This window comes from Pseudomonas cavernicola, from assembly GCF_003596405.1.
GTDB lineage: Bacteria > Pseudomonadota > Gammaproteobacteria > Pseudomonadales > Pseudomonadaceae > Aquipseudomonas > Aquipseudomonas cavernicola.
On record NZ_QYUR01000002.1, the window covers coordinates 1,591,762 to 1,649,432 of the forward strand.

The window sequence follows — 57,671 nt, forward strand, 5'->3', positions numbered from 1 at the left end:
TTGGCTCAACGCCAGATAGCTGCTGAGCTTGCCCTGCGCCACCAGTCGATCGAGGCGCTGACTCAGCTCCGCCTGGCGTTGCAGCAGCTGTTGCTGATCGGCGGCGCGGACCAGGAAAAACTGGCTGGTCGGCTGGAAGTTGATGATGCGGCCGATGGCCTGGGATTCGCTGAGCAACTGCGGTGGGTGGCTGATCCACTGGCGCAGGTCGTTCTTGCTCGTCAGTTGCGCCACGCCAGCGGCGCAAAACAGTAGGAAGGCGCCGAGTAGCCAGGGTGTGCCGATACGCCGCAACAAGCTCGCCCGCAATGCCAGCAGGCGCTGTGCCCAGCGCAACGGAGTTGGCCAGGGGCGCAGCGGGGCATTGCCGAGCAGTGCCGGCAGCAAGCACACCGAGCAGAGGTACGAGCCCAGCAAGCCCGCAGCAGAGAACACAGCCACCTGCTGCAGCGCCGGGAATGGGGTGAAAGCCAGTGCCAGATAACCGATGGCATTGGTCGCCAGCCCCAGGCTCAACCCGGACAAGGTCGCGCGCATCGCGAACCAGTTGTTCCAGGGCTGCAAGGTCCAGCTTTTCGACAGGTAATGCAGCGGGTAATCGATGGCCACGCCGATCAAGCTGGCGCCGAGTACCAGAGTCAGTACATGGATGTGGCCAAACAGCGCCACGCAGGCGACCAGCCCCGCGAGCACACCGACCAGCGCCGGTATGAAGGCCAGCACTATGCGAACGCGGCGGAACAGCAACAGCATCAGCAGCAGGGCGATGGCGCTGGCGCCTCCGCCGATCACACTCATCTCATGGCTGGCTTGCCGTTGGCCATTGGCCGCATAGAGCAGGCCGCTGGTGGCGAGTAATTCACCACCTTGTGCCTGCACCTGTTGTCGTGCGCTGGCCACCCGCTCTGCGACTTGCTGCGGCAGGTTGCCATCGAAGGCGCTGCCCAAGCTGCGCGCGCGCAGAAAAGCCCAGGTTTGCGGCTGATTCTGCTCTTGGTTTTCTGCCAGCAAGGTGCCATTCAGGTCGAGCGTGACGTTGCTGTTGCGCGGAAGATTGCGCTGGATCAGCTGCGTCAGGCCGAGCCAGTCCTGGTCCGCGCTGACCAGGCTGAAACTATTGAAGGGGTCGTACAGTGCCTGCACGCGCTGCTCGATAAAGGCCTGTGGGTTGTCGATCAGCAATTGCCGGTCGGCGGCGCCGAGCAGCGCCAGGCGGCTTTGCAGCAGTTGTTGGCGCAGGGCGGGGAAGTCGGCTTGCAGGTTCCACTGAACCTTTTCGAATAGCCCGCTGGCTTGCCAGGCGGCGCCCAGCTCGGCGGCCATGGCGATGGCGCGTTGGCTATCGGCGTGGCGGATGAGCACCACCAGTTCACGGTTGAGCGGCTCCTGCATGCGCTGTTCGGCGAGTTGCTCCAAGGCGTCGGGTGCGTCTGTTGGCACGAGCTCCAGCAGATTGGCCGAAACCGGCGGGCCGTCGCGCCATTGCCAGCCGGCCAGCGCCAACAGCGTCAACAACAGCAAGGTGAAGAGGCGCGGCAGCCAGCGCTCCATCGACCCCCAGCCTTTATTCGACTCCTCGCCGTTATTCAGCCCCCGGCCTTTATTCAACAAAGTCATGCCGCTCCGCTTCGCTCAGCGCTGTACCGGCAACGCTGCCGGGCATGTGCATGACAGTGCTGTCGCCCTGGGTTTCCAGCAGTTCAATACGCTGTACCAGGGCGCCGCCTTCGATAGTGATCGCGGTGAAAATTTGCTTGAGCAGCACGGCCCGCGGCGTCAATTTCAGCTGCCAGTCGCTGGCATCGCCACTCAATGCCAGGTCGAAATCATCACGCAGGCCGCTGCTGTCGCCTTGCAGCACGGCGAGGAACAGACGGTTCTGCTGAGCGCTGGCGCCTTGTTGGGGCAGGGTTTGCCAGCTATTGGCAGCCCGCCGCGAAATGCCCGCGCCATTGATGCGGTAGTCCTGTTGCAACGGGCTTTGCAGCAGCCAGAGCAGACCATGCTGCTTGGCCATGACGAAATGGCCGGTGCTGGTCAGCGGTTTTGGCAGCGCGCGCAGATGTTTTTCCTGAATGAACTCGCCGCGCACCACCGCCGGCTCGGCCAATTGGGCGGAGAGCTGATCCAGATCGAAGGCCTGGGCCAAGGGTGCAAAAAGCAGCGCTAGAAGTAGCGCCGTAGGCTGGGTAGAGCGCAGCGAAACCCAGCGCAATCCACGCTGGGTTTCGGCGCAAAGCGCCTCTACCCAGCCTACGAGGGGGGCTGCTTGGCAGATCACTGCAACACCCGCTCAACCGCCGCGACGAACACCTTTGGCGAAGCCAGGAGCATTTCCCGCGTGGCGATTTCCACCGCGACTTGCACGGTGCTGCCACGGGTCATGCGTTCACCGGTTTGCGCGTCGCTGATCAGGTAATTGATCTTCAGGCGGTTTTCCCACTCGACCAGATCGGCACGCACCGTGAGCCGCTGACCGAAGCGCGCGCCGCGCATGTAGCGCAGCTGCAAATCGATGATCGGCCAGGCGTAGCCGGCCTCGCGCATCTGCGCGTAGTTGTGCGCGAGCTTGTCCAGCAGGGCGCAGCGGGCGATTTCCAGGTATTTGACGTAATGGCCGTGCCAGACCACTTCCATCGAGTCGACGTCGAAGAACGGGACGAGGATTTCGACCTCGGTCTGTATTACGCCGCGGCTACGCATACAGCCTCCAGTGCCGGCTGCGGATGTGCGTCAGGCACAGGCGCAGTTCGGCTTCCAGGGCGCGGTCTTCAATGACTGGCGGGAAGTCCTCGGCCAGTTGCGCGCGCATGCTCGCCAGCGGCGCCGGCAACGGCCGCGCCTCGGCTTCATGGCCGCGCAGCCAGACCCCTTGATTGGCGGCGAGCAGGGTGGCGGCGGCGACCTGTTCGCACAGCTCCAGGCTGCGCAGGGCATCGCGGGCGGCGATGGTGCCCATGCTGACCTTGTCCTGGTTATGGCACTCGGTGGAGCGCGAGAACACGCTGGCCGGCAGGCTGTTCTTCAGGGCTTCGGCGGTCCAGGCACTGGTGCCGATCTGCACGGCCTTGAAGCCATGGTTGATCATCGCCGTGGCCGCTGGTGCGCCGGAGAGGTTACTCGGCAGGCCGTGGTTGTAGCGCGAGTCCACCAGCAGGGCGAGCTGCCGGTCGAGCAAGTCGGCGACGTTGGCCACCAGGTTTTTCAGGCTGTCCATGGCAAAGGCGATATGCCCGCCGTAGAAGTGCCCACCGTGCAGTACGCGCTCGGCTTCGGCGTCGATGATCGGGTTGTCGTTGGCGCTGTTCAGCTCGATTTCGATGAACTGCCGCAGCCAGCTCAGGCTGTCGGCCAATACACCCAACACATGCGGCGCACAGCGCAGCGAATAGCGATCTTGCAGGCGGTGCAGCGGCGCGGTCGGTGCGTCGATGGCCAGGTCCGCGCGCAACCAGGCGGCGACCTGCATCTGCCCCGGGTGCGGCTTGGCGGCGAACAGGCGCTCGTCGAAATGCTCCGGGTTGCCCTGCAACGCCACCACGTTGAGCGCGGTGATGCGGGTGGCCAGTTGCAGCAGGTAATCGGCTCTAGAGAACGCCAGGCAGGCCAGCCCGGTCATCACCGCCGTGCCGTTCATCAGTGCCAGGGCCTCTTTCGGCCGTAGCGTCAGCGGCTGCCAGTCCAGCTCGGCATGCACCTCGGCGGCGCTGCGCACTTCGCCACGCCAGAGCACCTCGCGCTCGCCGGCCAGGGTCGCCGCGACATAAGACAGCGGGGTCAGATCGCCGCTGGCGCCGACCGAACCTTCCTCGGGAATCAGCGGCAGGATGTCGTGAGCGAGAAAGGCCTGTAGCCGCTCCAGCAGCTCGATGCGTACCCCGGAAACGCCCTGGCACAGCGACTGCAAGCGCGCCGCCAGCACCGCGCGGGTGGCCGCCGGCTCGAGCAGCTTGCCCAGGCCGCAGCCGTGGAAGGTGAACAGGTGCCGCGGCAGTGCTTCGACATGCTCCAGCGGCACCGCAACCACGCAGGAGTCGCCGTAGCCGGTGGTGACGCCGTAGATCACGCCTTCCCTGTCCAGCAACGAGTCGAGGAACTGCGCGCCCTTGGCGATGCATTGACGGAACGCGCTGTCGCTTTGCAGCTGTGTCGGGCTGTGCTGTTGGGCAAGGCTGACCACCTGCTCGATGCTCAGCGGGCGCTCACCGAACACTACGGCTTCAGGCTGATGTGTCGTCATGGGTATTCCAGAAAGGGAAGAAGTTGAACCATTGCTGCGGTGCTTGCAGGCAGTGATGACCCAGGCGGTCGGCATAGCGTTGGGCCCAGTGGCGGATCACTTGCTCGCGCTCGCTACGGCGCCATTCGATCCGTTCGGCGAAGGGTTCGAGGATCAGTCGATAGCGCTTGTGTCGTTTCAGGCAGAACAGCAGATTGATCGGGCATTGCAGCAGCCCGGCCAGCAGCCACGGGCCTTGCGGCAGGTCGGCGGGCTGGCCGAGGAAATCCACCTGGGCGTTGCGTGAGCCGTGCAGCGGTACGCGGTCACCGGCGATCGCCAGCCACTCGCCACGCTCCAGGCGCTGGCTCAGTTGCAGCATGATCGCCGGGTCCAGCTCGCTGACCTGGATCAGCCGCAGGTGGCTGGCGCCGGCCTGGCCGAGCAGGCGATTGAACTGTTCGGCGTGTTTGGTATGCACCAGTACGTTCATTTGCACCTGCTCGCCGAGTTCGGCCAGGGCGCGACAGACTTCGAGGTTGCCCAGGTGCGCGCCGACCAACATCTGCCCGCGCTCACCGCGTAGCTGGGCGCGCAGGTTGGCCGGGTCACGGATGTCGATCTGTTCGAGGCGCAGGCGGCCGTTCCAGACGTCGAGTTTGTCCAGCAGGGCGTCGGCGAAGGCCATGAACTGGCCGAACACCGAGCGCAGCGAAGGGCGCAACTCGTGGCGGCCACTCCAGGCGGCGAGGTGGCGCTGGTAGTCCCAGATGCTCAGGCGGGCGCGGCGGCCGAACAGGAAGAAGTACAGGACAATCAGATAAAGCAACGGGCTGAGCACTCGCCGCCCGAGATTGCGCGCGGCCCAGGCGGTGAACCGCATCAGCAGGAAACTGCCGCGCTCGTTGTGCTTGGCCCAGTGTTCGCGGCTCATCCGCGCCACCTGCGCCGCCCGTACCGGCGACGCCAAAGTATCAGCGGTGCGCGGCAGAGCATGCCGAAGAACAGTTTGGCGTGCATCTTCGAAATCAGCAGGTTGTCCTCCAGCAGGCGGAAATGCGAGATGCCGTCCGCCGGGTAATGCACGCGAATCGGCAGCCAGTGCATTGGCTGGTTGCGCCAGCTCAGGCGCACGAGGATTTCCGTGTCGAAGTCCATGCGGGTGCCGAGTGGCACCGAGTCGATCACCGCCAGGGTCGGCGCCAGCGGGTAGACGCGAAAGCCGCACATGGAGTCGCGGATGTTCAGCGACAGGCTGTTGATCCAGACCCAGACGTGGGTCGCATAGCGCCCGTACAGGCGGCCCTTGGGCACGCTGGCGTCGTACTGCGGGTAGCCGCAAATCAAGGTCTGCGGCGCCTGATGTGCCTGGGCGAGAAACTGCGCGAGGTTTTGCAGGTCGTGCTGGCCGTCGGCGTCTACTTGCAGGGCATGGCTGAAACCGAGACTTGCTGCGGCACGCAGCCCGGCCATCACCGCGCCGCCTTTACCCTGGTTCTCTGCCAGACGAACGAGGTGAACCTGAGGCAGCTCAGCGAGTTGATCGAGTACCACGGCGCAGCTCGGCCGCGAGGCGTCATCCACCAAGACACAAGGCAGCCCGGCAGCGAGTAGCCCCTGTAGCACAGCGCTCACGGCATGTTCATGGTTGTACACCGGGATCACTGCGCAGGGGCGGAAGCTCCCCTCTCTCTCCGGGAGAGGGGCTGGGGGTGAGGGAAACTCCGAGTCCCTTTGAGTGTCGGTGTTTCCCTCATCCGTCCCTTCGGGCCACCTTCTCCCGGAGGGAGAAGGGATGGGTGCTGCGTTGGGATCAAGCACGCGCGTCCCCCAACAAGATCCTTCCCGACGAACAGGCCGCTGCGCCGCTGCGATAGGTGAAGTACAGCTTGCCGCGTTCGGCGTCGAATCGCAGGCACAGTTGCAGGCGATCGCCGGGGCGGGCCAGTTGCTGGAACTTCAGCACTTCCATGCCGGCAAAGCGCGGCGGCAGGCACATCAGTTGTTGGGCCAGGGTCAGCGCCCAGTCGATCTGCACCACACCAGGCAGAATCGGTGTGTGCGGGAAGTGCCCGGTGAAGTGCGCCAGATCGAGCGGTACTTCCAGCTCCAGTCGCCACTGGCCGGCATCGAAGCGCTGGCTGAGCAGTTGCGGTTGCAGGGTGCGCGGGGCATAGAGCAGCCGCTCCAACTCGGCCTGCGGCAGTTTGCCCTGGGCGTTCAACGGCAGTTGCCGCACCAGTCGCCAGCGGCGCGGCAGGGCCAGCGCGGCACAGTGCTGGCTAAGATGCTGGCGCAGGCTGCCGGTCAACGTGCGCCGGCCCTGATTGCGCAAGGCGTGCAGGCCGGCGTCGCTCAAGGCGACCAGAGCGCCGAGGTAGGCGCGGTTGTCCTGAACCACCCCGAGGCGCGCTTCGTGTACCCAAGGGTGGCTGGCCAGGGCTTGTTCGAGCATCGGCAGGGAGATGCGTTTTTCTTCCAGCTTGACGATGCGGTCGAGGCGCCCGAGCAGTTCGAAGCGACCGTCGGCCTCGAGCTTGGCGCCGTCGGCGGTTTGTTCGATATGCCCACTGGGCAGGTACGGCGATTCGATCCGCAGCGCGCCTTCGCTATTCAGGCTCAACTGCACGTCGGCGAAGGGCTGCCACAGGCTGGCACCCTGGCGCCAGGCGATGCCGCCGGTTTCCGAACTGCCGAAGATCTCCGTCGGCCACTGGCCGAGGTTTTCCTGCAACTGCTGCGCGGCCTCGAGTGGCAGGGCGCCGCCCGAGGAAAACACCCGGCGTACGCGGCGCAACGCCGGCCAGTCGAGGTTGTCGCCCATGCGCTTGAGCAACGCGGGGCTGGCGACCCAGGCAAAATCGGACGACGAGGAAGCTGCTGCGGGCTTCGCGCATGCCGCTGCGTTAAAAACAGGCTCATCTGCGCTCGCGACGCTTGCGCGCCGTCCGAGGCTCAAGCTGGTGCGCTGCAGGTCTTCCGGGAACGGCTGCGCGTGGCGCAGGAACAACCGCCCGGCGCAGAGCGGCCAGAGCACCCGGAACAGCAGGCCGTAGATATGCTGCGCAGCCACGCTGCCAATGATGCAGGCATCCCCCAGCTCAGCGCCCCACAGGCGTTCCAGGGCTTGGACTTCATTGCTCAGCTGGCGCAGGGACTTGCCGATCAGCTTGGGCTCGCCGCTGGAGCCTGAAGTACAGAGGGTCAGGGTGCAGTGATCGAGCGCCAGCAGGGCGCCCGGCAGTGGCTCAGCGAGCAGGCTGGGCAGGCTGGCGTCGCCGGGTTGATCGCTCAGCCAGAGGTCGACTTCAGCGTTCAGGCGCTGGCGGGTTTGCGCTTGTAGGTCGGCCGGCAGTAGCACGCTGACCCCGGCACGCCAGGCACCGAGCAGGGCGATGGCCAGCTCGGCGGCATCGTCCAAATGCACGGCCAGGCGCCGGACACCACGCGCTTGCAGGCCGGCGGCCAGGCATAGGGCCTGCTCGCGCAGTTCCCCGTGCAGCAGCGTTGGCTCTCGCGTGACCGGGCGCGCCGGTTGTTCCGCGAGCAGCAAGTGCTCAAGGTCAAGCCAGTTCATGCCTGGCCTCGCACGCGCTGGCGCACCAGCCATTCGCCGGCGAACAGCAGGCCCATCAACCCATAGGAAATCAGCCCGGTGTACAGCGCCCACCAGCTCAGCGGCGCCCACAGGGTCAAGGCGCTGGCGAGGGCGCCATTACAGAGGAAGAAGCCGATCCAGACTTTGGTCACCTGGCGGGTATAGCGCACGGCAACCTCGGGCAGTTCCGGCTCGCGCAGGCGCGCAATGCGCTCGACCAGCGGCGGGCCGAACCTCAGGCTGAGGCCGAACAGACACAAGCAAAACAGACTGATCAGCACCGGATACCAGCGCAGCAGTTCGGGGTTATCCGCCAGCCCGAGTAGCACGCAGAACATCAACGCGGCCGCGGCCATCCAGCGGCTGCCGGGGCGCTGCGCATGGCTCAGCAGCCGTGCCAGCCAGAGGCCGCCAAGCAGCAGGGCGAAGAAGCGTGGCGACAGGTGCTGCTGGCCGAAATACACCGCGAACGGGTAACTCAGGCCGGCCAACAGCAGTACCAGGCCGATCAGTCGCGCCATCATGCCGCGGGTGCATTGACCAGGCGATACACCGCCTCGACCACGTCACCGACGCTGCGTACCGCTTTGAACTCCTCGGCGGCGAGTTTCTTGCCGGTTTTGCGCTTGATGTGGTCGATCAGGTCGACGGCGTCGATGCTGTCGATTTCCAGATCCTGATAGAGGTTGGCTTCAAGGTTGATCCGCTCGGGTTCGAGCTCGAACAGGTCCACCAGGGCGTCGCGCAGGGTGCTGAAAATCTCGTCACGGTTTTGCATGGTCGTTCTCTCTCACGCGGCTTTCTGGCCGGTCACGAAGACTGCGAGGCTGGCCACGTTGGCAAAATGCTTGCGGGTATCTTTGGCGTCGGCGTCGATCTTGAAGCCGAAGCGCTTCTGAATCGCCAGGCCCAGTTCCAGGGCGTCGACCGAGTCGAGGCCGAGGCCTTCACCGAAGAGGGTCATTTCGGCGTCGATGTCGTCTGGGCCGATGTCTTCCAGGCCCAAGGCCTCGATGATCAGCTGTTTAATCTCAAGCTGCAGATCGCTCATCTGTGGCGAGCTCCTTAATGAAATGCTGGTGCAAATGGTCGTTGAGTTTGCGCGAGGCGCTGGGCGCGGGGCCCTGTGCGGCGAACAGTTGCGGGTCGATATCGTCGCCGACGCGCAGGTGAAAGTGAAAACGTCGCGACGGAATGCGGTACCAGGGCTCGGCCTTGGTCAGGGTGGTCGGGCTGACGCTGATCACGACCGGGGTGACCAGCGTGGCGCCGCGCAGGGCGATGGCCGCGGCGCCGCGGTGGAATTGCGGGGCTTGGCCGGGCGTGGTACGGGTGCCTTCGGGGAATACGATCAGCGTCTGGCCTTGGCGCAGGGCGTCGGCGGCTTCGTCGAGCATATCCAGGCTGCCGCTGTTGCTGATGTAGCGCGCGGCGCGGATCGGCCCGCGCATGAAGGGGTTGTCCCACAGGCTCTGCTTGACCACGCAGTTGGCGTCGCGGATCAGCGCGATCAGCACCACCACATCGATCAGCGAGGGGTGATTGGCGATGATCAGCTGGCCCGATCGCCCCAGGCGCTCGGCGCCTTCCACTTCGAACGTCAGTACACCGCTGCGATACATGAATTGCACGAACAGCCAGAACAGCCGACTGATGGTGGCGCGCGCACGGCGTTGCCGGCTCAGGGTATCGCCCGGCAGCAGCGCCAGCAGCGGGAAGATCAGCACGCGCAGGCATAGGCCGCCGAGGCCGAAGAGGGCGAAGCTTGCGCCAGTGGCGAGCAGCCGCCACAGGTAGGGCGCGTTGGGGCGCCGGTTCAGGGCTTGTGTTGCCAGGTCCATGCGCGATTCTTCCAATGATGCTGGCAGTGAGATTGATTGCTTAACAGGGTTTGCAGCAGGCTCAGGGCATGCGGCCACTCGGCTGTTGCCGCGGGCGCGGTATTTTCGCTGAGGCTCAGTCGCCAGTCCTTGCCGGGCGTCAACAACAGACCAACGGCATAGGGAAACGGCACGTCGTCGATCCAGGGTGCGTAGGCTGCTGGCGGTAGATCCTCGGCAATCACCACCAGCACCGCCGGCGCGCCTGCCGCCAGCAACATGCCGGCTTCGAGGATCGCGTGCTCGAGGCCGTCGCCCTCGGCGGCCAGCGCGGTCATCTCGCTGGTGTCGCCGCGCAGGATCGACCACAGGCCAATGATCGCGTTATGCACCGAGAGGCTGAACTGCGTAGGTGAGAGGGGCGTTTGCTCGGCCAGGTCACTCAGCAGGGCGAAGGTGCGTGGGGTTTCGCCGTGCCGAGAGGCGAAAACCAGCGGCAGCTGTGCCTGCCCTACGCTCGGCTCGGCGAGGGGCCAGGCGACGCTGAAGGCCATGCGGGCCAAGCGGCTGAGACGGCGGCGTTGCAGGGCGGGGAGAAACGCGACGTCCGGTTGTGCATCGCTAGCGGCAGACCGCCACGGCTGCCGATTCCATGCTTGCCAGTCGTGCAGGCTTTCTAGCCCCGGGGCCCAGGCGCGCCATTGGGTAATACTGAAATGCATCGGGCTACGAACTCTTTTCGGCCCCTGTGGGCATCCATGTCGACGAGGGCGCTTCCTTATTACGACAAAAGCCTTGTCGATAGCGCCAAAGCAAAGCGCCGGCATTATCCAGGCCCGGCGGACCTCAGGCAAACGTTGGTTACATTATCCTGGGCGAAGCGTGGGACTGTCGATGGCGGCGAAACGCCGCGTTTTGCCCGTCAACTGCGCGAACGGGCGGGCAGTGTGCCGGTATTCGCTGGGAATAACCGCGCCACTGGTCACCGTTCGACTATCCACCTCGCTCTCGTCACGCGCTTTGCATAGAATCCCAGGCTTCGACGGTTCAGAACCTGTTCAAGATCGTCGCGAGCGCAGGTCAGGCAAGGCGCAACGCAGCATGGCCAAGCGCAGCAGATATTGAACAGGTTCTCAGGGAGGTGCGATATGCGGCGCGTGGTATTCAATCAGAAAGGCGGTGTGGGTAAGTCCAGTATCGCTTGCAACCTGGCGGCGGTGAGTGCGGCGCAGGGTCATCGCACGCTGCTGGTCGACCTGGATTCGCAGGCCAACTCGACGCAGTACCTTACCGGCCTGACCGGCGACGAGATTCCCATGGGCATCGCCGACTTCTTCAAGCAGACCCTGTCCGCCGGGGCTTTTGCCAGGAAAGGCAAGGTCGATATCTACGAGACTCCATTCGACAACCTGCATGTGGTCACCGCCACCGCCGAGTTGGCCGACCTGCAGCCGAAGCTGGAGGCCAAGCACAAGATCAACAAACTGCGAAAGTTGCTGGATGAGTTGGCCGAGGACTACGACCGAATCTACCTGGATACTCCGCCAGCGCTGAACTTCTACACGGTTTCCGCGCTGATCGCCGCCGACCGCTGCCTGATTCCCTTCGATTGCGACAGCTTCTCTCGCCAGGCGCTGTATGGCCTGCTCGCCGAGATCGACGAACTGAAGGAGGACCACAACGAGGGGCTGGAAGTCGAGGGCATAGTGGTCAATCAGTTTCAGCCGCGCGCGACCTTGCCGCAGCAGCTGCTGGATGAGCTGATCGCCGAGAACTTGCCGGTGCTGCCGGTGTATCTGACCAGCTCGGTGAAGATGCGCGAGTCGCACCAGGCGTCCACCCCGCTGATCTTCCTCGAACCGCGACACAAGCTGACGCAGCAGTTCGTCGAGCTGCACCGTTTGCTGGAAAGCGAGGGCTAAACGCCTTCTGTCAAATCAAAGGCGCCAATTGGCGCCTTTTTGCTAGGTTGTCTTTTACGCGCGGTGCTTTTAATGGGGCATAGCCTTCTTTACCGCACCATCAACACATCGCAGGGCGCCTTGTGCAGGAAGTGTTGCGTCAGGCAGCCGAGCAAGGCCTGGGACAGGGCGCTGCGGCCGTGGCTGCCAAGCACCAGAAGTTGCGGCCGGTATTTGCCGATGGCCTCATGGAGCGTGTGCGGCAGAGTGCCCGGCTGGAGCTCGTGGCTGAGCGTGGGGCCCTTGGCCGGCAGGTTCCGCGTTTCGTCGAGCAGCAATTGCTCGATCAGCATGCGCTGGGTGGCCAGCAGGGCCTCGACTTCCGCTGGGGAGCCCTTGGGCGTCTCGAATACGTGCAGGGCATGCAGCTCGGCTGCCGCCGGCAGCAGGCGGTAGGCATGGCCGAACGCATTGCAGGCACAGAGGGAAAAATTCAATGCGGCCAGGGCGCGCTGGTAGGGAGCGTCGTCGTCGATCGAGGCCAGCAGCAGCGGGATGTGACAGCCGCGGGCGATGCGGTCGAGGGTGGTGCCGGAGAAAAACTCGTGGCGTTCATGATGGGCGCCGAGCACCAGCAGATCGGCTTGCAGGTCCTGGATCTGGTTCAAGATTACATCGGCCGGGCGCCCGATCTGTATGTGCAGTTCGCTGCCGCGCGGGGCGAAGCGGGTCAGGCTGCTGTCGAGCGCCTGCTCGGCTTTTTCCTGTACGGCGGCCGGTTGGTTGCTCTCGATGACATGCAGCAAGGTCAGGCGGGCGTGATGCTGGCGCGCCAATTGAGTGGCACGGCGTAGGGCTAGGTCCGCTGTGCTGCGTAAGTCATGGGCAATAAGGATATGTTTGATGACCATGGGGCGATCCTCCATACGCGTGGCCGACTCGATTCTTCAAGGGGTTAACTTGTATTTAATAGTCGGCTTTTCGGCTTAGGACAAGGTCATGCGTCAGTGCGCACGCAATTGATAGAGGCCGCGGCTTTCGGCCACTACTTCACCGCTGCTGTCGGTCAGTTTCAGCTCCAGCAAATACTCGGCTTTGCCGTTGGTCGCCGCCTCTGTTTGCAGGCGTTCGATTTCTTCCGCGCTCAGTCGCGCCTCGACCCAGATGTCGCCGGTGGCCGGGCGGCGAAAGCGCAGATTCATTTCCTTGACGATGGGGTAGAAGCGGCTGGCGTCGAAGCTGGTGATAAACAACGCGCCGCCGGGGATTTCCGCCAGGGTGAACAGCGCGCCGGCGTACAGGGTGCCGATATGGTTCTCGTTGCCCGCCAATGGCACGCGCAGGCGGACGAAGCCCGGCTCGAGCACCTCGGCCTTGAGGTTCGTGCGTTTGACGAAGGCGATTTTTTCTTCGGTGAACTGGCGGGCGATCTCGGCGGGAAACGGCATGGCGTGCTCCTTCTTATTGATAGCTCACCAGACTAGCGGTTACCCGCCCTGCGACAATGACCGCGGCGCTCGCCGCAGCTGACCGAAATGCTCACACATGGTTGTTCAGCGAGCTGGGTTTTCAGATGCCTTGGCTATGCAGCCAGGCCAGCAGTTGCGGCAACGGCAGGGCGCCGCTCTGGCGTGCCACTTCACGACCGCCTTTGAACAGAATCAGGCTGGGGATCGAGCGCACGCCCAGTTGTGCGGACAGCTGTTGATTGGCTTCGCTATCGAGTTTGGCCAGACGGCAGCGCCCAACTAACTGCCAGGCGGCTTGTTGGAAGATCGGCGCAAAAGATTGGCAGGGTCCGCACCAACTGGCCCAGACATCCAGCAGCAGCGGCAGGTCGCCTTTGATCTGGCTGGCGTAACTGCTGTGCGTCAGATCGAAGGGTTTGCCGGTCAGGACTTCATCTTTGCAGCGCCCGCAGCGCGGCGTATCAGCGAGGCGTTCGCCGGGGATGCGGTTGAGGCCGTTGCAGTGCGGGCAGGGAATCAGCAGAGGGTCGGACATGAAAGGCTCCAGGGCGGTATGCCTACTATCTGGAGCCTGGTCGGGCGGATATCAAGCGTGGGCTGCGTTGCCTGGTGGGCAACGCAGCTTGTGGTGAGGGGCCGAGGCCAGGTGGCTTTGCGTCACCGATATTCACCAGGCACACCACCAGTTGCAGGGCCGCGTGAAAGCGCTAGACGGCCGTCAGGCCAGCCCCGTGTAAATGTTGTAGGCGCTGATCAGGGTGATCAGGCTGCCGATTATCGTCAGCAGGGTTTTGGCGTGGAGTTTTTTACACAGCAGGGCGGCAAACGGTGCCGCAAACAAACCGCCGAGTACCAGTCCTGCGACCAATAGCCAGGTGCTCGGCTGACCGGCCAGGAGGATGAAAGAAGTGGCGCTGGCGATGGTCAGAAAGAACTCGGCAAAGTTGACTGAGCCGATGGTGGTGCGGGGATCACTGCCGGAGCCGAGCAAGGTAGTGGTCACTACCGGGCCCCAGCCACCGCCGCCGGCAGCGTCGACAAAGCCGCCGAACAGGGCCAGTTTGGCAATGTGCTCGGGTTTTTTGCTATGCACCACATGCCGATATGCCTTGCTCAGAATGTACAGCCCCATCAGCAGAAGATAGGTGGAGATAAAAGGCTTCAGTGCCTTGCCATCGAATTGAGTAATGACCACCGCCCCCAATACGGCCCCGATGATTCCGGGGATCAGCAGGCGCAGAAACAAGGATTTGTTTACGTTACCCAATTTGACGTGAGAGATACCCGACAAGCCGGTGGTGAAGACTTCGGCAATATGCACGCTGGCACTGGCCGCGGCCGGAGAGGCGCCAGCGCCCAATAAAAAGGTTGTGGCGGTGATGCCGTAGGCCATGCCGAGCGCGCCATCGATGGCTTGGGCGAAAAAACCAACCGCCACGGCACTCCAGAACAGCGGGCTGTTCAGCGCCCCCTCGATGATCTCGATGCCGCTGTTTTCGTGGTCGCCGAAGAACAGGCGCCAGGCCAGGAACAGCAGCAAGCTGAGCAGTATCGCGATTGCCAGCCACATGGCCGCTCTGAGAATCGGGTGATTGGCAGGGTGGGAGACGAAATCTTCGACTGGCGGTAAACCCAATGCCTCGTGTTCGGTATTGATCGGGTTCGGTGTGTAGTCGAGATCGCGGATTTTCATGTACAGCTAGCCTGGGCTGGAGGATGACGGGCGGTTAGCCGCACGGGGCGCCAAGATAGTGGGCTTTGTTTAGAGAGTCTAAGAATCATTGAGAAGGTTTATATGCGATCTGATTATTTGTGAGGGCCGCACGAAGCGGGCCGCCGGTCGCGGCGGGCCTTACCTGTAACTAACTGTGTCTACGCTTGCTCTCTGGGGAGGCCCTTAAGGCTTGGCTTTTACGAGAGGTGTCACATGATCCGGAAAAAGAAATTACTCGCGGTTGCGGTTTGCTCGGTGCTGTTCGCTGCGGCGGCGATGTCGCCGGTTACTAGCCAGTTGATCCCTACGGCTGATGCCAAAGAGGGGGGAGTGGCGGCGGCGGTGGTTCCGGTGGTGGTGGTGGTGGTGGCTCAGGCGGTGGTGGCTCCGGTGGCGGTGGTAGCGGCTCAGGCGGCGGTGGCGGTCATGGCGGCGGTTCGGGCAATGGTGGCTCAGGCGGTGGGCACGGCGGCGGCTCTGGCAGTGGTGGTTCGGGTGGTGGCCATGGTGGTTCCAGCGGTCACGGCGGCTCGGGCAGCGGCGACGGCGGTTCGGCCAGCGGTCATGGCGGTAATAGTGGTCCGGGTAGCGCCAATAGTGGTCGGGGCAACAGCGATAGTGCCTCCAGCGATGATGGTGCGGGCGACCGTTCCGGTCGCAGTTCCACCCACGCGGAGCCCGGCGATGATCATGGCCAGCATGGCGTAGGTGAGGGCGAGACCGACGATAGTGGTCGGGATAGCGTCGGTGACGTCGGCGACGATAACGGTCGGCATGGGGTCGGCGAGGGCGAGACCGACGACAGTGGTCGGGATGGCGTCGGTGACGTCGGCGACGACAACGGTCGGCATGGGGTCGGCGAGGGCGAGACCGACGATAGTGGTCGGGATGGTGTCGGTGACGTCGGTGACGACCGTGGCGGGCAGGTAGGCGGCTAGCCTGCGACACGCAGAACCTGGCTGCGCATGAACTGGGTTGCGTGGCGCGACCCAGCCTATGGCTCGCTCTGGCTCAGGAAGAGCAACTGATCTCCAGACGCTTGCCCCATTCCGGGGGGCGCTCGGCGTAACGTTCCATGCCGGGCTGCTCCTCGAAGGGTTTGCTGAGCACCGCATGCAAGCGCCGCACTTCGCTGTAGTCGCCTTGTTCGGCGGCGTCGATGGCCAGTTGTGCCAGGTAATTGCGCAGGATGTAGCGCGGGTTGACCGCGTGCATGCGGCTTTGCCGTTCAGCCTGGCTGGCGCCTTCCGCTGCGCTGCGGGCCTGATAGTCGGCGGACCAGGCATCGAAACCTGACAGATCGATAAAATCTTCACGCAGTCGCTTGAGCGCCACGCTCGGGGCGCTGTCGCCGAGTTCGCGGAAGAACCGGGTGTAATCCACCGGACTGTCCTGCATCAGTTGCAGCAGACGTTCGACCAAGGCCATGTCGTTCTCATCGGCTTGGCTCAGGCCCAGGCGGCGGCGCATCAAGTCGAGGTAATGGGCCTGGTACAGCGGTAGAAATAGGTTCAGCGTCTCGCGCAGGACTTCAACGCTGATGAACGGCGTTAGCGCCTGGGCCAGTGCACAGAGGTTCCAGTGGGCGACCGGCACCTGGTTGCTGAAGGAGTAGCGGCCACTGTCATCCGAGTGGTTGCAGATGTGGTTGGCGTCGAAATCATCGAGAAAGGCATAGGGGCCGTAGTCGAAGGTGATGCCGAGGATCGACATATTGTCGGTGTTCATCACCCCGTGGCAGAAACCATAGGCCTGCCAGTAGGCGATCAACTCGGCGTTGCGCTCGACCACTTCGCGGAAAAAGGCCGGGTAGGGCTCGGGTTGCTGCAGGCAGTGGGGGAAATGGCAGCTGAGCACGTGCTCGCCGAGCTGCTTCAACTGCTCGGTTTGCTTGGTGTAGTAGAAATACTCGAAGTGGCCAAAGCGCACATGGCTCGGCGCCAGGCGCAGCAGCATGGCCGCGCGCTCCTGTTTCTCGCGCCAAACCGGGGTGCTCGAGGCCGTCACGCAGAGCGCCCGGTTGCTAGGAATGCCGAGCGCATGCAGGGCTTCCGAGGCGAGAAACTCGCGGATCGACGAACGCAGCACCGCGCGGCCATCGCCCATTCGCGAGTAGGGCGTCTGCCCCGCGCCCTTGAGGTGCAGGTCCCAGTGCTCACCCGCGTTATTCAGGACTTCGCCCAGCAACAGGCCACGACCATCGCCCAGGCGCGGGTTGTAGGAGCCGAATTGATGTCCTGAATAGACCATCGCCCGTGGCTCGGCGTTTTCCCAGAGTTTGTGCCCGCTGAACAGTTCGGCGAACTCCGGCTCCTCAGCCTCAGCAGGGTCGAGATCGAGCAGGGCCAGCGCCGACGTGCTGGCGATGACCAGGCGTGGCTCGGCGATGGGTTCGGGTAACACTTCGGTCGAGAAGGCATCGCCCAGGCGGGCGAAGCGATTATCGAAGGTCAGATCGGTGAGCGACTTCAACAAGATGCGCCTCCAGTAATTCCTAGTATTGTCCTCGGAATTACCGGCGTGCGTCCAGGCGCCTGCTCGCTAGGGCAGCTGCAGTTGCGGTGGCGGCAGCGGTTTGCCGGCGACCAGTTGGGCTTCCTGGCCTTGCAGGTTCTTGACGAAGATATCCAACTGGTTGAAAGCCATCTCCACACCGTTCTGGCGGAAGCTCAGGACGATGCGAGAGAGGATTTCGTCGGTCGCCGGGTTACGGTCACCCAGCTCGCGCACATGGAAACGCAGCTCGTGATCGAAGGTGCTGGCGCTGATCGTGAGGAAATACAACAAGGGTTCCGGGTCGCGCAGCACTCGTGAGTTTTCCATGCAGGCCTGCATCATCAGCTTGCGCGCCAGTGGCAGATCGGTCTCGTAGGCCACGCCGACCTTGATGATCACGCGGGTGATGGTGTCGGTCAGCGACCAGTTGACCAGTTGGTCGGTGACGAAGGTCTTGTTCGGGACGATGATTTCCTTGCGGTCGAAATCGGTGATGGTGGTGGCGCGGATACGAATCCGGCTGACCGTGCCGGACAGGTTGCCGATGGTCACCACGTCGCCAATCCGCACCGGGCGTTCGAACAGGATGATCAGGCCGGAGATGAAGTTGGCGAAGATCTCCTGCAGGCCGAAACCCAGGCCGACCGAGAGTGCGGCCACCAGCCATTGCAGCTTGTCCCAACTGACCCCAAGCGCCGATAGCGTGGCGACGAAGCCAATGCCGGCAATGGCATACGACAGCAGGGTAGTGGCGGCATAGGAGCTGCCCTGCGCCAGGTCCAGGCGCGACAGTACCAATACCTCTAAGAGGCCTGGCAGGTTGCGGGCCAGAGCCACGGTCAAGGTGATGATCAGCAGCGCACCGAGCAGGTCGCTGAGGCTGATCGGCACTTGACTGGCGTCGCCGCCGGTACCGCTGGTGTATTCGTACAGGGTGATGTTGTCCAGGTAGGAAAACACCGAGATCAAGTCGGCCCAGACCCAGTACAGCGCGACGACAAATACGCCAAGCAAGGCCAGACGAATCAGGCGCAATGACTGCTGGTTGACCTGATCGATGTCCAGGGTCGGCCCTTCGACAATCTCGCCGCCTTCGCCCCCCTCTTTGACCTGCGTCTGGCGCTTGCTCTGGGCACGTTGGTAAGCCAGGCGCCGTGCCGCAACGTTGAGACCGCGTACGAAGGTGGCTTCCACCACCAGCCAGAGCATCAGTAGGTAGAGCGTGTTGATCAAGCGGTCGCTGAGCTTGAGCGCGGTGTAGTAGTAGCCGAAGCCCACCGCGATGAAGAGTGCGATCGGCAGGGCGGTGAAGCCTAGACCGATCAACAGGCGGAAGACTGAGGCGTGCTCGCGGCTCGGGCCGCTCAGCAGCAGGGAACTCATCAGCCAGGTCATCAGGGCGTAGCAGGTGAGCACCACGCCAATACCGATGACGTCCTCGGCCAGGGCCGCCGGTTGATGTTCGGCCACGGTGACGATGGCGACCAACGCCAGGACCACCAGACCCAGACGGCGGATCTGGATACGCAGGAACTCGACCTGCGGACGGGCCCAGTGAAAGTGCAATTCGGCGACGCCGGCGGGCGAGAGGATGCGGTAGGCGGTATAGAACACCAGCCAGGCCTGGGCCATCTCCATAAGGGCCGCACCCAAGGTGGCGTTCTGCCCCCTGGCGTCCATTTGCAGGGCAAACCCGCACAGCGCGAGGAACAGCGCGCCCGGCAGAGCCAGCAGGACATTCAGCAACAGCGCCAACGGGGTATGCAACTGGCTGTCGCGTTTGTAGTGGCCAATGTCCTGATGCAGCTCTACCAGCTTTTGCGAGAGATAGCTGCGCTTCCACAGCAGTACGCCGATCAACAGCAAAAGCGGCAGGAACAGCAGCGGGCGGTCGATCAAGCCGGAGCCCAGTTCGTTGACCGCTGAGCCCCAAGGTACGGCGCTGAGCTGGCGTTCGAGCATCTTCGGCACGAGCTTGAACCAACCCAGATCCAGTGGTTTGTTGCTGGGAATCCAGAACATCTGTTCATCGAGGGTCGCGCGCAAGGTGCGCGCGGTGCTCTGCAGTTGTTTCTGGTTCAGTTGCAGGGTGATCGACTCGTTGAGCAGCGCATTCATTTCGCGGTTCAGTCGCTCCAACAGCTCGCTGCGCGTAGTTATCAAGTCAAACAAGGTTTTGCGCAGCTGCAGGTTGACTTCTTCGGGCGGTTGTTTGGCCAGTAACTGCTCGACATAGGCGGTGGGATTGCTGACCAGCTCGCGCTGTTGGTTCAACTCGAACTGATAGAGGCGGATATCAGCGATTTCATCGGCCAGGTTGCGGTCGAGTTTGAGCTGCGGCAGCGATTGCTTCTGTTGATAGAGAATCTTCGCCAGCAACAGGCTGCCCTTGAGCACGCTGATCTGTTCATCCAGGGCCTGATCGCTCTGATTGACGGTATCCAGCTGTTGCTTGGTTTGCAGGTTTTGCTGAGTCAGCTGGTTGAGGCGGTCGGTGGTGCGCAGCAGATAATCGGAGAGTTTGAGGTTGGTGGCGCTTTCGCTGGCCAGGAGGCTGTCGGAGCCGGCTTTCTTCGCCTCCAGCGACAGCTCGGCGACGGTTTTTTCCGATTGTGCGCGGCGCTTGTCGTTGATCAGCGATTGCAGTTCGCGGCTTTCCTGCTCCACGCGGGTGATGCGCTCATCAAGCAGATCGCGCTGGCTGTTGCCGAGGTCTTGCAGCAGGTTGTTGCCGGCCAACTCTTGGCGGCGGAGCAAGGTTTGCGCGGTCAGTGAGGCGAGTTCCGCGTTGAGCAGGTCGCGGCGCTCGGGGCTTAGCGGCTTACCGCCGTCTTTGCCATTCTTGAGGAGACCGTTGATCTCCTGGGCGCGGGTCTGGTTGCTGCTGATTTCCGCTTGGGCGCGTTCGGGGCGCGTCTGTGCGGTGATGATCTGGCTGTTGGCCTCGGCGATCGCCTTCTGCCAGTCGCTCAGTTGGGTGCTGCGGTCGGTTAACTGTTGTTCCAGTTGCGGCTCTGAGCTGTTGGCATAGCGCTGCGCGATGGATAGGGGCGGGCTCGCTTTAAGCTTTGCCAGTTCGCGCTGGGCTTCGCTAATCAGCCTTGGCGCTTCGGCCAGCTTGTGCTTGAGGTCGCTCAAGCGCTGCTCGCTGTCCTCTTTAGCCGCGAGAAAGCGCAAGGTGTTTTCGAGAGTTTGTTTGACTGCCTGTTGTTCGGCTTCGGGCAGCTTGCGCTCGCCGAGGCTGTCCAGACTGCTCTGCACGCCGCTGCTAGTCGGGGGTTCGGCGGCCTGCAGAGGTTGGAAACTCAGGCACAGACCAAGCAGGCTGGCAGTAAAAAGGCTACGTAAAAATGGCATGGTCGCTGATCGTGCGGCTCTTGAAGTGGTGGAGTTTAGAGGAATAGGCTTGGCCCGGGGCGGCTGCCTTCGGGGAATTTGACGCCGACTTTGCGGATCTTGTTCCCCTCCATCGCCGCGACCGTCCAGGTCAGGGCGTTCCATTCGACCTGATCGCCGACCACCGGTTCGCCGCCAATCTCATTGGCGATAAAGCGGCCGAGTGACAAGTTGCCGTCGGTATCCTCGAGCTTCAGGCCGTAAAGTGCGGCCACCGCGCCCAGTTCGGCGTCGCCCTCGAGGACGAAGTCGCCAAAGAAGCGCAGGTCCATACCGCGCTCCGGCGCCTGGCTGAACAGCTTGCCAAGGGCCGACAGGTCATGTTCGTGGCCGACCACGCAGAGGATGTCGCCGGCCTCCAGGGTGGTGCTGCCGGAGGGGTGCAGCAGCTTCTGGCTGCGGAACAGTGCGGCGATGCGCGTACCTTCGGGCATCTTCAGCTCGCGCAGGGCGGCGCCGATGCACCATTTCTCCGCACCGAGGCGGTAGACGAACAACTCCCACTGGCTGGTCGGGTGGATCTCCAAGCCAGCGCGGGAGATGGGGGCCGGGTCCGGTGGCACCGTCACCCGCAGCCATTTGGCCACCCACGGCAAGCTGGTGCCCTGCAAGATCAGCGAGACCAGCACGATGAAGAAGGCTACGTTGAAGAACAGCTGGGCATTCGGCAGCCCGGCCATCAGCGGGAACACCGCGAGAATGATCGGCACCGCGCCGCGCAGGCCGACCCAGGCGATAAAGGCCTTCTCGCGGTCATGGAAGGCGCGGAACGGCAACAGGCCGAGGAACACCGATAGCGGGCGGGCGAACAGAATCATCCACAGCGCCAGACCCAGCGCCGGCAAGGCGATGGGCATCAGTTCGTGGGGGGTGAGCAACAGGCCGAGCACCAGGAACATGCCGATCTGGCTGAGCCAGGTCAGGCCGTCGAGCATATGCAGGATGCCGTGATGGCTGCGGATCGGCCGGTTGCCCAAAAGCAGGCCGCACAGGTAGATGGCGAGGAAGCCGCTGCCGCCGACGGCGTTGGTCAGGGCGAAGATCAGCAGGCCGCCGCTGACCACCAGCAGCGGATAGAGGCCGTTGGCCAGATGAATGCGGTTGATCAGTTGCAGCAGCAGCCAGCCGCCACCGAGGCCGAGCACGGCGCCGATGCCGAATTCGCTGATGAGATGGCCGATGAAGCTGAAGCTGAAGCCGCTCTGGCCGCTGGCGAGCATGTCGATCAGGGTCACGGTGAGGAACACCGCCATCGGGTCGTTGCTGCCGGACTCGATCTCCAGCGAGGCGCTGACCCGCTCGTTCAGCCCGCGCCCGCCGAGCAGTGAGAATACCGCGGCGGCGTCGGTGGAGCCGACGATGGCGCCGATCAGCAGGCCTTCCAGCCAGCTCAGGTCGAACAGCCAGGCGGCGGCGACGCCGGTCAGTACGGCAGTCACCAGCACCCCGACGGTGGCCAGCGACAGCGCCGGCCAGAGTGCCACGCGAAAGCTCGACACGCGGGTGCGCAGGCCGCCATCCAGCAAGATCACCGCGAGCGCCAGGTTACCGACCAGATAAGCGGTGGAGTAATCGGTGAAGACGATACCGCCGAAGCCGTCGCTGCCGGCGAGCATGCCGACCGCGAGGAAAATCACCAAGATCGGGATGCCGAAGCGCGAGCCGAACGCGCTGACCAGAATGCTCGCGGCCACCAGCATCGCACCGATCAGAAACAGACTGTTGACGGCGCTTGCATCCACGGGCGGGCTCCAGGTGGTAACAGAAAGACTGAATAGGTGCGGCGTATGCAGTACCCATGCCAGAGGATTCTAACCTGTGCCTTGATCAGCCTGTCAAAAAAACGCCCCGCACAGGGCGAGGCGTTGATTACGCGGGTTACAGAAAATGTAGGGTGGGTGAAACCCACCGACGATGCCATCAGGCATCGTCGGCGAGGGGACTAGAACCAAGAGTCCTGCATCGTCAGGCAGGTGTCGTCGCGGCTTTCCAGGAGTGCCAACTCGTGGTGACAGCTCGGTACTTCCCAGGTCAGGAAGTAGCGTGCGGCTTGCAGCTTGCCCTTATAGAAGTCGACGTCAGCGGCGTTACCTTTGGCCAGCCCTTCTTCGGCGCGGATCGCTTGTTCCAGCCAGCGCCAGCCAATCACCGCGTGGCCGAAGGCCTTGAGGTACAACGCCGAGTTGGCCAGGCCTTGGCTGACCTTGCCTTGGGCCAGATCGCCGAGCAGTGCCAGGGTGACGCTGGACAGGTGCGTTAGCAGCTTTTCCAGTGGTGCACGTAGCGCATTCAGCGAGTCGTACTGGCTGGCGCGCTGGCATGTGCCCTGGATCAGTGCGTTGAGCTGCTTGAGTCCGGCGCCGCCGTTCTGCGCGAGCTTGCGTCCGAGCAGGTCGAGCGACTGGATGCCATGGGTGCCTTCGTGGATCGGATTCAGGCGGTTGTCGCGGTAGTACTGCTCCACCGGGTATTCGCGGGTGTAGCCGTGGCCGCCGAGGATCTGGATCGCCAGCTCGTTGGCCTTCAGGCAGAACTCCGAGGGCCAGGATTTGACGATCGGAGTGAGCAGGTCAAGCAACTCATGGGCCTGCTTGCGGGCGTCCTCGGTTTCCAGGGTCTGGGTGTCGTCGAACAGGCGCGCGGCGTACAGGCCGAGGTCGAAAGCGCCTTCGACATAGGCCTTCTGGGTCAGCAGCATGCGTTTCACATCGGCGTGCTGGACGATGCTGACCGGCGGCGTGGTCGGGTCTTTGCTGTCCGGTAGGCGGCCTTGCGGACGCTCGCGAGCGTAGTCCAGCGAATACAGGTAGCCGGCATAGCCGAGCATCACCGCGCCCATTCCGACGCCAATGCGCGCCTCGTTCATCATCTGGAACATGTAGGCCAGGCCATGGTGCGGCTTGCCCACCAGATAACCGACACACTCACCGTTATCACCGAAGTTCAACGCGGTGGAAGTGGTGCCGCGGTAACCCATCTTATGGAACAGACCGGCGAGGATCACGTCGTTGCGCGGGCCCAGCGAGCCATCGGCGTTGACCAGGAACTTCGGCACGATAAACAGCGAGATGCCCTTCACCCCGGGCGGTGCGTCCGGCAGCTTGGCCAGCACCATGTGGACGATGTTCTCGGACAACGGATGGTCGCCGCCGGAGATGAAGATCTTGTTGCCGCGGATGCGATAGCTACCGTCTTTTGCGGGCTCGGCGCGGGTGCGGATATCCGACAGAGAGGAACCGGCGTGCGGTTCGGTCAGGCCCATGGTGCCGAAGAAGCGGCCCTCGATCATCGGCTGCAGGAAGCGTTGCTTCTGCTCGTCGCTGCCGAAGGTCTCGATCAGGTTGGCCGCACCCATAGTCAGGAATGGGTAGGCCGAGCTGCCGACGTTGGCCGCCTGGAAATGCGCAAAGCAGACCTGCGACAGCAGGGTCGGCAGCTGCATCCCGCCTTGCTCGAAGCTGCGGGTGGCATTCAGGAAGCCGGCCGCGAGGAAGGCGTCGACCGCCGGTTTGACTTCCGGAATCAGTACGGCGGCACCGTCGACATACTCAGGTTCGTGCTCGTCGCCCTTGCGGTTGTGCGGGGCGAAGAATTTTTCCGCAATGCTGCGTGCCGTGCCGATGGCGGCGTCGAAGGTTTCGCGGTTGTGCTCGGCGAAGCGCTTGCGCTGGGTCAGGGCTTCGGCGTCCAGTACTTCATAAAGCTCGAAGGCCAGGTTGCGGGAGCTGAGCAGGGTCTCGGACATGCGGCATACCTCCAATGGGATCGCTGGAGTCTAGATCGGTGAATGAACGGCGCCTAGCAACATCCAGGGGAGTGATGAAGGGGCAAAACCCACTGGCGAGCGGGTCAAGGGTCTTTGTAGGAGCGAGCCCTGCTCGCGAATGCAGGCAACTGAAAAGCTTCGCGAGCAAAGCTCGCTCCTACGGTAGAATTCGCCGCCTCGCGAGGAGCCTTCTATGAACTACCGCCACGCCTTCCACGCCGGCAATCATGCCGATGTTTTCAAGCACTTGGTGTTGTCCCGTCTGATCGCCCTGATGGGGCGGAAAGAGCAGCCGTTCGCCTACCTCGACAGCCATGCGGGTGTCGGCCTGTACGATCTCAAGGGTGACCAGGCCAGCCGGACCGGCGAGTGGCTGGAGGGGATCAATCGCATGTGGGAGGCCGCCGATGTGCCGGAGCTGGCCGCCGATTACCTGCGCGTGCTGCGCGAGCTCAACCCGGGCGGCGGCCTGCGTTACTACCCGGGCTCGCCCGAGCTGGCGCGCCAACTGACGCGGCCGCAGGATCGTCTGCACTTGAACGAGAAACACCCGGAAGATGGCCGCCTGCTCAAAGATAATATGAAGCACGACCGCCGCGTCGCAGTGCACCTGGGCGAAGGCTGGCACATTCCGCGGGCGTTGCTGCCGGTGGCCGAGAAGCGTGCGTTGATGCTGATTGACCCGCCCTTCGAGCAGGTCGATGAGTTGCAGCGCTGCGCGCAAGCGCTGAAGGAAGCGATCAGCCGCATGCGTCAGACGGTGGCGGCGATCTGGTACCCGATCAAGGATCAGCGCCAGCTCAAGCGCTTTTATAACGACCTGGCCAAGAGTGGTGCGCCCAAGTTGCTGCGTGTCGAGTTGTACGTGCATCCCGTCGACAGCGCCGAGTTTGGTCTGAACGGCTCGGGTCTGGTCATCGCCAGCCCGCCCTGGGGGCTGGAAGAAGAGCTCAAGCAGCTACTGCCCTGGCTGGCCGAGAAACTGGCGCAAACCCAGGGCGGCTGGCGGATGGATTGGTTGATCGAGGAAAAGGCGGGCGGTTGACCTAATGCCAGTCAGTTAGGCATTCACTTCCCCTCTCCCTAACCCTCTCCCGTAAACGGGAGAGGGGATAAAAGCGCTAACTGGCTGGCATTAGGCGATTGAGCACTCGGCAAGGCCTTGTTCACGACTGGTCGGGCGGGTTAATCGCATTGTGACAAATCCGCCCTTTGTCTCAAGCCGGCAGGCAAACTCCGGTGCCGCCCAGGCCGCAATAGCCGGCTGGGTTTTTCGCCAGGTACTGCTGGTGATAGGCCTCGGCGTAGTAGAACGGCGGCGCCTCGGCGATTTCGGTGGTGATCGGGCCGAAACCGGCGGCTTCGAGCTGGCTCTGGAACAAGGCCTGGCTGGCTTTGGCGGCGGCCAATTGGGCCGCGCTGGTGCCGTAAATCGCTGAGCGGTACTGGGTGCCGATATCGTTGCCTTGACGCATGCCCTGGGTCGGGTTGTGCGCTTCCCAGAACACCTTCAGCAGCGCGTCGTAGCTGGTTTCGCGCGGGTCGAAACCCACCAGCACCACTTCGGTGTGCCCGGTCAGCCCGGAGCAGGTTTCATCGTAGGTCGGGTTCGGCGTCTGGCCGCCGGCGTAACCCACCGCGGTCGTCCACACGCCCGGTTGTTGCCAGAAGTGCCGCTCGGCGCCCCAGAAGCAACCCAGGCCAAAGATCGCTTGTTCGAGGCCCGCCGGGAAAGGGCCCTGCAGCGGATGGCCGTTGACGAAGTGACTGGCCGGCACCGGCATTGGGCTGTCACGCCCCGGTAAGGCCTGTTCGGCGCTCGGCAGGTCGAGTTTGTGGGCGAGAATTTGCGAACGCAGAACCATGATCTTTTCCTCAGCTGGGCTGGATGGGCAGCTTATAGCTTATCCCTTTGGCGGATAAAGCGAGTCGGGCTGACCGATAGACACCAACACGCTTCAGCGATCACAGGGCGCGTAGGGTGGACGACGCTTTACTCATCCGCCGGACAATCTGCCAGGCGGCGGATCAGCTCCCCGTTCGGCACGGGTAACGCCGCAGGCTTTCCAACAGTTCGCGGCCGGCGATGGGCTGGTCAAACAGATAGCCCTGGCCAATGTCGCACTTGTGCCGGCGCAGGAAGCTCAGTTGTGCGGCGCTCTCGATCCCTTCAGCGACCACCTTGAGCTTGAGGTTATGCGCCATGGCAATCACCGCGGAGGTGATCTCCATATCGTCCTGGCTGTCCGGGATGTCCTTGATAAAGCTGCGGTCGATCTTGATCACGTCGATCGGGAATTTCTTCAGATAGCTGAGCGACGAATAGCCGGTGCCGAAGTCATCCATCGCCAGGGTCAGGCCGAGGCTCTTCAGGCGGCTGAGTTGCTGGCGGGTGTCTTCGGTGGCTTCCAGCAGCAGGCTTTCGGTCAGCTCCAGTTCGAGCAATTGGGCCGGCAGTTGTTCTTCATGCAGGATGGCGGCGATCGAGCCGACCAGATCCGGGTCGGAGAACTGTTTGGGCGACAGGTTGATCGCCACCTGCAAGGTGCCGAGGCCGAGCGTCGTCAGTTGTTTGCTCATGCGGCAGGCCTGGCGCGCCACCCACTTGCCGATAGGGATGATCAGCCCGGTGTCTTCGGCCACGCTGATGAACTGATCCGGGCTGATCATGCCCTTTTCCGGATGGTTCCAGCGCAGCAAGGCCTCCAGCCCCAGCAATTGGCCATTCTTCAGGCATAGCTTGGGCTGGTAGAACACTTCGAGCTCGTTCTGCGTCAGCGCGCGGCGCAGGTTGTTCTCGACGAACAGTTTGTAGTTGGCCTCGGCATTCAGTGCTTCGGTGAACACCTGCCACTGGTTCTTACCATTGGCCTTGGCTTTATGCAGGGCCAGGCCGGCATGTTTCATCAGGGTGTGCGGGTCCTGTCCGTGCAGTGGCGCGCAGGCCAGGCCGACCGAGCCGGTGACGCTGATCAGTTGGTTGTCGACGAACAGCGGTTTATCCAGGGTTTGCAGGATTTGCCCGGCGACCCGTTGGCCGGTCGCCACATCGCTGTTGTCGAGCAGCAGGGCAAACTCGTTACTGGCGAAGCGCGCCAGGCTGCCGTTCGGGCTCAGGCTGTTGCGCAGCCGCCGCGCCAGGCTCATCAGCAGCTTGTCGCCGGTCTGGTGGCCGAGGCTGTCGTTGATTCGTTTGAAGTTGTCGATGTCCACCAGCAGCAGGCTGATCGGCTGGTCGCTGGTGCGGGCGAAGCGTTCTCCCAGGCTGCGGATAAACGCCGGACGGTTGCCCAGACGCGTGAGGTTGTCGGTATAGGCCAGGCGCTCGATGCGCTGCTGCGCCAGCTTGCTCTGGGTGATGTCTTCGTAGATGCCGATGTAGTGGGTCAGCCCACCGTCTTCGCCGTAGACCTTGGAGATCGACAGCTGGCCCCAATAGGGCTCCAGGTTTTTGCGTCGGCTGCGGAATTCGCCTTGCCAGCTGTTGTGTTGGGCCAGGTTGGAGCGCGCATCGAACAGTAGGTCGTTGAGGTTCTCCAGTGCGGGTAGCTCGGACATGCGCCGGCCTTGCACCTCGTCGGCGCTGTACAGGGTGATCGCGGTGAAGCTGGGGTTGACGTATTCCACCAGGCCATCGCGATCGACCAGCAGGAAGGCGCTGGCGCTCTGTTCGACGGCACGGCGGAACAAGTGCAGCTCGCTGCTAGCGCTGCGCCGCTGCTGGTTGGCCAGGGCGTGGGCGAATTGATCGGCCAGCTCGCCAGCGAAGGCAACTTCGTCGGCCTGCCAGACCCGTGGTGTCCCGATGTGTTCCAGGCACAGCACGGCAACCACCTCTCCACCGACGCGGACGCTGGCATCGAGCAGGGCGTTGATCCCTCGTGGCTTCAAATGGTTTTCCGCTAGTTCGCGGGTGCGCGGGTCCCGCAGGGCGTTGTGCGCATCGATCGCGCGGCCGCTGTGCAGGGCAGCCAGATAGTGGGGGTATTGGCTGGCGTCGAGCGCCTCGGGTAGTTCGTGATGGCCCGGCTCGAGACAGTACAGCGCCACTGGCTCGAGCCTCTCCTGGCGCAAATGCCAAATACTGGCGCGGGCTACTGCATAGGTCTCGCAGGCGGCCTGGGTAATCAGCTCGGCGGCTTCTCGCAGCGGATCGTGAGAATTGTAGCGATGCTGCGCCAGGCGCACGATCAGGTTTTGCTGCGCACGCGAACGGACCAGGTGTTGCAGGTGTTCTTCCTGAGAGCGCTGGTACAACTCCAGGGACGCTTGCAGGCGACTGTTCTGCGCTAGCAGCTCCGTTTGTTGCGGTCGCTCGCTGGGGAGGGCGGGCCCGTCCGCCGCCAGCAGATAGCCGCGCAGCAGCTGCCGGCCGCGCTGCTTGAAGGGTTCGCCAAGCTCCAGCAGGTGCAGCGCGCCGTGCGGTGTATGCAGGGTGTAGCGCACCTGGTAGTGCGGGCTGTCGCACAGTTGCAACTGGATCGCATCGTGCAAGTGGTAGCGCGCCTCGGGCTCCATCAGGCTGGCATAGGGCGAGCCGATCAGCCCGCAGAGTTCGCTGGCGGCGAGACCCAGTTGGCGTTCGCAGGCAGGGTCGAGAAACAGCAAGGCCCAACTCGCCTCATTCAGCCGCTCGAAACGCAACATGCCGAGCCGCGAGGGCACTGGCAACTGCGTCACAACCTCGACCGCCGGACGGCTGGCGGCATCGGTATGGCTTTTCATCGGGCGACTCGCTTCCAGTATGCTGATCGAGTGGGGCCATGACCCACTTCACTATAGCGCTGGGCAAGGGTGCATCATGCGATCGAGACTGACAAGGCGGCTGGGAGCTTTGGCGATATTCACTACATTGCTGGCCACGCCGGCGCTGCAGGCGGCTGAGCCAGCGGCACTCAACGGTGCGGAGCAGGCGCGCTTTTTGAGCGAGTTGAAACGCTTCTACAAGACGACTGATGAGCGCAAAGCCTTGCTGGCCCACAGCAATGAGCTGCTGAACCGCTATGCGGTGCGCGCGGCCTATCAGGTCGGCCAGAGCAATCGGCATGATTTGGTTTACCAGCTAAACGTCAGTGGCCCGGGCGAACTGATGGTCCATGAGCAAACCCGCGCTGCGCAGGGCATGGCCCTGGTGGTGCGCAATCAGCGCTTATCGGTGTTCGGCCTCGATCCCTATATCCGTTACGACTGCCCGTTGACTGGGCAGGTATGTGTGCTCATGAACCCGGCCGATGGCGGCCCGTGGTTGAGTATCAGGCGTGACCATGACGGCGCCGCGGAACTGGCCAAGGCGCTGTCCTTTCTGTTGCGTAATCTGCAGAAAGGCTAGGGTAGAGGTTTTTAGCCTTAAGAAGACCGTCTGCCGGGCCCCGGTTTTGGGCGCTTCACGGAGTTTCGGGGTGGCGGTTAACGCCGGATAGGTCAGAGGGTCGCAAGAGCCCTGCTGTTTGTTGGCCTTGAAGCCGTGCCCGGGCACTTTATCGCGCTGGCTGATGCTTCTGGTTGCGCCCCCTCGGGCGCCTCACTTTTCTTTTTATGCGAAAAGAAAAGTAAGCAAAAGAAAGCGCCCCCCGACATCCGGGCCTTCGCTACGCTCAGCCTCCCCTCCCTCCGGCACTGCTTCGGCGGCACGCCACGAAGGGACGTCCCTGTCCCTTCGTGCCTCGCTCGGCGTCCTGCCTCGGCAATTGCTCCCGGCATTGCCCTACCTCCTGCATCCATGCAGTCGTCGCGTCCCCCTCCGCAGTACCTCCACTCGGCCTCCTGACGGGGATTCGGGGTGTCGCCTGCAAGTCGTATGAAAACCTGAAGCCTCCTGCTGCCTGGTGGATTTGTACATAAGCTCGGGCGGGGACAGCGCCCCTTCAGGAGGCCGAGTGGAATCGTTGTGGAGGGGGTTGAGCGGCAGGGATGCCGCGAGAGCCGCGATGGGCCAGGGATGGCCCTTCGCGGCGGGCCCCTGGAGCAACGATGGAGCGAGGGAACCCGCCGCAGGCGGGCCGGATGCCGGGGCAAGCGCTTTGGGTTACTTTTCCCGCGGCTGGGAAAAGTGACTCGCCCAGCAGGGCGAAACCGGACTGTCAGCCAGCACGGCAAGCGCCCAATGACACCAAACGACAAGACAACACCCTCTTGCCTAACCGGTGTCAATCCCTATCGTCCCCAGTAATTCGTGGAACCCCGTTTTTAGCCGCAAAAAAAACCCCGCCAAAGGCGGGGCTGAGGTACGAGCGTGGCATGCTCGAAAGTAAAACTTAAGCTTTACAGCAACAGCGTGCGGATATCCCCCAGCACGTCGCCGAGGCGCTTGGTAAAGCGCGCGGCGGCGGCGCCGTTGATCACCCGGTGGTCATAGGACAGCGACAACGGCAGCATCAGCTTGGGCTGGAACGCCTTGCCATCCCAGACCGGCTGGATAGTGGCTTTCGACACCCCAAGGATCGCCACTTCCGGCGCATTGACGATCGGCGTGAAACCGGTGCCGCCAATGTGGCCGAGGCTGGAGATGGTGAAGCAGGCGCCTTGCATGGCGTCGGCGGAGAGCTTTTTGGTCCGGGCTTTTTCCGCCAGTTCGGCGGCTTCGGCCGCCAGTTGCAGCAAGCTCTTCTTGTCGACGTCCTTGATCACGGGCACCAACAGACCTTCCGGGGTGTCCACGGCAAAGCCGATGTTGACGTACTTCTTGCGGATGATGGCCTTGCCCGACGGTGCCAGCGAACTGTTGAAGTCCGGCAGTTCCTTGAGCAGGTGCGCGCAAGCCTTGAGCAGCAGCGGCAACACGGTCAGCTTCACGCCGGCTTTCTCGGCCACGGCTTTCTGCGCGACGCGGAAGGCTTCCAGTTCGGTGATGTCGGCCGAATCGAACTGCGTCACGTGCGGAACGTTCAGCCAACTGCGGTGCAGGTTGCTGGCGCCCACTTGCATCAGGCGGGTCATCGGCACTTCTTCGATTTCACCGAAGCGGCTGAAGTCGACCTCTGGGATCGGCGGAATGCCCGCGCCACCCGTTGCGCCGGCCGGTGCTTCCTTGGCCTTGTGCATCATGGTTTTGACGTACGCCTGCACGTCTTCTTTCAAGATGCGCTCGTGCGGGCCGGTGGCGCTAACGGCCGCCAACTCGACGCCAAACTCGCGGGCCAACTGACGCACGGCGGGGCCAGCGTGAACTCGGCGCCCCTCGCGGCTCGGTGCGCCAACCGGCGCCGGCTCGGTTTTGGCGACCGGGGCTGCGGCTGCCGGTACTGGCGCCTCGGCTTTGGCCGCAGGTGCAGGTGCGGGTGCGACTGGCGCTGCAGCGCCAGCTACCCGGAGTTTCAGAATCAAGTCGCCGGTGCCGACCTCGTCGTCCAGCTTGACGCTCAGGCTTTCCACCACGCCAGATGCCGGCGAAGGAATCTCCATGCTGGCTTTGTCCGATTCCAGCACCAGCAGCGACTGATCCGCTTCAACCGTGTCGCCGACCTTGACCAGCAATTCGATGATCTTGGCTTTGCCGGATGAGCCGATGTCTGGGACGTGAATGTCCTGCACCGATTCAGTCGCAACGACAGCCGGGGCAGCCGCCGGCTCTGCAGCTTTGGCCGGGGCAGTAGCGGGTGCGACCTCGGCTTTTGGCGCGGCAGCGGCAGCCGGTGCCGCGGTGGCGCCTTCGACTTCGAGCTCCAGCAGTTCGTCGCCTTCCTTCAGGCGGTCACCCAGTTTCACTTTCAGGCTCTTGATCACCCCGGCCTTGGGCGCGGGGATTTCCATGCTGGCTTTGTCCGACTCGAGGGTCAGCAGGCTCTGGTCGGCCTCGATACGATCACCGACTTTGACCATCAGCTCGATAACTTCACCCTCACCGCTGCCGATGTCGGGTACGCGAATTAGTTCACTCACAATGCGTCTCCTCAGCAGTCCAGGGGATTAGGTTTTTCCGGGTCGATGCCGAACCTGGCGATGGCCTCGGCCACCACCTTGGGTTCGATGTCGCCACGGTCGGCCAGGGCTTCCAGGGCTGCGAGCACGACCCAATAGCGGTCGACCTCGAAGAAGTGTCGGAGCTTCTTGCGGCTGTCGCTGCGGCCGAAACCGTCAGTGCCGAGCACCTTGTATTCCTTGCTCGGGACCCACTGACGGATCTGGTCGGCAAACAGCTTCATGTAGTCGGTGGAGGCGATGACCGGGCCCTGGCGGCCGCTCAGGCACTGCTCGACATAGCTCTGCTGGGGCTTCTGTTCCGGGTGCAGGCGGTTGCGCCGCTCCACGGCCAGGCCTTCGCGGCGTAGTTCGTTGAAGCTGGTGACGCTCCACACATCGGCGCCGACGTTGAACTCTTCCCGCAGGATCTTCGCCGCTTCGCGCACTTCCCGCAGGATGGTGCCGGAGCCGAGCAACTGCACGTGGTGGGCCGCCTCTTTCTTGTCGTCTTCCAGCAGGTACATGCCCTTGATGATGCCTTCCTCGACACCGGCCGGCATGGCGGGCTGGACATATGCCTCGTTCATCACGGTGATGTAGTAGAAGACGTTCTGCTGCTCTTCGATCATCTGCCGCGTGCCTTCGCGGATGATCACCGCCAGCTCGTAGCCGTAGGTCGGGTCGAAAGTGCGGCAGTTGGGGATGGTCGAAGCCAGGATGTGGCTGTGACCGTCTTCGTGCTGCAAACCTTCACCGTTCAGCGTGGTGCGCCCGGCCGTACCGCCGATCAGGAAGCCGCGGGTGCGACTGTCGCCTGCGGCCCAGGCCAGGTCGCCAATGCGCTGGAAGCCGAACATCGAATAGAAGATGTAGAACGGCAGCATCGGCTGATTGTGGCTGCTGTACGAGGTGCCGGCGGCGATGAACGAGGACATGGCACCCGCCTCGTTGATGCCTTCCTCGAGGATCTGCCCCTTCTTGTCCTCGCGGTAGAACATCACCTGGTCCTTATCCACCGGCTCATACAGCTGGCCGACCGAGGAGTAGATGCCGAGCTGGCGGAACATGCCTTCCATGCCGAAGGTACGCGCCTCGTCCGGGATGATCGGCACTATGCGCGGGCCAAGTTCCTTGTCCTTGACCAGTTGCGAGAGGATCCGCACGAAGGCCATGGTGGTGGAGATCTCGCGGTCGCCGGAGCCATCGAGGATGGCCTTGAGGGTGTCCAGCGGTGGCGTCGGGATGCTGAAGCTGTTGGCGCGGCGCTGCGGCACGAAACCACCGAGGGCGCTGCGGCGCTCGGCCAGGTAACGGGCCTCGGCGCTGCCTGGCTCGGGTTTGAAGAACGGCAGCTTCTCCAGCTCTTCGTCTTTGATCGGGATATCGAAACGGTCGCGAAACAGCTTCAGGCTCTCGACATCGACCTTCTTCACGTTGTGCGCGATGTTCTTCGCTTCGCCGGCACCGGTGCCGTAACCCTTGATGGTCTTGGCCAGGATCACGGTCGGCTGACCCTTGTGATTGACCGCCTGGTGGTAGGCCGCATAGACCTTGTAGGGGTCGTGGCCGCCCCGGTTGAGTTTCCAGATCTCGTCGTCGGAGAGGTCTTCGACCATCTTCAGCAGTTCCGGACGCGCGCCGAAGAAGTTTTCCCGCACGTAGGCGCCGTCTTTGGCTTTGTAGTTCTGGTACTCGCCGTCCACCACCTCATCCATCCGGGCCTGCAGCAGGCCGGCCTCGTCCTTGGCGAACAGCGGATCCCAGAAGCGGCCCCAGACCACCTTGTTGACGTTCCACTGGGCGCCACGGAACACGCCTTCCAGTTCCTGGATGATCTTGCCGTTGCCGCGCACCGGGCCGTCGAGGCGCTGCAGGTTGCAGTTGACCACGAAGATCAGGTTGTCGAGGTTCTCGCGGCCGGCCAGAGAGATGGCGCCGAGAGCTTCCGGTTCGTCGCACTCGCCGTCACCGAGGAAGCACCAGACCTTCTGCTTGCCTTCCGGGATGTAGCCGCGGTGCTCCAGGTACTTCATGAAACGCGCCTGGTAGATCGCCTGGATCGGGCCAAGGCCCATGGACACGGTCGGGAACTGCCAGAAGTCCGGCATCAACCAGGGGTGCGGATAGGACGACAGGCCCTGGCCATCGACTTCCTGACGGAAATTGTCCAGCTGCTCTTCGCTGATCCGCCCTTCCATAAAGGCGCGGGCATAGATGCCGGGCGAGACGTGGCCCTGGAAGTAGATCAGGTCGCCGCCATGCTCTTCGGTCGGCGCCTGGAAGAAGTAGTTGAAACCGATGTCATACAGGGTCGCCGAGGACGCGAAGCTGGAGATGTGACCGCCCAGATCCGGGTCCTTCAGGTTGGTGCGCATGACCATGGCCATTGCGTTCCAACGCACCAACGAGCGAATGCGGCGTTCCATGAACAGGTCGCCAGGCATGCGTGCTTCGTGGGTGAGGGGGATTGTGTTGCGATAGGGCGTAGTGATCGCATAGGGCAACTGCGCACCGCTGCGGGTGGCCAGTTCGCCCATGCGGGTCATCAAATAGTGCGCGCGGTCTTCACCTTCACGGTCGAGGACGGATTCAAGCGCGTCCAGCCATTCCTGGGTTTCGACGGGATCGAGGTCTTGCATGGCTTGCTCCAGGGCGGAAAGGCTTCCAGAATCGGGAGCCTAGGTTCGCGGCCGGCCTTTTGGGCGGGCGACGTGAATTCTTGGATTTACCGGGGGTAGGACCGGCCTCGTGTAGTTTTACTACAAATCGACGGCCGTTTCAGCCCCCTCGACACATTCTTTAGTAGTAAAACTACAAGGTTGCGACAGTTGGCGGGTTGAATCGCCAGCAGTACGCCGATCACAGGATAGATCATGAGCCTGCCCTCGCTCGCCGCTTTGCCGGCTTCGTTTGAGTCTTTTGTCAGTCGTGCGCTGCAGTCGTTTCGCGCCGCGGTCGATGATTTGTCCCCGCAAGCTACGCAGCGTCTGGCCGCTTGGCCGGTGGCGCGACTGGCGGCGTTCGAGCGGGTGACGGCGGCAAGCGAGTTTGTCATCGAGCAGGCGCTACGTGATCCGGAAATGTTGCTGGCGCTGGCTGACAGCGGCGAACTGGAGCGCTCACTGCAGGCCGGCGAATTGCGCACCCAGTTGAACGCAGCGTTGGCCGAGTGCGCCGATGAAGATGAGTTGGGGCGGCGCCTGCGACGTTTGCGCAATCGCCAGCAGCTACGGATCATCTGGCGCGATATCACCCGCCAGGCTGATCTGCTGGAAACCTGTCGCGATTTGTCCGATTTGGCCGACGCCTGTATCGATCTGGCCTACGAATGGCTGTACCCACGGCATTGCGCGCAGTTCGGCACGCCAATCGGCCGGCGTTCCGGGCAGGTACAGCAGATGGTCGTGCTCGGCATGGGCAAGCTCGGCGCGGTCGAGTTGAACCTGTCTTCGGATATCGACCTGATCTTCGCCTACCCGGAAGGGGGTGAGACCGAAGGGGTGAAGCGCTCGCTGGATAACCAGGAGTTCTTTATCCGTCTCGGTCAGCGACTGATCAAGGCGCTGGATGCGATCACCGTCGACGGCTTCGTCTTTCGCGTCGACATGCGTCTGCGCCCGTACGGCTCGGCTGGTGCGCTGGTGCTCAGCTTCAATGCGCTGGAGCAGTACTACCAGGATCAGGGCCGCGACTGGGAGCGCTACGCGATGATCAAGGCGCGGGTGGTCGGGGGCGATCAGGTCGCCGGCGCGCAACTGCTGGAGATGCTGCGGCCGTTCGTCTATCGGCGCTATCTGGACTTTTCCGCCATCGAAGCCTTGCGCGCGATGAAGCTGCTGATCCAGCAGGAAGTCCGCCGTAAAGGCATGGCCGAGAACATCAAGCTCGGCTCTGGCGGCATCCGCGAAGTCGAGTTTATCGCCCAGGCCTTCCAGCTGATCCACGGCGGTCGCGACCTCAGCCTGCAACAGCGGCCGTTGCTGAGCGTGCTCAGAACCCTCGAAGGCCAGGGCTACCTACCGCCAGCGGTGATCGAAGAGCTGCGCGCCGGCTATGAGTTTCTGCGCTACACCGAGCATGCCCTGCAGGCGATTGCCGACCGGCAGACGCAGATGCTCCCGGACAACCGCGAAGACCGTGCGCGGGTCGCCTTCATCATGGGGTTTGACAGCTGGGAGGCTTTCCACGAGCGGTTGATGTACTGGCGTGGGCGGGTCGACTGGCACTTCCGTCAGGTCATCGCCGATCCAGACGAGGAAGAGGGGGCTGAGGCGGCGGTCTGCGTTGGTGGCGAGTGGTTGCCGCTGTGGGAGGATGCGCTGGATGAAGAGACCGCCTGCCGGCAACTGAGCGAAGCCGGCTTTGCCGAGGCGCAGTCGGCCTGGCAGCGCTTGGCCGGGTTGCGCGCCAGCAATCAGGTGCGGGCCATGCAGCGTCTCGGTCGCGAGCGGCTGGATGCCTTTATTCCACGGCTGCTGGCGCAGGCGGTGGAGCGCGAGAATCCGGATCTGGTGCTGGAGCGGGTGTTGCCGCTGATCGAGGCGGTGGCGCGGCGTTCGGCCTACTTGGTGTTGCTGACGGAAAATCCCAGCGCCTTGCTGCGCCTGCTGACGTTGTGCGCGGCGAGCCCGTGGATCGCCGAGCAGATCACCCGTTTCCCGTTGTTGCTCGATGAGTTGCTTAACGAAGGGCGCCTGTTCAAGCCGCCCTTGGCACCGGAGCTGGCCGCCGAGTTGCGCGAGCGGCTGACGCGTATCCCCGAGGATGACCTGGAACAGCAGATGGAGGCGCTGCGCCACTTCAAATTGGCCCATCGCCTGCGGGTGGCCGCTTCGGAGATCGCCGGAACCCTGCCGCTGATGAAGGTCAGCGACTACCTGACCTGGCTGGCCGAGGCGATCCTCGAGCAAGTGCTGGCGCTGGCCTGGCGCCAGACCGTGGCGAAAAGCGGCACCCCGCGGCGTACCGATGGCAGCTTATGCGACCCGGACTTCATCATCGTCGGTTACGGCAAGGTCGGTGGTCTCGAACTCGGCCATGGCTCGGACCTGGACCTGGTGTTTATTCACGATGGCGATCCGCAGGCGGAAACCGATGGCGCCAAACCCATCGACGGCGCGCAGTTCTTCAACCGCCTGGGGCAGCGCATCATCCATCTGCTGACCACCCAGACCACTTCCGGCCAGCTCTACGAGGTCGATATGCGCCTGCGTCCGTCGGGCGCTTCCGGTCTGTTGGTCAGCTCGCTCGGTGCCTTCCAGCGCTACCAGGAAAACGAAGCCTGGACCTGGGAACACCAGGCGCTGGTGCGCGCGCGCGTGTTGGTCGGCTGTCCACGTGTGGCCGCGGCGTTCGAGCAGGTGCGCGCGCAAGTGCTCGGGCGGGCACGTGACCTCGATAAGCTGCGGGTGGAAGTCAGTGAGATGCGCGCGAAGATGCGCGACAACCTCGGTTCCAAGGAAACGGCCGCCGGCACCGCCGCAAATGCCTTCGAGGCCGCGGCACCGTTCGATCTGAAGCAGGACGCCGGTGGTATCGTCGATATCGAATTTATGGTGCAATACGCCGCCTTAGCCTGGTCGCGCGAGTATCCAGCGCTGCTGCAGTACACCGATAACATCCGCATTCTAGAAGGGTTGGAGCATGCCGGGTTGATCCCAGGCGCAGATGCCACCCTGCTGCGGGAGGTCTACAAGGCCTATCGCGCAGCGGCCCATCGCCTGGCCCTGCAGAAGCAGGCGGGCATCGTCAGCGGCGAGCAGTTTCACCTCGAGCGCCGGGAAGTGATGCGGATCTGGCGCGAGTTAGGGCTGAGTTGATGATTCCGGCGAGCCGTCTGGCGGCTCGCTCAAATTGCCCAAGGGCCGCCACGCGCCGTAGTTTTTATAGGCGACCGTTGGCTGTACAGAATTCTTGAGGAGCAAAATTATGTCGATGGCCGATCGTGATGGCGTGATTTGGTATGACGGCGAAATGGTCCAGTGGCGTGATGCCACCACCCATGTGCTGACTCACACCCTGCATTACGGCATGGGCGTATTTGAAGGCGTGCGTGCCTACGATACCCCGCAAGGCACGGCGATTTTCCGCCTGCAGGCACACACTGATCGGCTGTTCGACTCGGCCCACATCATGGGCATGAAGATTCCGTTCTCGAAAGAAGAAGTCAACGAGGCGACCCGCGCCGCCGTGCGCGAGAACAACTTGGAAAGCGCCTATATCCGCCCGATGGTGTTCTACGGCTCTGAAGCCATGGGCCTGCGTGCCACCGGCTTGAAGGTGCACCTGATCGTCGCGGCCTGGAACTGGGGCGCGTACATGGGTGATGAAGCCCTGCAGGTTGGCATCAAGGTGCGCACCAGCTCCTTCACCCGTCACCACGTGAACATCTCCATGACCCGCGCCAAGGCCAACGGCAACTACATCAACTCGATGCTGGCCCTGCAGGAAGCCATCTCAGGCGGCGCCGACGAGGCCATGCTGCTGGATACCGAAGGCTACGTGGCCGAGGGTTCGGGCGAGAACATCTTTCTGGTCAAGAACGGCGTGGTGTACACCCCGGAGGTCACCTCCTGCCTCAATGGCATCACCCGCAACACCATCCTGGCCCTGGCCGACGAGATGGGCATCAAGGTGGTCGAGAAGCGCATCACCCGTGATGAGGTGTACATCGCCGACGAAGCCTTCTTCACCGGCACCGCCGCCGAAGTCACGCCGATCCGCGAAGTCGATGGCCGGCAGATTGGCATCGGTCGCCGTGGTCCGGTCACCGAGAAGTTGCAGAAAGCCTACTTCGACCTGGTTACCGGCAAGACCTCGGCGCATGCCGAATGGCGCACACTGGTAAAATAAAAGCTGTAAGCGACGAGGCGGATGGGGCGGCCAAGGGCGATGCTTGTCGGCATCGATGGTGGGTTACACCGCCGTCGCGGCTAACCCACCCTGCGGGCGTCGCTTCGCGCATAGGCGTGAGAGAACTTGAATAAGGCTGTGACGGGGAGGCTCTAAGCCTCCCTGATCATTTCCGGAGCTGTGATGAGAATACTGATCGTAGGGCCGAGCTGGGTTGGCGACATGGTGATGGCGCAGACGCTGTTCGAGTGTCTGAAACAACGCCATCCCGAGTGCCTGATCGACGTACTGGCGCCTGAGTGGAGCCGGCCGATCCTTGAGCGCATGCCCGAGGTGCGTCAAGCGCTGAGCTTCCCGCTCGGCCATGGTGTGCTGGATATCGCCACCCGGCGCAAGGTCGGCAAGTCTCTGGCCGGCCAGTACGACCAGGCGATCCTCCTGCCCAACTCGCTAAAGTCGGCGCTTGTGCCCTGGTTCGCGGGGATTCCCAAGCGTACCGGCTGGCGCGGCGAGATGCGCTTTGGCCTGCTCAACGATATCCGCAAGCTCGACCCGGGCCGCTACCCGCTGATGATCGAGCGCTTTATGGCGCTGGCACATGAGCCTGGCGCCGCGCTGGCCACGCCGTATCCGCGGCCGAGTCTGCGAATCGACCCGGCCAGCCGCGAGGCCGCCTTGGCCAAGTTCGGCCTGAGTCTGGATCGTCCGGTGCTGGCACTCTGCCCTGGCGCCGAGTTCGGTGAGGCCAAGCGTTGGCCCTCCGATCATTACGCCAAGGTCGCTGAGCTGAAGATCCGTGCCGGCTGGCAGGTCTGGCTGTTCGGCTCGAAGAACGATTATGCGGTCGGTGAAGACATCCGCTCGCGCCTGATCCCCGGCCTGCGTGAAGAAGCGCGCAACCTCTCCGGCGAAACCTCGCTGGCCGAGGCGATCGACTTGCTGTCCTGCGCTGGCGCGGTGGTCTCCAACGACTCCGGCTTGATGCACGTCGCCGCCGCACTGAACCGCCCGCTGGTGGCGGTTTACGGTTCGACCTCGCCACAGTTCACCCCGCCGCTGGCCGAACAGGTGGAAATCGTCCGCTTAGGGCTAGAGTGCAGCCCGTGCTTCGATCGCACCTGCCGTTTCGGTCACTACAACTGCCTGCGCGAGCTCAAGCCGCGGCCGGTGGTCGAGGCGCTGGATCGGTTGGTCGCAGACCCGATCGAGGTCACTGAATGAGGGTGTTGCTGGTCAAGACTTCCTCGCTGGGTGATGTGATCCATACCCTGCCGGCGCTGACCGATGCGGCGCGGGCGATTCCCGGTATCCAGTTCGACTGGGTGGTGGAAGAGGGCTTTGCCGAGATTCCGGCCTGGCATCCGGCGGTGGCGCAGGTGATTCCGGTGGCGATCCGGCGCTGGCGCAAGAATTTCTGGCAGACCCTGAAAAATGGCGACTGGCGGCGTTTCAAGCGGCGCCTGCGCGAGACCGATTACGACCTGGTGATCGATGCTCAAGGCCTGCTGAAAAGCGCCTGGCTAACCCGTTATGTCAAAGCGCCAGTGGCCGGGCTGGACCGGGCTTCGGTGCGCGAACCGCTGGCCAGCCGGTTTTATGATCGCAGCTACGCGGTGCCCTGGGGGCAGCATGCGGTCGAGCGCGTGCGTCAGTTGTTTGCCCAGGCGTTGGACTATCCGCTGCCCAACTCGGTGGGTGATTACGGGCTCAATCGCGCGCAACTGGCCGATACGCAGGCCAGCGCGCCCTATGTGCTGTTCCTGCATGGCACCACTTGGGACACCAAACATTGGCCGGAAACCTACTGGCGCGAACTTGCCGAACGCATGGGCGCGCTGGGCTGGGCGGTACGCTTGCCCTGGGGTAACCCGGCCGAGAAGGCGCGCGCCGAACGGATTGCCGCCGGCTTGGAAAACGCCGCGGTACTGCCCAAATTAGCTTTGGCAGGAATGGCCAAGGTGTTGGCCGGTGCCCGCGCTTGTGTGGCGGTGGATACCGGCCTGGGGCACTTGGCCGCAGCCTTGGATGTGCCGACCCTATCGCTGTTCGGCCCAACCAATCCGGGCCTGACTGGCGCCTATGGGCGTTCGCAAATTCATCTGGCCAGCGACTTCCCTTGCTCGCCCTGCCTGAAAAAGACCTGTGCCTATCAGCCGACGGCAGAAGATAAGCGCCGGCATGATCTTAAACGCGAGTGGCCATTGTGCTTTACCCGCTTGAATCCACAGCGTGTGGCGACTGAGCTGGAAGCGCTGTTGCTCGCCGAGGAAAGCGTCTGATGCAGTTGGCCTTTGTGCTCTACAAATACTTCCCGTTCGGCGGCCTGCAGCGCGACTTCATGCGCATCGCCTTGGAATGCCAGCGGCGTGGGCATGTGATTCGTGTCTACACCCTGATCTGGGAAGGTGAGGTGCCTGAGGGTTTCGAAGTGCTGGTGGCGCCGGTCAAGGCGCTGTTCAATCACCGCCGCAACGAGAAGCTGCTGGCCTGGGTCGAGGCTGATCTGGCCAAGCGCCCGGTCGATCGAGTGATCGGCTTCAACAAGATGCCGGGGCTGGATGTGTATTACGCCGCCGATGGCTGCTTCGAGGACAAGGCGCAGAACCTGCGCAACTCGCTGTACCGCAAGTGGGGCCGCTATAAGCACTTCTCCGACTACGAGCGCGCGGTGTTTGCGCCGGAGTCTGCAACTGAGGTGCTGATGATCTCCGAAGTGCAGCAGCCGCTGTTCGTGAAGCATTACGCCACCCCGGCGCAGCGCTTTCACCTGTTGCCGCCGGGTATCGCGCCGGATCGCAGGGCGCCGGCGAATGCCGCTGAGATTCGCGCCGAGTTTCGCCACGAATTCAACCTGCAAGACGATGACCTGCTGTTGGTGCAAATCGGCTCCGGCTTCAAGACCAAGGGCCTGGATCGCAGCTTGAAAGCCGTCGCCGCACTGCCGCGTGAGCTGAAAAAGCGCACCCGGTTGATCGTCATCGGTCAGGACGATCCAAAGCCGTTCCTGCTGCAGATCAAGGCGTTGGGGATTTCCGAGCAGGTGCAGATTCTCAAGGGCCGCAGCGATATTCCGCGCTTTCTTCTAGGCGCCGATCTGTTGATCCACCCGGCTTACAACGAGAACACCGGCACGGTATTGCTGGAAGCCTTGGTCGCCGGGTTGCCGGTGCTGGTCACCGATGTCTGCGGCTATGCCCATTACATCGAGGAGGCCGACTGTGGCCGGGTCGTGCCGAGCCCGTTCGAGCAGCAGCGGCTCAATCGTCTACTGATCGAGATGCTCGACGATGCTGAGCAGCGGGCGAGTTGGGCGCGTAACGGCCTGGCATTCGCAGGCGTGGCCGACCTCTATAGCCTGCCGCAACGCGCGGCGGATGTGATTCTGGCGGAGAAACAGGCTTGAAACTGATTTTGGCGGAACCCTTCCAGCGTCTGTGGGCCGGTCGCGATGCCTTCGCTGAAGTGGAGCGCCTTGAGGGCCAGGTCTACCGTGAGCTGGAAGGCCGGCGAACCTTGCGCACCGAGGTCGCAGGGCGCGGCTACTTCGTCAAGATTCACCGTGGCATCGGTTGGGCGGAAATCTTCAAGAACCTGCTGACTGCCAAACTGCCGGTGCTGGGTGCGGGTCAGGAGTGGCGGGCGATTCAGCGCTTGCATGAAGTCGGTGTGCCGACCATGACCGCAGTGGCATACGGCGAGCGCGGCAACAATCCGGCTGGCCAGCATTCCTTTATCGTCACCGAGGAATTGGCGCCGACCGTTAGCCTGGAAGACTTCAGCCTCGACTGGGTCAAGCAGCCCCCGCTGCCGAAACTCAAGCGCGCGCTGATCGCCGAAGTGGCGAGGATGACTGGCGAAATGCACCGCGCGGGCGTCAATCACCGCGATTGCTATATTTGCCACTTCCTGCTGCACACCGACAAACCGGTCACCGCCGATGATTTCAAACTGTCACTGATCGATCTGCACCGGGCGCAAACACGCAGTGCCTTGCCGCGCCGTTGGCGTGACAAGGATCTGGCTGGGTTGTACTTCTCGGCCATCAATATTGGTCTGACTCAGCGTGATAAGTTGCGCTTCCTGCGTGCTTATTTTTATGCAGCAAAGGGGCAGACAGCAGAAGGCCGCCGGCCACTGCGCCAGATTCTGCGCGACGAGGCGCGCCTCCTGCGCTGGCTGGAGCGTAAGGCAGATAAGCTGCTGGCCCGTTATGCCCGCAAATATGCGCCGGGTGCCGGCCATGAGTGAGTGGCGGCTGACCGAGGGCGCATCGGCCGAGCTGGCTGCAATCTTTACCGATCTCGATACGGTATTCGCCTTGCAGGGCGAGAACATCACCAGCGACCCGCTGTCGGAGGTGATCCGCGTCGAATGCCAGGGGCTGCGTTATTACGTCAAGCGTTATCACCGCGCCGGCAAGGGTTTACGCCGTTTTATCGGGCGGCCGCGGGTCAAGGCCGAGTGGCAGAACCTCAAATACTTCGCCAAGTGGGGCATTCCCACCGCGCCCATCGTGGCCTACGGGTTGGAGCGCAAGGCCGGTGCCTTTGTCCGGGGGGCACTGATCACACGTGAGCTTGCCGGTACCGAAGATATGGCCCAGTTGGCGCTGCGTGACGATGCTTGTCTGCGGGATCGCGCGTGGGTGGCGCGTGTCAGTCAGCAGTTGGCCCGGGCTACCCGCGCCCTGCATGAGCGCCACTTCACCCATAACGATCTGAAGTGGCGCAACTTACTGGTCAACAGTCTGGGCGAGCTGTTTCTGATCGATTGCCCGACTGGCAGTTTCTGGTGGGGGCCATTGCTGCGCTATAGGATCATCAAGGACCTCGCCTGCCTGGATAAGGTGGCCAAGTACAAGCTGTCGCGTGCCCAGCGCCTGCGTTTCTATCTGCAATACCGTGGGCGCGAACGCCTGGATGCCGGCGACAAGAAAAGCATTCGACAGGTCGTCAAATTTTTCGAGGGACGTGAATGAAGGATTTCCTCGCCAGCGAAGATCGCGCGCTCCTCGAACGCCATGGGTTGGCTAGCTATGACGCGTTGTGGGCGCTCAAGCTGGAGGCGGTGGACGAGCCGAATGCCGAGCGCGGCGGTTGGAGCTGCGTGTATCGCCTGGATCTGGGCGATGCGGCCTATTACCTCAAGCGGCAGAGCAATTATTTGGGCCGCAGCCTAAAGCACCCGTTCGGTGAGCCGACATTTGCCCGCGAATTTCGCAATATTCAACGCTACCAACAGCTCGGCATCCCGGCACTGCGGGCAGCGTTCTTTGCCCAGCGGCGGGTGGCCGGCGAGCAGTGCGCGCTGTTGCTGACTCGGGCCTTGGATGGCTGGCAGGACCTCGAGCATTGGCTGCAGGGTTGGGCCGAGCGTAGTGAAGCGCAACGTATGGCCATCCTGCGGGCCTGTGGTGGGTTGGTCCGGCGTCTGCACGATGCGCGGCAGGTGCACGGTTGCTTCTATCCAAAACATATTTTTCTACGTGATAACGGCGGTGAGTTTGCCGCGCAGTTGATTGATTTGGAAAAGACCCGACCGCTGTTGTTCGGTGAGCGTGATCGGATCAAGGATCTGGAGCCGCTGCTGCGGCGGGCGAGCAATTGGAATGAGGCGGAGGTTTGCCAGCTGCTCCTCGCTTATGTTGGCTCGGGCGGCGATGTCCAGCGCTGGTGGCAGCGTCTTGGCGCCCGGCGGCAGCACAAGGAGTTGCGCCGGTGACGCTCGAACAACTGCGTAGCGCCGGCCGCACGCCGAACTTGCCGCTGGAATTCAATGTGGCGGGACAGTCGTTACGACTCGACAGCCTGCTGCGAGTGCTGCCGGGTCAGCGCTATGTCGGCCAGGCCGAGTGGCAAGGTCGGCGGGTGCTGGCCAAGTTGTTAATCGGCGGCAAGGCCGCGCGGCATTTTGCGCGTGAAGCCGAAGGCGCACGGTTGCTTGCGGAGCAGGGGCTTTGTACTCCGCAGCTGCTCGATCAAGGCTTTCGCGCAGGCGAGGGCGGCTGGCTGCTATTCGAATTCCTTGCTGATGCCTGCAGCCTGGGCGATGAGTGGCGCAAGTTAGAGTCGCAGCCATTGCTGAGTGATGCCCAGCAGGCGTTGTTGGGCGAAGCCTTGGCGGTGATTGCCCAGTTGCATGGCAAGGGGCTGTGGCAAGACGACTTGCATCTGGACAATCTGCTGCGGCACGGCGCTCAGCTGTATTTGATCGACGGCGGCGGCGTGCGCGCCGAAACGCCTGGCCAGCCGCTATCGCGCGACAAGGTGTTGGCTAACCTGGGGGTCTTTTTTGCCCAGTTGCCGGTCAGCCTGGATGCCTATATCGAAGACCTGCTGGTGTACTACCTGCTGGTCAATGGCGAACACGCTCTGCCGTTGGAGGCGTTACTCAAGGAAGTCCATAAAGTCCGGCGCTGGCGCTTGCGCGATTACTTGCGCAAGGTCGGTCGCGATTGCAGCTTGTTCAGTGTGCGGCGCGGTGCGTTTGGTCTGCGCGTGGTTCGGCGCCAGGACGAAAACTGGTTGGCGCCGCTGCTGGCTGAACCCGATGCCGCCATCGCCGCTGCTCGCCCGCTCAAGCTGGGCGGCTCCTCCACCGTGGCGCGGGTCGAGGTGGACGGCCGCACGTTGGTGGTCAAGCGCTACAACATCAAAGGCTTCATGCACTGGCTAAAACGCTTCTGGCGGCCCAGTCGCGCCTGGCACAGTTGGTGCGAGGGCAATCGCCTGGACTTTCTCGGCATCGCCACGCCCAAACCCCTGGCCATGTTGGAGCTGCGTACATTCTGGCTACGCCGGCGTGCCTATCTGGTTACCGAACACACGGTCGGTGAGGATATAATCGCGCGCTTCAAGCCCTGTCTGGACAATCCGGATGAGGCTGGTTTACCGCCAGAGGCCGAGCTCAAGGCGCTGGATGAGTTGTTTGCGTCCTTGCTGCGTGAGCGCATCAGTCATGGCGATCTCAAGGGGACAAATCTGCTTTGGCAGTCCGGTCGCTGGGCTTTGATCGATCTGGATGCCATGCAGCAACACCACAGCGACGGCAGTTTTACGCCAGCATATGACCGTGACCGAGCGCGCTTCTTGCGCAACTGGCCGGCGGATTCAAGGCTCTTCAAGCTGCTCGATCAACGTTTACCAAAGGCCAGCTTGAAGCCAGAGGCCTGAAGCTGGAAGCAGGAAGCAGGAGCCCGCTCTGGGCTGCGTATATAAACGACTGCTGTTGCTGCAAGCGTTCTGCTGCAAGTAGACAGCTGCTTTAAAGAGGCTTTTTCTGTGGCACTGACGATTCTCGGCCTTTCCGGCGCTCTCAGCCATGATCCTTCCGCCGCCCTGTACATCGACGGCAAGTTGATCGCGGCCGCCGAAGAAGAGCGCTTCGTGCGCGACAAGCACGCGAAGAACCGCATGCCCTATGAATCGGCCAAATTCTGCCTGGAGCAGGCCGGGATCAAGCCGGCCGATGTCGACGTGGTGGCGATCCCGTTCGCACCGATCAGCCTGTTCGGCAAGGCCCGCTGGCACTATGCCAAGCGCTACTGGTACGCCCCGGACCGTTCGCTCGACGCGATTCTGATGGGCAACCGGCGCTACAAGCGCTACCGCAACAAGATCGTCTGGTGCCTCGAGCAACTGGGTTTCGACCCCAAAAAAATCAAGATCGAACCGGTCGAGCACCATCTGGCCCACGCGTCCAGTGCCTACCACTGCTCTGGTTTCACCGAGAAAACCGCGATCATGGGCATCGACGGCAAGGGTGAGTACGCCACCACCTTCTTCGGCTACGGCGAGAACGGCAAGATCCACAAACTCAAGGAGTTCTTCGATCCGGACTCGCTCGGCGGCCTGTACGGCGCGATCACCGAGTTCCTCGGCTTCGAAATGCTCGATGGCGAGTTCAAGGTGATGGGCATGGCGCCTTACGGCGATGCCAGCAAATACGATTTCTCGCGCCTGGCCAAATTCGAGAATGGCGAGCTGATCATCAACACCGAGTACGCCAATGTCATCGGTTTGCGCCGCTACAAAGAGCATGGCAAGGGTTTCTACTTTTCGCCCAAGCTGATCGAGTGGCTGGGGCCCAAGCGTGAAGGCGATATTGCCGACGATCCGTACATCCACTACGCCGCCAGCATGCAAGCGTTGTTCGAGAAATTGGCGCTGCAGATGATGGATTACTACCTCGGCGACATCCTCAAGGAAACCGGGAAGATCGCCTTCGCCGGCGGCTGCGCGCTGAACGTCAAACTGAACCAGAAAATCATCGCCCGTCCGGAAGTCAAAGAGCTGTTCGTCCAGCCGGCTTCCGGCGACGCCGGTACCGCAGTCGGCGCCGCAGCGTACATCTCGCACAAGCGCGGCGTGCCGGTGGAGAAGATGGAGCACGTCTATCTCGGCCCGTCCTACTCCAATGAAGAGGTCATCGCCGCCTGCGCCAAGCATCCGAATGCGCCCAAGTGGCAGCAGATCGACAACATGCCGCAGCGTATCGCCGAGATCATGGTCGCCGGCAACCCGGTGGCCTGGTTCCAGGGGCGCATGGAGTTCGGCCCGCGCGCCTTGGGCGGCCGTTCGATCATCGGTTGCCCGAGCATTGCCGGGGTGGCCAACCGGATCAACGAGCAGATCAAGTTCCGCGAGCGCTGGCGGCCCTTCTGCCCGTCGATGCTGGATACCGTCGGCCCGCAGATGATCAAGATCGACCACCCGGCGCCGTTCATGACCTTCACCTTCGAAGTGGCCGAAGAGTGGAAAACCCGCGTGCCGGAAGTGGTCCACGAAGACGGCACGTCCCGCGCCCAGGTGCTCAAGCGCGAGTACAACCCGCGTTACTACGACATGATGCTCGAACTGGAGAAACTGACCGGTAACGGCGTGTCGCTGAACACCTCGCTGAACCGCCGCGGCGAGCCGATGATCTGCTCGCCGACCGACGCTCTGAACATGTTCTTCGGCTCGGATCTGCAGTACCTGATCATGGAAGATATCCTCGTCGTCAAGGAGGGTGCGGACAGGTATGAGCATGTCGGCTAAGCCTCTGATCAGCGTCGTCATCCCCGCCTACAACTATGCCGAGACGCTGCCGCGCGCGGTGGAGTCGGTGCTGTCGCAGCTGGATCAGGCTACGGCCGAGCTGCTGGTGATAGACGACGGCTCAACGGATTCCACGCCCCAGGTCATCGAAAGGTTGCAGATCGAGCATGCCGGACGCTTTCGTGCCATTCGCAAGCCGAACGGAGGTCTGGCTTCGGTACGCAATCGCGGCATCGAGGAAGCGTGTGGTCAGTTCCTGATCTTTCTCGACGCGGATGACGAAATGGCGCCGGATGCCCTGGCCGCGCTGGTCCGACACATCGCCGAAAACCCGCAGAGCCGCATGGTGATCGGCAGTCACTGGTCGGTGTTCGCCAGCGGCAAGCGCAGCCGGCATGAGGTCAAGCCGCTCCCGGCCAGCCCCAGGCTGCGCGTGCGCGGTTATCTGCTGGACAAGAGCGTATCCATCTCCAATGGCGCCTGCGCCATGCATCGCGAAGTGTTCGTTCCCGGCAACTATCCTGAGCGTTTCCGCAATACCGAAGATATCCCGGTGTTCGCCCAGGTGCTCGCACGCTTCCCCTGCACCGTGCTGAATCAGCCGCTGGCACTGATCCACAAGCACGACGACAGCCTGCGGCATAACCTGACGCATGCTCGCGCGGCCGGCCTGGAGCTGGTCGATGAAGTGTTTTCGAGCGAGCGTATGCCGGTGCAGCTGCAGGGTCTGAAACAGGCGTTCCTTGCGCAGCGCTGCCTGTCACTGTTTCGCACCTTCTACAGTGCTGGCGAGCACGACACGGCGCTGAACTTCTATCGCCAGGCCCTGCGCGCGGACCTGCGTGTAATCACGCGCTGGTCTTATACGCGCAAGGCATTGCGGCTCTGGTTGCGGCCTTGATAGAGATGGGCGCCTGCCCGGCTCTTGGTTTCATGATTGGTGGTGACCTGCCTATAGGTTGCGATTCTTGTCCTTGGGAGAGGTCATGCAAGGAATCATTCTTCAACTGAAGCGTTTGTCTGCACCCCAATGGGCGTTCATAGGCAGTCTGCTGCTGTCCTGGATAGCGGTGAGCAATGCCGGCACCGTTGCCAAAGATGCGGCCTTCTACATAGATCTGGCGCAGTACTTCATCGATCACGACCTGGCCGACACCTTCAAGCGGTACGACTGGCCCTGGTTCCCCGTGCTGCTGGGCGCGACCCATGCTCTGACGGGGATCCCGCTGGAAACGGTGGCCTACCTTTGGTGTGCGTTGTTTATGGCAGGTACCTGCGCGCTGTTGGTGGACGGCATTTCCCGGCGTCTCCCCGGCAGTGGTTACTGGGCTTGTCTGGTCGTGCTGGCAATACCTGCCTACAACTCCTTCCGCGACGATATCCTGCGCGAATACGGCTTCTGGTTCTTCTGTGTGCTGGCACTCTGGTTCGCTTTGCTCTGGGAGGAGCGGGGCGGTTGGGCGCGCGCGACCCTCATCCAGCTAGCGGTGCTGCTGGCTGCATTGTTCCGCCTGGAAGCGGTGCTGCTGATGCCGGCACTGATGCTCTGGCAGGTGGCCGGCTTGACGACCCGGGCAGGCTGGGGGCGGATGGTGCAACTGGTCGCGCTGCCGCTTTTGGTTGCCGTGCTGACTGGTGGGGTGCTGTTGGCGTTCGATCGACTCCCCCTTGGGCGCATCGAGTACTACCTGAATCTGGTCGATCCGCGCTCACTGTTCGCCACCTTCAACTCGGTATCAGAGCGTTTCGGCGCTACCCTACTGCAGAAATACTCGGCGGACGATGCCGGGACTATCCTGTTCTTCGGTTTCCTGGCGACTCTGTTGCTGATGTTCGTGAAGCTGCTGGGGCCATTCAGCGTGCCCTTCCTCTTTCGCGAAGGCTGGGCGGCGATCCGTACCTATCGGCAAAGGTTCTCTGTCTTCGCCTGGGCATGGCTCTGCTACTTCGCGGTGCTGATGTTCTTCTTCATCCAGCAGCAGTTCATCAACGCCCGCTACACCAGCTTCCTCGACCTGCTGGCCGTGCCCCTGGCCGTGATCGCTCTGGTTGCGCTCGCCCGCCGCTTCCCCAAGGGGGTACGGGTTCTGGTGGTGGTGGCGCTGCTGGTCATGCTCGCCAACGTGATTTCCTTGTCGGCGAAGAAAACCCACTACATCGAGGCGGGGCACTGGCTGGCGCAACATGCCCAGCCAGCCGATGCGATCTACTACGATGATCCGCGCATCGGTTATTACGCCGGCTGGGGCTATCAGCCTTCGGCGCTGACGCGCGAAGAGGCGATGAGCGATAGTCGCGTCAGCGCCTACCGTTACTATCTGATCGAGGCCAAGGCCGACGAGCCATGGCTGCAGCAATGGCTGCAGCAGCATCGCCGGCAGGTACTGGCAGAGTTCGCCAACGCTAAGGGGGCAACCGTGCTGGTAATAGGCGAGTGACTTTGCGGGTCGGGCCGCTGCAGGCGGCCCGACCCATTGCGAACCTGTTCAGGCCGGATGCAGACGTTCGATGTTCTGCGCCAGTCGCCGGGCATGGTGCTTGCCGCTGCTCTGTGCATAGCCCTTGAGCAGCGCCGTGCGATGCTGCCCAGCCAGCCATCGCACATCTTCCTCGTAGCGCAGGATGTGCTGCAGGTTGCGTTGGCGTTTCCAGGGCGCGAGGGGGCGGTTTTCGATCTTCATATCCGACAGGTCGATCAGGCCGAACTGGCCCTCGGGGAGCAGCAGCACGTTGCCCAGATGCAGCGAGCGGAAATAGACGCCCTGCTGGTGCAGCTGGCCGAGGAACAGGCCGAAGCGCTCGACCTCGCTCTCGCGTTGTGCAGGCTCCAGCGTGCGCCAGTGGGCGCGCAGAGTCAGGCCGGGTAGCGGCTGGTAGCGCACCCCGCTCAGCCGGCGGCTGGGAACCAGAAAAGTTTCGATGATGGCTGGGGCCGGAATACCCAGCTGGACGAGGCGTATTGCGTTGTCGGCGAAGCGCTGCGCCGGTGGCGACCAGAGCGCGGAGGAGATCAGGCGCTTGCGGCGGAACAGCTTGAGGAAGTCGCCGTTGCCGAGGCGCGCGACCTTCAGGCCATGCCCATCCGCTTCGATGGTTTGCGCGCCTTCCAGCAGTGCGCTGAGTTCGGTCTCGTCAAGCGGTCTCATGGTCGGGCTCTTGGCATTAGTTGAGGACGGGGGCAGTGGCTGCAAGTCAGGGGTGGCCCCGTTACGTCCTTTGCTGGGCGGGCATCTTAATGCATCCGCAGGGAAGAGGCAGCCGCTGCTGTGCTAAGCTCTTTGACCTTTTTGGCCAAGCCGAAGCGTGAGCGCATGACCGACCAGCACCCAAGTGCTTCCCAGACCTCGAGCCTGAAGATCTACCTCCGTCTGCTAGGTTATGTCAGGCCCTATGCCGGCATGTTCATGATCAGCATCCTCGGCTACATCATCTTCGCCTCGACTCAACCGATGCTGGCGGGAATTCTCAAGTATTTCGTCGATGGCTTGTCTAATCCCAGCGCTGTGCTTTTCCCGAATGTGCCAGCGCTGCGCGAAGTGCCGATGTTACAGATGGTGCCGCTGCTCATCGTGTTGATCGCCGTCTGGCAGGGGATAGGTTCCTACTTGGGTAACTACTTCCTGGCCAAGGTCTCGCTCGGCCTGGTACACGATCTGCGCATTGCGCTATTCAACAGTTTGCTGGTGCTGCCCAACCGCTATTTCGACAATCACAATTCCGGGCATCTGATTTCCCGCATAACCTTCAACGTCACCATGGTGACCGGTGCGGCGACCGATGCGATCAAAGTGGTGATTCGCGAGGGCCTGACCGTCGTTTTCCTGTTCGCCTACCTGATTTGGATGAACTGGAAACTGACCCTGGTAATGCTGGCCATTCTGCCGTTGATTGCGCTGATGGTGGGGAGCGCCAGTAAGAAATTTCGCAAGCAAAGCAAGAAGATCCAGGTGGCTATGGGCGATGTCACCCATGTCGCTTCTGAAACCATCCAGGGCTATCGGGTGGTGCGCAGTTTCGGTGGTGAGCCCTACGAATCCACGCGTTTTGCCGAAGCCAGTGCGGACAATACTGAAAAGCAATTGCGCATGACCAAAACCGGTGCGGTCTATACGCCCATGCTGCAATTGGTGATTTACAGCGCCATGGCGGTCCTGCTGTTCCTGGTGCTTTTATTGCGAGGCGATGCCACCGCGGGCGATTTGGTGGCTTACATCACGGCTGCCGGCCTGTTGCCCAAGCCAATCCGTCAGCTGTCCGAAGTCAGCTCGACCATTCAGAAAGGCGTAGCCGGCGCCGAAAGCATCTTCGAGCAACTCGACGAAGCCCCTGAAGTCGACCATGGCACCGTCGAGCGTGAGCGGGTCAGCGGGCACCTGGAGGTTCGTCGTCTGAGCTTCCAGTACCCGGGCAGTGAGAAGCCGGTGCTCAATGACATCAGTTTCAGCGCCGAGCCCGGGCAGATGATCGCTCTGGTCGGTCGCTCAGGCAGTGGCAAATCGACGCTTGCCAACTTGATTCCGCGCTTCTATCACCATGAGCACGGGCAAATCTTGCTCGATGGTATCGACGTTGAAGACTTCAAGCTGCGCAACCTGCGGCGGCATATAGCGCTGGTCACACAGCAAGTCACCCTGTTCAACGACAGTGTGGCCAACAACATCGCATACGGTGACCTGGCTGGCGCTCCGCGTGAGGCGATCGAGCAGGCCGCCGAGGCCGCTTATGCCAAGGAGTTCATCGACAAGCTGCCGCACGGCCTGGATACCGAGGTCGGCGAAAATGGCGTGCTGCTTTCAGGTGGGCAGCGCCAGCGTCTGGCGATTGCCCGGGCCTTGTTGAAGGATGCGCCGATCTTGGTGCTGGATGAGGCGACTTCAGCCCTGGACACCGAATCCGAGCGGCATATCCAGGCCGCCTTGGACCGGGTGATGAAGGGGCGTACCACGCTGGTCATCGCTCACCGTTTGTCGACCATTGAAAAAGCCGACCTGATTCTGGTGATGGATCAGGGGCAGATCGTAGAGCGTGGCACGCATACCGAGCTGCTGGCGCAGAACGGTTTCTATGCGCGCTTGCATGCGATGGGCCTGGATGAAGGCGCGCCGGTAGGCATCGCCTGATAAACTACGCGCCCGCCACTTGAGGCTCCGGAGTTCACATGAAGTTGTCCATGCCCCGTTTCGATCAGGCCCCCGTGTTGGTGGTCGGTGATGTCATGCTCGACCGTTATTGGCATGGTGGTACCTCGCGGATTTCCCCGGAAGCTCCGGTACCGGTGGTCAAGGTCGAGCAAATCGAGGATCGCCCGGGCGGTGCCGCCAACGTCGCGCTGAACATCGCCGCGCTCGGTGCGCCGGCGCGTTTGGTCGGTGTGACGGGGCAGGACGAGGCGGCCGACAGCTTGACCGAGCGGCTGACTGCCGCCGGGGTGGATGCGCACTTCCAGCGCATCGCCACGCAGCCGACCATCGTCAAACTGCGGGTCATGAGTCGCCATCAGCAGCTGTTGCGCATGGATTTCGAAGAGTCGTTCGCCACTGACGCAGCCGCCCTGACGGCCTCGGTCGAAAGTCTGCTGGCCGGGGTCAAGGTACTGGTGCTGTCGGACTACGGCAAAGGCGCGCTGCAGAATCATCAGGTGTTGATCCAGGCGGCCCGTACGCGCGGCATTCCGGTGTTGGCCGATCCCAAAGGCAAGGACTTCGCCATCTACCGTGGCGCCAGCCTGATTACCCCTAATCTGAACGAATTCGAGACCATCGTCGGCCGCTGCGCCGATGAGGCCGAGCTGGTGGCTAAAGGCGCCGAATTGATGCGCGAGTTGGATCTCGGCGCGCTGCTGGTGACCCGTGGCGAGCATGGCATGACCCTGTTGCGCCCTGGGCACCCGGCTCTGCATCTGCCGGCACGGGCGCGGGAAGTGTTCGATGTCACTGGTGCGGGCGATACGGTGATTTCCACCCTGGCGGCGTCCATTGCCGCGGGCGAAGAGCTGCCGCAGGCGGTAGCCCTGGCCAACCTGGCTGCCGGCATCGTGGTTGGCAAACTCGGTACGGCGGCCATCAGCGCCCCCGAGCTGCGCCGGGCGGTGCAGCGCGAGCAGGGTTCCGAGCGCGGCGTGCTGAGCCTCGAGCAACTGCTGACCAGCATCGACGATGCCCGCGCGCACGGCGAGAAAATCGTCTTCACCAACGGCTGCTTCGACATCTTGCATGCCGGCCATGTGACCTATCTGGAGCAGGCCCGGGCCCAGGGCGACCGGCTGGTGCTGGCGATCAACGACGATGCTTCGGTAGCCCGGCTGAAAGGTCCGGGCCGGCCGATCAACAGCGTTGACCGGCGCATGGCCGTACTCGCTGGGCTGGGCGCGGTGGACTGGGTGGTGAGCTTCAGTGAGGACACTCCCGAGCGTTTGCTCGGCCTGGTCAAGCCGGAAGTGCTGGTCAAAGGCGGCGACTATGGTATTGACCAGGTGGTCGGCGCCGAGATCGTTAAGGCTTACGGCGGTACGGTCAAAGTGCTGGGCTTGGTGGAAAACAGCTCGACCACGGCCATCGTCAACAAGATCCGCGAGCGCTCCTGAGACCACCATGCTGCAACGACTCTATCTGGCTCTGCGCCATCTGGCCTACAAGAATCGCCGCCAGCTCAAGCCGGGCAACCTGCTGCAACTACCGCTCAGCGCCGAACGGCGGCTGAAGAAGGTCACCATCAAGCTGGGCGGGCGCAACAACCGTCTGCTGATTGGCGAGGATGTCGAGCTGAGTCATTGCGAGATCCGCCTGGATGGCGAGGACAATCTGATCGAGATCGGCCCGCGCACCCGTTTCAGTTCCGGCAAGATCTACCTGCGTAACACCCGCGGTCAGCATGTCCGCATCGGTGCGGACACCACGGTAGAGGGCGCCTACCTGCTGGTGGACGAGGCGGCCAGCATCGATATCGGCCGCGATTGCATGCTGTCCACCGAGATTCTGATCCGTACCGGCGACAAGCATTCGATCCTCGATGCGCAGAGCGGCGAACGGCTCAACCCCTCGCGCGACGTGCGCATCGCCGACCGCGTGTGGATCGGCCGCGACGTGCAGATACTCAAGGGCACGGTGCTGCATCCAGAGTCGGTGGTCGGCGCCTGTTCCGTGGTCAGCCGAGCTTTCGACGAGGGCAACTGCGTAGTCGCCGGTGTACCGGCGCGTATCGTCAAGCGCGGGATTCGCTGGGATCGTGCGCTGCTCTGAGCGCAGGCCGGACTGACCAAGCTGCCCCTGCGTGGAAAACAGCTCGACAACGGCCATCGTCAGCAAGATCCGCGAGTGCTCCTGTGGTCGATATACGGCGCGCTATCGCCCCCGGTCATGTGGGGTTCTGGTGTTGAAAACCGATCGGTATTGCTGGAACACTCAGCGCAGCATTTTTCGTTGTTGCACTTGAATTTACGACTTCAAACGGCAGTAGCCGGTCAACGCACTGGGGCATAAAGATTTATGTATATCTTGGGAATTCATACAGGACACGATGCCGGGGCATGCCTGTTTGAGAACGATAAGCTGTTGGCGTTCTGCAAAGAAGAGCGCTTGAACCGAGTCAAGAATGATGGCGGTTTTTTCAATCTGCAGTCGGTTGACGAGGTGTTGCGGATTGCCGGTATTTCCCGTCCGCAAGTTGATGCCGTCGCTTTCACCCGCATGAAGTTCCCGGTGTCCTGCTTTAAAACAGGCGTGCTACCGCTCAGGGATATCCGCCGCAAGGTCTTTGGTCAGCAGCGCGATCGTTCGCTCGGCTCGTTGATGATGCGCACTAAAAATCTCGACGCAGAGGCGTTCCTCGATTTCCCCAAGCTGCGTCAACACATGGGCCTTCGCGCTGATGTGGCGTTGCATTTTTCTAACCACCATCGCGCGCATGTGTTGTCGTCACTGCGCTATTGCGACTGGTCTGAGGATACCTTGCTGGTCAGTTGTGATGGCGGCGGCGATTCCGCGCAATATTCGGCGTACTTGTATGCCGACCAGCAGTTGCAGCAGCTATGGGGCGGCGAAGAAACCCTGCTCGGGCAACCGCAAAACTCTGGGGCTTCCATTGGTTTGGCTTACGCCTATGCGACCTCGGCCTGTGGTTTTAAGCCCAATCGTCACGAAGGTAAATTGACCGGCTTGGCCGCCTTCGGTCAGCCGAAAGTCGCTGAGCAAATCGTCGCGCTGTTCCCGGTCGACGACAACGGCCATATCCACACCGAGTTGGCGGACAATAAGGCCCTGCATGCGGCGCTCGCCGTGTTGTTTCAGGGCCTGTCCAACGAAGACATCGCAGCGTCCATCCAGGTCGGCACCGAGCAGGTCGTGCTGAATTGGTTACACGCCTTGTTGAAAAAGCATCCAGCGAAATACATCGCCATGAGTGGTGGGGTGTTCTCCAATGTGCGCTTGAACCAACTGGTCGCGGCCCTGCCGGGGATTGACGAGGTCTTCGTCTTCCCGGCGATGGGGGACGAAGGCTTGCCGGTCGGCGCCTGTGTCGACTATTGGATCGCTTCGCATGGCCTGGAAAAGTTGACTCGCGATCGTTTGGACCATCTGTATTTCGGTTGGCCGTATAGCGGCGAGGATTTGCTCGGCGCTGGTGAGAAACTCGGTTTCAGGGTCGAACGCGATCCCGAACATGTCGAGAAAACCGCGCAGCTGCTCGCCGATAATTGGGTGGGTGCGATTTTTTATGGCGCCATGGAGATGGGCCCGCGTGCCCTGGGGGCGCGAACCATTCTGGCTAGCCCGGCGCAGCGTGAAGTCAACGACAGCATCAACAAGCGCTTGCAGCGCACCGAGTTCATGCCCTTTGCGCCCTATGTCCTGGATGTCGACGCCGAGCGCGTGTACGAGGTTGATCAGCGCAATCGCTATGCCTGCCGGTTTATGACCATCACCACCAAGGTCAAGCCGGAGTGGGCGGATAAAATTCCTGCGGTAGTGCATGTCGATGGCACTGCTAGACCGCAGATTATCGAGCGCGCGAGCAACCCGCTGTATTACGACATTTTGCAGGCGTTCAAGGAAAAAACCGGCTTGCCGACGCTGGTAAACACCAGCTTCAATGCCCACGAAGAGCCGATCATCAATACCCCGGAAGAGGCGTTGCAGGCGTTGGCCGATAACCGGATTGATTTCTTGGTCTGCGATGGCGGCCTGGTATTTCCTGGTGCGACCCATACGGCGGAGCGCTTAATGCCCGCCAGCTAAACACGACACCTGCCTGATAAAACAACGCCTCGCGGACTCGTTCTTCGAGGCGTTGTCGTTTGTGGCCGGGAGTGCGCGGCGAGCGATCTTGCGTTGGCCGGTAGCGACTGGCTGACCTGCCAATCGCTACCGGCGGGGCGGTCATAGCCGCTAGCAGTTCCCGCGCGCATGCTCTGGGTATCTTCATTCGCTGTGGAACAAGATGCCCATGAATGCCGATGTACAAGGCCGTGCCCTGGCCATATTGAATCGTCTGGCCCAGGCCGATTG

General features: G+C 62.6%; 46 protein-coding genes (2 of these 46 only partly in view). 21 read left to right on the plus strand and 25 right to left on the minus strand.

The genetic code is table 11. From position 1 onward, the window contains the following. The 12 genes from D3879_RS07780 to D3879_RS07835 all read right to left on the minus strand — a co-directional run. Positions 1 to 1,551, minus strand: partial view of an MMPL family transporter gene (locus tag D3879_RS07780; RefSeq protein ID WP_119953478.1) — the 5' portion only. 813 nt of this gene lie to the left of the window's left edge; 1,551 of the gene's 2,364 nt are visible here — the first part of the coding sequence; its start codon is at positions 1,549 to 1,551; the stop codon falls past the left edge of the window. Between the two features lie 49 nt (positions 1,552 to 1,600). Next, positions 1,601 to 2,200 (minus strand): outer membrane lipoprotein carrier protein LolA, encoded by a 600-nt coding sequence (locus D3879_RS07785; RefSeq protein WP_119954921.1) that lies wholly within the window; start codon positions 2,198 to 2,200, stop codon positions 1,601 to 1,603. A gap of 77 nt (positions 2,201 to 2,277) precedes the next feature. Further along, positions 2,278 to 2,703 carry an acyl-CoA thioesterase gene (locus D3879_RS07790; RefSeq protein WP_119953479.1) on the minus strand — a complete coding sequence of 142 codons (426 nt, stop codon included), beginning with the start codon at positions 2,701 to 2,703 and terminating at the stop codon, positions 2,278 to 2,280. Further along, the gene (locus tag D3879_RS07795) at positions 2,696 to 4,240 is read right to left on the minus strand and encodes an HAL/PAL/TAL family ammonia-lyase (RefSeq protein ID WP_119953480.1); all 1,545 of its coding nucleotides are present in this window, start codon (positions 4,238 to 4,240) and stop codon (positions 2,696 to 2,698) included. The genes D3879_RS07790 and D3879_RS07795 overlap by 8 nt, the downstream gene beginning before the upstream one ends. Beyond that, on the minus strand, positions 4,221 to 5,153 hold the full coding sequence (locus D3879_RS07800; protein WP_119953481.1) for an LpxL/LpxP family acyltransferase: 933 nt from the start codon (positions 5,151 to 5,153) through the stop codon (positions 4,221 to 4,223). Before D3879_RS07800 ends, D3879_RS07795 begins: the two co-directional genes overlap by 20 nt. Further along, positions 5,150 to 5,884 carry a glycosyltransferase family 2 protein gene (locus tag D3879_RS07805; RefSeq protein WP_119953482.1) on the minus strand — a complete coding sequence of 245 codons (735 nt, stop codon included), beginning with the start codon at positions 5,882 to 5,884 and terminating at the stop codon, positions 5,150 to 5,152. The genes D3879_RS07800 and D3879_RS07805 overlap by 4 nt, the downstream gene beginning before the upstream one ends. Positions 5,885 to 6,032: 148 nt before the next feature. Further along, positions 6,033 to 7,796 (minus strand): acyl-CoA synthetase family protein, encoded by a 1,764-nt coding sequence (locus D3879_RS07810; RefSeq protein ID WP_119953483.1) that lies wholly within the window; start codon positions 7,794 to 7,796, stop codon positions 6,033 to 6,035. After that, positions 7,793 to 8,338, minus strand: coding sequence for a COG4648 family protein (locus D3879_RS07815; protein ID WP_119954922.1), 546 nt, complete (start codon positions 8,336 to 8,338; stop codon positions 7,793 to 7,795). The genes D3879_RS07810 and D3879_RS07815 overlap by 4 nt, the downstream gene beginning before the upstream one ends. Next, positions 8,338 to 8,595: an acyl carrier protein gene (locus D3879_RS07820; protein WP_119953484.1), complete on the minus strand. Its 258-nt coding sequence runs from the start codon at positions 8,593 to 8,595 to the stop codon at positions 8,338 to 8,340. Before D3879_RS07820 ends, D3879_RS07815 begins: the two co-directional genes overlap by 1 nt. A gap of 12 nt (positions 8,596 to 8,607) precedes the next feature. Further along, positions 8,608 to 8,868, minus strand: coding sequence for a phosphopantetheine-binding protein (locus D3879_RS07825; RefSeq protein WP_119953485.1), 261 nt, complete (start codon positions 8,866 to 8,868; stop codon positions 8,608 to 8,610). Continuing rightward, positions 8,849 to 9,658, minus strand: coding sequence for a lysophospholipid acyltransferase family protein (locus D3879_RS07830; protein WP_119953486.1), 810 nt, complete (start codon positions 9,656 to 9,658; stop codon positions 8,849 to 8,851). Before D3879_RS07830 ends, D3879_RS07825 begins: the two co-directional genes overlap by 20 nt. After that, positions 9,634 to 10,359, minus strand: coding sequence for a beta-ketoacyl synthase chain length factor (locus tag D3879_RS07835; RefSeq protein ID WP_119953487.1), 726 nt, complete (start codon positions 10,357 to 10,359; stop codon positions 9,634 to 9,636). The genes D3879_RS07830 and D3879_RS07835 overlap by 25 nt, the downstream gene beginning before the upstream one ends. A 426-nt stretch (positions 10,360 to 10,785) precedes the next feature. Here D3879_RS07835 and D3879_RS07840 point away from each other — a divergent pair, with 426 nt between their 5' ends. Further along, a complete protein-coding gene (locus D3879_RS07840) occupies positions 10,786 to 11,559 on the plus strand; it encodes a ParA family protein (protein ID WP_119953488.1) in 774 nt (257 codons plus the stop codon). 89 nt (positions 11,560 to 11,648) lie between these two features. On the opposite strand, the gene D3879_RS07845 is transcribed toward D3879_RS07840, so the two are convergent. The 4 genes from D3879_RS07845 to D3879_RS07860 all read right to left on the minus strand — a co-directional run bounded on the left by D3879_RS07845 (position 11,649) and on the right by D3879_RS07860 (position 14,700). Continuing rightward, positions 11,649 to 12,449, minus strand: coding sequence for a universal stress protein (locus D3879_RS07845; RefSeq protein WP_119953489.1), 801 nt, complete (start codon positions 12,447 to 12,449; stop codon positions 11,649 to 11,651). A gap of 93 nt (positions 12,450 to 12,542) precedes the next feature. Next, entirely contained in the window at positions 12,543 to 12,986 is a 444-nt protein-coding gene (locus D3879_RS07850) for a YiiD C-terminal domain-containing protein (protein WP_119953490.1), read from the minus strand. A gap of 121 nt (positions 12,987 to 13,107) precedes the next feature. Continuing rightward, on the minus strand, positions 13,108 to 13,542 hold the full coding sequence (trxC, locus tag D3879_RS07855) for a thioredoxin TrxC (RefSeq protein WP_119953491.1): 435 nt from the start codon (positions 13,540 to 13,542) through the stop codon (positions 13,108 to 13,110). A gap of 183 nt (positions 13,543 to 13,725) precedes the next feature. Continuing rightward, positions 13,726 to 14,700, minus strand: a complete 975-nt coding sequence (locus tag D3879_RS07860) for a sulfite exporter TauE/SafE family protein (protein ID WP_119953492.1) — start codon at positions 14,698 to 14,700, stop codon at positions 13,726 to 13,728. Between the two features lie 234 nt (positions 14,701 to 14,934). Between D3879_RS07860 and D3879_RS27445 the strand changes: the two genes are divergently transcribed. Continuing rightward, the gene (locus tag D3879_RS27445) at positions 14,935 to 15,429 is read left to right on the plus strand and encodes a hypothetical protein (protein WP_338014871.1); all 495 of its coding nucleotides are present in this window, start codon (positions 14,935 to 14,937) and stop codon (positions 15,427 to 15,429) included. 303 nt (positions 15,430 to 15,732) lie between these two features. Here D3879_RS27445 and selO read toward each other — a convergent pair whose 3' ends face one another. From selO to D3879_RS07890, 4 genes are all read right to left on the minus strand, one after another. After that, entirely contained in the window at positions 15,733 to 17,193 is a 1,461-nt protein-coding gene (gene selO, locus D3879_RS07875) for a protein adenylyltransferase SelO (RefSeq protein ID WP_119954923.1), read from the minus strand. 69 nt (positions 17,194 to 17,262) lie between these two features. Beyond that, positions 17,263 to 20,574 (minus strand): mechanosensitive channel MscK, encoded by a 3,312-nt coding sequence (gene mscK, locus D3879_RS07880; RefSeq protein ID WP_119953494.1) that lies wholly within the window; start codon positions 20,572 to 20,574, stop codon positions 17,263 to 17,265. Positions 20,575 to 20,609: 35 nt separating this feature from the next. Continuing rightward, on the minus strand, positions 20,610 to 22,355 hold the full coding sequence (locus tag D3879_RS07885) for a potassium/proton antiporter (protein ID WP_119953495.1): 1,746 nt from the start codon (positions 22,353 to 22,355) through the stop codon (positions 20,610 to 20,612). A gap of 200 nt (positions 22,356 to 22,555) precedes the next feature. Next, positions 22,556 to 24,358: an acyl-CoA dehydrogenase gene (locus tag D3879_RS07890; protein WP_119953496.1), complete on the minus strand. Its 1,803-nt coding sequence runs from the start codon at positions 24,356 to 24,358 to the stop codon at positions 22,556 to 22,558. A 214-nt stretch (positions 24,359 to 24,572) separates the two neighbouring features. Here D3879_RS07890 and D3879_RS07895 point away from each other — a divergent pair, with 214 nt between their 5' ends. Beyond that, a complete protein-coding gene (locus D3879_RS07895) occupies positions 24,573 to 25,424 on the plus strand; it encodes a 23S rRNA (adenine(2030)-N(6))-methyltransferase RlmJ (RefSeq protein WP_119953497.1) in 852 nt (283 codons plus the stop codon). A 172-nt stretch (positions 25,425 to 25,596) separates the two neighbouring features. Here the strand turns inward: D3879_RS07895 and msrA are convergent, their stop codons facing one another. Together msrA and D3879_RS07905 are read right to left on the minus strand one after the other, a co-directional pair. Further along, positions 25,597 to 26,244 (minus strand): peptide-methionine (S)-S-oxide reductase MsrA, encoded by a 648-nt coding sequence (msrA, locus tag D3879_RS07900; protein ID WP_119953498.1) that lies wholly within the window; start codon positions 26,242 to 26,244, stop codon positions 25,597 to 25,599. Positions 26,245 to 26,407: 163 nt separating this feature from the next. After that, positions 26,408 to 29,104, minus strand: a complete 2,697-nt coding sequence (locus D3879_RS07905) for a putative bifunctional diguanylate cyclase/phosphodiesterase (protein WP_119953499.1) — start codon at positions 29,102 to 29,104, stop codon at positions 26,408 to 26,410. Between the two features lie 76 nt (positions 29,105 to 29,180). Here D3879_RS07905 and D3879_RS07910 point away from each other — a divergent pair, with 76 nt between their 5' ends. Beyond that, positions 29,181 to 29,708, plus strand: coding sequence for a hypothetical protein (locus D3879_RS07910; RefSeq protein WP_119954924.1), 528 nt, complete (start codon positions 29,181 to 29,183; stop codon positions 29,706 to 29,708). Positions 29,709 to 30,640: 932 nt separating this feature from the next. Here the strand turns inward: D3879_RS07910 and aceF are convergent. Then, positions 30,641 to 32,257, minus strand: coding sequence for a dihydrolipoyllysine-residue acetyltransferase (gene aceF / locus D3879_RS07920; RefSeq protein ID WP_119953501.1), 1,617 nt, complete (start codon positions 32,255 to 32,257; stop codon positions 30,641 to 30,643). Positions 32,258 to 32,268: 11 nt separating this feature from the next. Then, positions 32,269 to 34,917 (minus strand): pyruvate dehydrogenase (acetyl-transferring), homodimeric type, encoded by a 2,649-nt coding sequence (gene aceE / locus D3879_RS07925; protein WP_119953502.1) that lies wholly within the window; start codon positions 34,915 to 34,917, stop codon positions 32,269 to 32,271. 234 nt (positions 34,918 to 35,151) lie between these two features. Here aceE and glnE point away from each other — a divergent pair, with 234 nt between their 5' ends. From glnE to D3879_RS07985, 12 genes are all read left to right on the plus strand, one after another. Further along, positions 35,152 to 38,097 (plus strand): bifunctional [glutamate--ammonia ligase]-adenylyl-L-tyrosine phosphorylase/[glutamate--ammonia-ligase] adenylyltransferase, encoded by a 2,946-nt coding sequence (gene glnE, locus D3879_RS07930; protein WP_119953503.1) that lies wholly within the window; start codon positions 35,152 to 35,154, stop codon positions 38,095 to 38,097. 109 nt (positions 38,098 to 38,206) lie between these two features. Next, the gene (locus D3879_RS07935; protein ID WP_119953504.1) at positions 38,207 to 39,130 is read left to right on the plus strand and encodes a branched-chain amino acid transaminase; all 924 of its coding nucleotides are present in this window, start codon (positions 38,207 to 38,209) and stop codon (positions 39,128 to 39,130) included. Between the two features lie 183 nt (positions 39,131 to 39,313). Beyond that, entirely contained in the window at positions 39,314 to 40,351 is a 1,038-nt protein-coding gene (gene waaF / locus D3879_RS07940; protein WP_119953505.1) for a lipopolysaccharide heptosyltransferase II, read from the plus strand. Continuing rightward, positions 40,348 to 41,409, plus strand: coding sequence for a lipopolysaccharide heptosyltransferase I (gene waaC / locus D3879_RS07945; RefSeq protein WP_119953506.1), 1,062 nt, complete (start codon positions 40,348 to 40,350; stop codon positions 41,407 to 41,409). Before waaF ends, waaC begins: the two co-directional genes overlap by 4 nt. Continuing rightward, positions 41,409 to 42,533 carry a glycosyltransferase family 4 protein gene (locus D3879_RS07950; RefSeq protein WP_119953507.1) on the plus strand — a complete coding sequence of 375 codons (1,125 nt, stop codon included), beginning with the start codon at positions 41,409 to 41,411 and terminating at the stop codon, positions 42,531 to 42,533. Before waaC ends, D3879_RS07950 begins: the two co-directional genes overlap by 1 nt. Beyond that, on the plus strand, positions 42,530 to 43,378 hold the full coding sequence (rfaP, locus tag D3879_RS07955; RefSeq protein ID WP_119953508.1) for a lipopolysaccharide core heptose(I) kinase RfaP: 849 nt from the start codon (positions 42,530 to 42,532) through the stop codon (positions 43,376 to 43,378). The genes D3879_RS07950 and rfaP overlap by 4 nt, the downstream gene beginning before the upstream one ends. Beyond that, positions 43,371 to 44,108: a lipopolysaccharide kinase InaA family protein gene (locus tag D3879_RS07960; RefSeq protein WP_119954925.1), complete on the plus strand. Its 738-nt coding sequence runs from the start codon at positions 43,371 to 43,373 to the stop codon at positions 44,106 to 44,108. Before rfaP ends, D3879_RS07960 begins: the two co-directional genes overlap by 8 nt. Then, positions 44,105 to 44,851 carry a lipopolysaccharide kinase InaA family protein gene (locus tag D3879_RS07965; protein ID WP_119953509.1) on the plus strand — a complete coding sequence of 249 codons (747 nt, stop codon included), beginning with the start codon at positions 44,105 to 44,107 and terminating at the stop codon, positions 44,849 to 44,851. Before D3879_RS07960 ends, D3879_RS07965 begins: the two co-directional genes overlap by 4 nt. Continuing rightward, positions 44,848 to 46,302: a lipopolysaccharide kinase InaA family protein gene (locus D3879_RS07970; RefSeq protein ID WP_119953510.1), complete on the plus strand. Its 1,455-nt coding sequence runs from the start codon at positions 44,848 to 44,850 to the stop codon at positions 46,300 to 46,302. The genes D3879_RS07965 and D3879_RS07970 overlap by 4 nt, the downstream gene beginning before the upstream one ends. Positions 46,303 to 46,410: 108 nt before the next feature. Further along, positions 46,411 to 48,168 carry a carbamoyltransferase family protein gene (locus tag D3879_RS07975; RefSeq protein WP_119953511.1) on the plus strand — a complete coding sequence of 586 codons (1,758 nt, stop codon included), beginning with the start codon at positions 46,411 to 46,413 and terminating at the stop codon, positions 48,166 to 48,168. Beyond that, positions 48,152 to 49,069 carry a glycosyltransferase family 2 protein gene (locus tag D3879_RS07980; RefSeq protein WP_119953512.1) on the plus strand — a complete coding sequence of 306 codons (918 nt, stop codon included), beginning with the start codon at positions 48,152 to 48,154 and terminating at the stop codon, positions 49,067 to 49,069. Before D3879_RS07975 ends, D3879_RS07980 begins: the two co-directional genes overlap by 17 nt. Positions 49,070 to 49,154: 85 nt before the next feature. After that, positions 49,155 to 50,606, plus strand: a complete 1,452-nt coding sequence (locus D3879_RS07985) for a hypothetical protein (protein ID WP_119953513.1) — start codon at positions 49,155 to 49,157, stop codon at positions 50,604 to 50,606. A 48-nt stretch (positions 50,607 to 50,654) separates the two neighbouring features. On the opposite strand, the gene D3879_RS07990 is transcribed toward D3879_RS07985, so the two are convergent. Next, positions 50,655 to 51,314 (minus strand): lipopolysaccharide kinase InaA family protein, encoded by a 660-nt coding sequence (locus tag D3879_RS07990; protein ID WP_119953514.1) that lies wholly within the window; start codon positions 51,312 to 51,314, stop codon positions 50,655 to 50,657. A gap of 165 nt (positions 51,315 to 51,479) precedes the next feature. On the opposite strand from D3879_RS07990, the gene msbA reads away from it, so the two are divergent. From msbA to D3879_RS08015, 5 genes are all read left to right on the plus strand, one after another. Then, the gene (gene msbA, locus D3879_RS07995) at positions 51,480 to 53,288 is read left to right on the plus strand and encodes a lipid A export permease/ATP-binding protein MsbA (protein WP_177412381.1); all 1,809 of its coding nucleotides are present in this window, start codon (positions 51,480 to 51,482) and stop codon (positions 53,286 to 53,288) included. A gap of 38 nt (positions 53,289 to 53,326) precedes the next feature. Further along, complete coding sequence (gene hldE / locus D3879_RS08000; RefSeq protein ID WP_119953516.1) at positions 53,327 to 54,751, plus strand: bifunctional D-glycero-beta-D-manno-heptose-7-phosphate kinase/D-glycero-beta-D-manno-heptose 1-phosphate adenylyltransferase HldE; 1,425 nt, start codon at positions 53,327 to 53,329, stop codon at positions 54,749 to 54,751. A 7-nt stretch (positions 54,752 to 54,758) separates the two neighbouring features. Continuing rightward, positions 54,759 to 55,406, plus strand: coding sequence for an acyltransferase (locus D3879_RS08005; protein ID WP_119953518.1), 648 nt, complete (start codon positions 54,759 to 54,761; stop codon positions 55,404 to 55,406). 246 nt (positions 55,407 to 55,652) lie between these two features. Then, positions 55,653 to 57,401: a carbamoyltransferase C-terminal domain-containing protein gene (locus D3879_RS08010; protein WP_119953520.1), complete on the plus strand. Its 1,749-nt coding sequence runs from the start codon at positions 55,653 to 55,655 to the stop codon at positions 57,399 to 57,401. Between the two features lie 202 nt (positions 57,402 to 57,603). Then, positions 57,604 to 57,671, plus strand: partial view of an acyl-CoA dehydrogenase family protein gene (locus D3879_RS08015; RefSeq protein WP_119953521.1) — the beginning only. The gene runs 1,222 nt beyond the window's last position; only the first 68 of its 1,290 coding nucleotides appear in the window; it begins with the start codon at positions 57,604 to 57,606; the stop codon falls past the right edge of the window.

Bases quoted from the DNA above. Each gene is read 5' to 3' on its own strand.
- D3879_RS07895 (WP_119953497.1), top strand. From the start codon at position 24,573: ATGAACTACCGCCACGCCTTCCACGCCGGCAATCATGCCGATGTTTTC.
- D3879_RS08010 (WP_119953520.1), top strand. From the start codon at position 55,653: ATGTATATCTTGGGAATTCATACAGGACACGATGCCGGGGCATGCCTG.
- D3879_RS07935 (WP_119953504.1), top strand. From the start codon at position 38,207: ATGTCGATGGCCGATCGTGATGGCGTGATTTGGTATGACGGCGAAATG.
- D3879_RS07840 (WP_119953488.1), top strand. From the start codon at position 10,786: ATGCGGCGCGTGGTATTCAATCAGAAAGGCGGTGTGGGTAAGTCCAGT.
- D3879_RS07960 (WP_119954925.1), top strand. From the start codon at position 43,371: ATGAGTGAGTGGCGGCTGACCGAGGGCGCATCGGCCGAGCTGGCTGCA.
- D3879_RS08005 (WP_119953518.1), top strand. From the start codon at position 54,759: ATGCTGCAACGACTCTATCTGGCTCTGCGCCATCTGGCCTACAAGAAT.
- D3879_RS07980 (WP_119953512.1), top strand. From the start codon at position 48,152: ATGAGCATGTCGGCTAAGCCTCTGATCAGCGTCGTCATCCCCGCCTAC.
- D3879_RS27445 (WP_338014871.1), top strand. From the start codon at position 14,935: ATGATCCGGAAAAAGAAATTACTCGCGGTTGCGGTTTGCTCGGTGCTG.
- D3879_RS07910 (WP_119954924.1), top strand. From the start codon at position 29,181: ATGCGATCGAGACTGACAAGGCGGCTGGGAGCTTTGGCGATATTCACT.
- trxC (WP_119953491.1), bottom strand. From the start codon at position 13,542: ATGTCCGACCCTCTGCTGATTCCCTGCCCGCACTGCAACGGCCTCAAC.
- glnE (WP_119953503.1), top strand. From the start codon at position 35,152: ATGAGCCTGCCCTCGCTCGCCGCTTTGCCGGCTTCGTTTGAGTCTTTT.
- msbA (WP_177412381.1), top strand. From the start codon at position 51,480: ATGACCGACCAGCACCCAAGTGCTTCCCAGACCTCGAGCCTGAAGATC.
- D3879_RS07985 (WP_119953513.1), top strand. From the start codon at position 49,155: ATGCAAGGAATCATTCTTCAACTGAAGCGTTTGTCTGCACCCCAATGG.
- mscK (WP_119953494.1), bottom strand. From the start codon at position 20,574: ATGCCATTTTTACGTAGCCTTTTTACTGCCAGCCTGCTTGGTCTGTGC.
- msrA (WP_119953498.1), bottom strand. From the start codon at position 26,244: ATGGTTCTGCGTTCGCAAATTCTCGCCCACAAACTCGACCTGCCGAGC.
- D3879_RS07890 (WP_119953496.1), bottom strand. From the start codon at position 24,358: ATGTCCGAGACCCTGCTCAGCTCCCGCAACCTGGCCTTCGAGCTTTAT.
- D3879_RS07830 (WP_119953486.1), bottom strand. From the start codon at position 9,658: ATGGACCTGGCAACACAAGCCCTGAACCGGCGCCCCAACGCGCCCTAC.
- D3879_RS07820 (WP_119953484.1), bottom strand. From the start codon at position 8,595: ATGCAAAACCGTGACGAGATTTTCAGCACCCTGCGCGACGCCCTGGTG.
- D3879_RS07800 (WP_119953481.1), bottom strand. From the start codon at position 5,153: ATGAGCCGCGAACACTGGGCCAAGCACAACGAGCGCGGCAGTTTCCTG.
- hldE (WP_119953516.1), top strand. From the start codon at position 53,327: ATGAAGTTGTCCATGCCCCGTTTCGATCAGGCCCCCGTGTTGGTGGTC.
- D3879_RS07850 (WP_119953490.1), bottom strand. From the start codon at position 12,986: ATGCCGTTTCCCGCCGAGATCGCCCGCCAGTTCACCGAAGAAAAAATC.
- D3879_RS07860 (WP_119953492.1), bottom strand. From the start codon at position 14,700: ATGAAAATCCGCGATCTCGACTACACACCGAACCCGATCAATACCGAA.
- D3879_RS07845 (WP_119953489.1), bottom strand. From the start codon at position 12,449: ATGGTCATCAAACATATCCTTATTGCCCATGACTTACGCAGCACAGCG.
- waaC (WP_119953506.1), top strand. From the start codon at position 40,348: ATGAGGGTGTTGCTGGTCAAGACTTCCTCGCTGGGTGATGTGATCCAT.
- D3879_RS07990 (WP_119953514.1), bottom strand. From the start codon at position 51,314: ATGAGACCGCTTGACGAGACCGAACTCAGCGCACTGCTGGAAGGCGCG.
- waaF (WP_119953505.1), top strand. From the start codon at position 39,314: ATGAGAATACTGATCGTAGGGCCGAGCTGGGTTGGCGACATGGTGATG.
- D3879_RS07825 (WP_119953485.1), bottom strand. From the start codon at position 8,868: ATGAGCGATCTGCAGCTTGAGATTAAACAGCTGATCATCGAGGCCTTG.
- D3879_RS07950 (WP_119953507.1), top strand. From the start codon at position 41,409: ATGCAGTTGGCCTTTGTGCTCTACAAATACTTCCCGTTCGGCGGCCTG.
- aceE (WP_119953502.1), bottom strand. From the start codon at position 34,917: ATGCAAGACCTCGATCCCGTCGAAACCCAGGAATGGCTGGACGCGCTT.
- D3879_RS07815 (WP_119954922.1), bottom strand. From the start codon at position 8,338: ATGGCGCGACTGATCGGCCTGGTACTGCTGTTGGCCGGCCTGAGTTAC.
- D3879_RS07905 (WP_119953499.1), bottom strand. From the start codon at position 29,104: ATGAAAAGCCATACCGATGCCGCCAGCCGTCCGGCGGTCGAGGTTGTG.
- D3879_RS07790 (WP_119953479.1), bottom strand. From the start codon at position 2,703: ATGCGTAGCCGCGGCGTAATACAGACCGAGGTCGAAATCCTCGTCCCG.
- D3879_RS07795 (WP_119953480.1), bottom strand. From the start codon at position 4,240: ATGACGACACATCAGCCTGAAGCCGTAGTGTTCGGTGAGCGCCCGCTG.
- D3879_RS07835 (WP_119953487.1), bottom strand. From the start codon at position 10,359: ATGCATTTCAGTATTACCCAATGGCGCGCCTGGGCCCCGGGGCTAGAA.
- D3879_RS07965 (WP_119953509.1), top strand. From the start codon at position 44,105: ATGAAGGATTTCCTCGCCAGCGAAGATCGCGCGCTCCTCGAACGCCAT.
- D3879_RS07810 (WP_119953483.1), bottom strand. From the start codon at position 7,796: ATGAACTGGCTTGACCTTGAGCACTTGCTGCTCGCGGAACAACCGGCG.